The following is a 55,617-nucleotide window of genomic DNA, read 5'->3' as shown; positions in this document are numbered from 1 at the left end:
CGCCGTGGCCAACGTGGTCGCGAGCGTGGTGGCCGGTCTCGGGGCGGCCTTCGCGGGGGTGGCGCTGGCGCAGGCCGTGTGGGGGTAGGTGCGGCGGCGGGAGCCGCGGGGCGCACCCTTGTCCGCGTGTAGTAAGACTGTGCCCTCCGCACCTGCCTTCCCCTGAGAAGAACTGGATCCCATGAGCGTCATCAGCGTCGGTCAGGCCGTCGTCCTCGGAGCCGTCGAGGGGGTGACCGAGTTCCTGCCCGTCTCCTCCACGGGACATCTGAAGATCGTCGAGGGGCTGATGCACATCCCCGTCGACGACGACGCCGTCGTCGGGTTCTCGGCCGTCATCCAGGTCGGCGCGATCGCCGCCGTGCTCGTGTACTTCTTCAAGGACATCGTGCGGATCGTCTCCGCGTGGGGGAGGGGGCTCGTCAACAAGGAGGAGCGTTACCACCACGACTACAAGTTCGCGTGGTGGGTGATCGCCGCGACCATCCCGATCGTCGTCGTCGGCCTGGCCGCCAAGCCGCTCATCGAAGGAGCGCTCGCCTCGCTGTGGGTGGTGGCGGGGTCCCTGATCGCCGGCAGTGCTGTGATGTGGGCGGCGGACCAGATGGGCCGGCACAAGCGCGGTGAGGACGACACCACCTTCAAGGACGCGATGCTGGTCGGCAGCTCGCAGATCCTCGCGCTGCTCTTCCCCGGCTTCTCCCGCTCCGGCGCGACCATGTCCACGGCCCTGATCCTCGACCTGGACCGCGTGGCGGCCACCCGCCTCTCCTTCTTCCTCGGCATCCCCGCGCTGACCGGGGCCGGAATCTACGAGCTCAAGGACGCCCTCGGCGCGGGCGTGGGGGCGGCCCCGCTCGCCGTCGGCACCGCCGTCTCCTTCGTCGTCGCCTACGGCTCCATCGCCTGGCTGCTGAAGTTCGTGGCCAAGCACTCCTTCAACGCGTTCGTCGTCTACCGGATCGTCGTCGGCCTGCTGCTCTTCGGCCTGCTGGCCACGGGGACGCTGGACAGCTGACGGGGTCGCGGCGCCGGCGGCGGCCGACGCGTACCGGCAAGCGAGGTGGCCGCCGGCCATGGTGGTGTGGGGCCGCTGACGAGTACGACGGTGCGCGCGGTGACCGCGGCCGGGGTGCGTAGGCGTTTGACGGGGTCGCGGCGCCGGCGGACGCCGGAGTGTGAGGCGGCCGACGGCTACCGGCAAGCGAGGTGGCCGCCAGCCATGGTGGTGTGGGGCCGCTGACGAGTACGACGGTGCGCGCGGTGACCGCGGCCGGGGTGCGTAGGCGTATGACGGGGTCGCGGCGCCGGCGGACGCCGGAGTTGAGGCGGCTGACGGCTACCGGCAAGCGAGGTGGCTGCCAGGCATGGTGGTGCGAGGCCGCTGACGAGGGCGACGGTGCGAGCGGTGACCGCGGCCGGGGGCGTAGGCAGTTGACGGGAGCAGGGATGTGAGGCGGCTGACGGGCACGGCGGAGCGGGTCCGCCGAGGGCCACCGGGGCATGAGGCGTCCGACAGCAGCTACCGAGGCAAGAGCCCGCAGACCTCCACGGCGGTGCGTGCCCGTTGAAGGCCACCAAGCGGTGAGCGGGCGACGGCTTCGGAGGCGCGAGCCCACAAACCGCTATGGCGGAGCGAGCGGCCACGGGGGTGCGTGCTGCCGTGGCTGCGCCTGTCGGGTCTGACCTGAATGCGGCTGCGGCGGTGCGTGCCCGTTGTCGGTTGTGGCGGCGTGTGTCGGTAGCGGCGACGGGGGTCTGGCCTGTAGCCGCTGCGGCGGTGCGTGCCCGTTGTCGGTTGTGGCGGCGTGTGTCGGTAGCGGCGACGGGGGTCTGACCTGTAGCCGCTGCCGCGGTGCGTGCCCGTTGTCGGTTGTGGCGGCGCGTGTCGGTAGCCCCCCGCCACGGGGCCCGACCCGTATGCCGCCACGGCAGCGCGAGCACGTTGACGTGCGCAGTGGCGCGTGCCCCTGCGCACGCATGGAGGTGTCCCGCGGCTGACGGCCGTGGCGGTGTGATCCCATCGACCGACGTGGAGGCGTGACCCCGCTGACCAGCACGTCGGTGCGAGACGGCTCTCGCTGCCGCAGCCCCTGTACGCACCCCACGCTCTCACCCCCTTGACAGCACCCTCCCGCCGCCCGGAGTATCACTCCCGTGAACCTGTCAGACAGCCGGACAGCCAGTCAGCCGCCGCGCCGTATCAGCGCCATGGAGGCGGTGCTGGCGCATCTGCGTGGCGCCATCGAGCGCGGGGAGTACGCCATCGGCGACAAGCTCCCCTCCGAGGCGGAGCTCTGCCGCACTCTGGAGATCAGCCGGCCCGTCCTGCGCGAGGCCCTCAGGGCCCTGCAGACCATGGGGCTGACCGTCTCGAAGACCGGCAAGGGCACCTTCGTGGTGGCCGACGCGGTGGAGGACCCCACCTTCGGCGACTACGCGGCCAGCGACCTGCTGGAAGTCCGCCGCCATGTCGAGATCCCGGTCGCGGGGTACGCGGCACAACGCCGCACCCCGGAGAACCTCGACCACCTCGCCCACCTCCTGGACCGGATGGAACGCGAGACCGACACCACGGCGTGGGTCGCCATGGACACCCTCTTCCACCTCGCCGTGGCCGAGGCCGCCCAGAACCCGGTCTTCCGCCGGGTCATCGAGGAGATCCGGGACGCACTGGCGCGTCAGTCGGCCTTCCTCAACGAACTGGGCGGCCGCCGGGAGCAGTCCAACCGCGAGCACCGCGCGATCGTCGAGGCGCTGATCGACGGTTCCGAACACGACGCGGTGGAGGCCATGTCCCACCACCTCGACCGCGTCGAGACCACCCTCACCGACATCGTGCGTTCCCCCCGCACGGCCTCGGACCTCCCCACGGAAGGCGAACCCCAGGCGTGAGCGAGCAGTCCCTGCACGACGGCGTGCAGAAACGTTCCGGCCATGTCGACGCCGGAGACGAGGGCTACAGCAAGTCCCTCAAGTCACGGCACGTGAACATGATCGCCATCGGCGGCGCGATCGGCACCGGCCTCTTCCTCGGCGCCGGCGGCCGCCTCGCCGACGCCGGCCCCTCCCTGTTCATCGCCTACGCGGTCTGCGGCGTCTTCGCCTTCCTCGTCGTCCGTGCCCTCGGCGAACTCGTCCTGTACCGGCCCTCCTCCGGCGCCTTCGTGTCGTACGCCCGGGAGTTCCTCGGCGAGAAGGGCGCCTACGTCGCCGGCTGGATGTACTTCCTGAACTGGGCCACCACCGGAATCGCCGACATCACCGCCGTCGCCCTCTACACCCACTACTGGGGCATGTTCTCCGACATCCCGCAGTGGGTGATCGCCCTCGTCGCGCTCGCGGTCGTCCTGACCGTCAACCTCATCTCGGTGCGGATGTTCGGCGAGCTGGAGTTCTGGTTCGCCATTATCAAGGTGGGCGCGCTCGTGGCGTTCATGCTGATCGGCATCTTCCTGCTGGCCACCCAGCACCCGATCGACGGCCACCACCCCGGCCCGTCCCTGATCACCGGCAACGGCGGCGTCTTCCCCCACGGCCTGCTGCCCATGCTGCTGATCATCCAGGGCGTCGTCTTCGCCTACGCCTCGGTCGAACTGGTCGGCGTCGCCGCGGGCGAGACCGAGAACCCCGAGAAGATCATGCCCAAGGCGATCAACTCGATCATGTGGCGTGTCGGCGTCTTCTACGTCGGCTCGGTCCTCCTGCTCTCGATGCTGCTGCCCTGGAACAAGTACACGGGCGGCGAGAGCCCCTTCGTGACCGTCCTGTCCCACATCGGCATCCCGGCGGCGGGCGGCGTCATGAACCTCGTCGTCCTCACCGCGGCCATGTCCTCGCTCAACTCCGGCCTGTACTCCACCGGCCGCATCCTGCGCTCCATGGCCATGTCCGGCTCAGCGCCGAAGTTCACCGGCGTGATGAGCCGCAGCCAGGTCCCCTACGGCGGCATCCTGCTCACCAGCGGCGTCTGCGTCCTCGGCGTCGGCCTCAACTACGTCGTCCCCGCCGACGCGTTCGAGATCGTGCTGAACTTCGCGGCCATCGGCATCCTCGCCACCTGGGGCATGATCATGGTCTGTCACCTGCTGTTCTGGCAGAAGACCGAGAAGGGCGACCTCACCCGCCCCGGCTACCGACTGCCGGGATCACCCTGGACCGAACTGGTGACGCTGGCCTTCCTCGCCTCCGTCCTGGTCCTCATGTACGCCGACGGCGGCGCCGGCCGCACCACCGTGCTGTGCCTCCCGCTGATCGTCGGTGCCCTGGTCGCCGGATGGTTCGCCGTCCGGGGCCGTATCGCCCGCATGTCGGGCGAGACCTCATCCACCAGCGCCGACGCGTGACCCGCGTGACGCTCCTCCCGAAGCAGGAAGTGATGTACAGCAGTTCCGTCGCGGGCGCACCCCTGATCCGCGAGCCCCTCCACGCACCCGTCGCCCACCTGATACGCGGCGGGGTCGTGGAGGGCATCCACTACGGTTCCGTCGTCGTCCTCGGCGCCGACGGACAGGTCGGGTTCCAGCTCGGCGACATCGAGGCCGCGTTCTATCCGCGCTCCGCGATCAAGCCGGTCCAGGCCGTCGCCATGGTCCGGGCCGGGCTGCCGCTCGACGGCGAGCTGCTCTCCCTCGCGGCGGCCAGCCACTCCGGCGAAGAGCGGCATCTCGACGGAACCCGGCGGATCCTGGAGCTGGCCGGGGTCTCCGAGGACGCCTTGCGCAACGTTCCCGACATGCCGTTCGACCCGGCCGTGCGGGACACGTGGATCCGGGAGGGGCGTGCGCCCTCGCGGCTCGCCCAGAACTGCTCCGGCAAGCACGCGGCGATGCTGTACACGTGCGTGCTGAACGACTGGCCTCTTGAGGGGTATCTGGACCCGTCGCATCCGCTGCAACAGGCGATCGCCGAGATCGTCGAGGACCTCACGGGGCAGCGGATCGCCCAGGTGACCGTCGACGGATGCGGTGCGCCGCTGTTCTCCGTCTCGCTGCACGGGCTTGCCCGGGCCGCCGCTCGCATCACCTCGGCGGCCCCCGGGACGCCCGAGGCCCGGGTCGCCGACGCGATGCGGGACCACGCCGAGATGGCGTCCGGGGCGGGGCGTGATGTGGCCGCGCTGATGAAGGCGGTCCCGGGGCTGCTCGCCAAGGACGGCTTCGAGGGCGTCCAGGTCGCCGCGCTTCCTGACGGGCGGGCCGTCGCCGTGAAGATCGCCGACGGGGCGAATCGAGCGCGGGTGCCGGTCGCTGCGGCGGCGCTCGCGTGGGCCGGGGTCTCGCCGGATCTGCTCACCGAGTTCCAGGGGGAGGCGCTTCTCGGAGGCGGCCTCGAGGTCGGGCGGGTGCGGCCCGTTCGTTCGCTGGAGCCGGTTTCCGTGTCGGCCTGCGCCTGAGAGCCCGGTCGGCCATGACGGTCCGCGGGTGCGGGTCCGTCGTGGCTCGTCGCGCCCCGCGGCGGAGCCGCTGATGTCACAACCCCGCGCCCCTAAAAGCACTTACCTGAGCCCCTTTCGGAAGAAGGACACTCGATGACCGCCGTCGTCAGCCGCCGTGAGCACGATCTGCTGGGCGATCGGGATGTTCCCGCCGATGCCTACTGGGGTGTCCACACCCTGCGGGCCACGGAGAACTTCCCCATCACCGGCACCCCGATCTCCGCCTACCCTCACCTGATCGACGCCCTGGCCGCGGTCAAGGAGGCCGCCGCGCTCGCCAACGAGGAGCTGGGGCTGCTGGAGCCGAGGAAGGCCGCCGCGATCGTCGAGGCGTGCCGGGAGATCCGGGACGGCAAGCTGCACGACCAGTTCGTGGTCGACGTGATCCAGGGCGGTGCCGGCACCTCCACCAACATGAACGCCAACGAGGTCGTCGCCAACCGGGCGTTGGAGCTGCTCGGGCACGACAGGGGGCAGTACTCGTTCCTGCACCCCAACGAGGACGTCAACCTGGGGCAGTCGACCAACGACGTCTACCCGACCGCCGTCAAGGTGGCGACGGTCTTCGCGGTACGTGGACTGCTCGAGGCGATGGCTGTACTGCAGGACTCTTTCGCCCGGAAGGCCGTCGAGTTCCGCGATGTGCTCAAGATGGGCCGTACACAGTTGCAGGACGCGGTGCCCATGACGCTCGGTCAAGAGTTCTCGGCCTATGCCGTCATGATGGACGAGGATCGCAGCCGTCTTGACGAGGCTGTCGAGTTGATCCATGAGATCAACCTGGGGGCCACGGCCATCGGGACAGGACTCAATGCTCCCGCCGGATACGCCGAGTCGGCCCGTCGGCACCTCGCCGAGATCACCGGACTGCCGCTGGTCACCGCCGCCAACCTGGTCGAGGCGACCCAGGACTGTGGCGCGTTCGTCCAGATGTCCGGCGTGCTCAAGCGGGTCGCCGTGAAGCTCAGCAAGAGCTGCAACGACCTGCGCCTGCTCTCGTCCGGTCCGCGGGCCGGCCTCGGTGAGATCAACCTGCCGCCCGTGCAGGCCGGTTCGTCGATCATGCCCGGCAAGGTCAACCCGGTGATCCCCGAGGTCGTCAACCAGGTCGCGTTCGAGGTGATCGGCAACGACGTCGCCATCACGATGGCCGCGGAGGCCGGACAGCTCCAGCTCAACGCCTTCGAGCCGATCATCCTGCACTCCCTCTCGGAGTCGATCACCCATCTGCGCGCCGCCTGCCTCACCCTCGCCGAGCGCTGCGTGGACGGCATCACCGCCAACACCGAGACGCTGCGCCGAACCGTCGAGAACTCCATCGGCCTGGTGACCGCCCTCAACCCGCACATCGGCTACACGGCCGCCACCGACATCGCCAAGGAAGCCCTCGCCACCGGCCGGGGAGTGGCCGAACTCGTCCTGGAGAAGGGCCTGTTGCCCGCCGATACCCTCGCCGAACTGTTGCGCCCGGAGGTCCTGGCAGGCAGCGGCTCACCCCTCGCCTGACGGCCCCACCTGTGGAGAGACGCACCAGGACCGACCCGGAGGCACAATAGTGATCATGACAACGACGTCGTCGTTCACCTTCCAGCCGGTCCTGGAGCGCATCGCCGAGGAGATCGGCCGCAGCCCGGGCCGCGGCCGCGCCGCCGACTACATCCCGGCGCTCGCCGCCTGCGACCCGCGCAGCTTCGGCATGGCCGTCGCGGAGCTGGACGGCACGGTGTACGGCGTCGGCGACTGGCGCGAGCCGTTCTCGACCCAGTCCATCACCAAGGTCTTCACCCTCGCGCTCGACCTCGCCCGCGAGGGCGACGAACTCTGGGAGCACGTGGGCCGCGAGCCCTCCGGCAACCCCTTCAACTCCCTGGTCCAGCTGGAGTACGAGAACGGCATCCCGCGCAACCCGTTCATCAACGCGGGCGCCCTCGTCGTCACCGACCGCCTCCACAGCCGTACCGGAGACGCGGCCGGCGAGCTGCTGTCGTTCCTGCGCGAGGAGAGCGGCAACCAGGCCCTGGACTTCGACGAGGAGGTGGCCGCCTCCGAGTCCGCCCACGGCGACCGCAACGCCGCACTGGCCCACTTCATGGCCGCCTACGGCAACATCGACAACGACATCCCGGTCCTGCTCGACCAGTACTTCCGCCAGTGCTCGATCAGGGCGTCCTGCGCCGACCTGGCACTCGCCACCGGCTTCCTGGCCCGCCACGGCATCCGCGCCGACGACAGCCGCCTGCTCACCCTCAGCCAGGCCAAACAGGTCAACGCGATCATGCTGACCTGCGGCACGTACGACGCGGCGGGTGACTTCGCCTACCGGGTGGGCCTGCCCGGCAAGAGCGGGGTGGGCGGCGGGATCATCGCCGTGGTGCCGGGCCGCTGCACGCTGTGCGTCTGGAGCCCGGGCCTGGACGAGCGGGGCAACTCGGTGGCGGGGGTGGCGGCCCTGGACAGGTTCACGACGCTGACGGGTCTCTCCGTGTTCTGAGGCGGCGTGAGGGCATCCCGCACCCGACTACGCACCGGTCACACCCCGGTCGCCACCTCGTCGCCTTCCAGCCACCCACAACTGACACGCTGCTGACGTGTTGGCCAACGTTCCCGTCGATCTCCGCCGCTGCCAGATCCTCGGTCTGGTCGGCACCGCCTTCCTCGCCGCGGGTGGTGAGACCGCGGGAGCCCTCCCGGTCCGCGAACTCCTCGCCCCGGCCTCGCCCCAGGCCGCACTGGGCCTGGTCGGCGCCTACTTCGGTGTCGTCCTGCTGATCGCGGCCTGGCTCCTCCTCGGCCGCCTGGTGCGCAGCCCCGAGCAGCGGCCCAGCACACGCGAGCTCATGGCCGTGCTCGCCGTCTGGTCGGCCCCGCTGCTGCTCGCCCCGCCCCTGTTCAGCCGGGACGTCTACAGCTACCTCGCCCAAGGCGCCATGGCCGACGCCCACATGGACGTCTACACCCACGGCCCCGCCCTGCTCGGCGGCCCCCTCGCGGACGAGGTCGCCCCCATGTGGCGCGACACGGGCGCCCCCTACGGCCCCGTCTTCCTCGGCGTGGCCTCCGCACTCGCCAAGGCGTCCCACGGTGAACTCCCGGCCGGTCTGCTCGGGATGCGGCTCGTCGCCCTGCTCGGTGTGGCCCTCATGGCGGCCGCCCTGCCCCGCCTGGCCCGCCACAGCGGCGCCGACCCGGCCGCCGCGCTCTGGCTCGGCGCCCTCAACCCGCTCGTGCTGCTCCACCTGGTCGCGGGCGCCCACAACGACGCCGTCATGCTCGGACTGCTCGGCCTCGGCCTGGTCGCCGCACTTGGCCGGTGGCCGATCCTGGGCGCCGTACTCGTGACACTCGCCGCCCTGGTCAAGGCTCCCGCCGTCCTCGGACTCGCCGCGATCGTCGTGCTGCGCATCCGGGCCGGCGACCGCCCGGTGAAAGCCGTGCTGTCGGCCGTCGTCCCGTCGGCCGCCACCACCGTCGCCGCGACAGCCGTCACGGGCACCGGCTACGGCTGGATAGGCGCCCTCAACACCCCTGTGTCGTCCGGGAACTGGGCCCTCACCAGTCTTCTCGGCCGTGCCACCGGAAACCTGCTGAAACGGTTGGGCAGCGACCTGGCCCCGCTGGCCGTCCCGGTCTGGCACGCCCTCGGCATCGTGACCGCCGTCGCCGTCATCGGCCACATATGGGTGCGCCTGCGCCCCCGACCGGTCTACGCCCTCGGCCTGAGCCTGGCCACCGTCGCCGCCCTCGGCCCGGCGATCCGGCCCTGGTACGCCCTGTGGGGCCTGTTCCTCATAGCGGCCGCGGCGCCCAGCGCCTCGGTACGGCACCGGGTGGCCGCCGTGACAGGGGTGCTCGCCCTCGCCACCCTCCCGAGCGGCGGCCCGGCCGACGCCGGGCAGCTCGTCCTCGCCGTCTCCGGGGGCGTGCTCGCCCTGGTCGTACTGGTCCAGGCCCACCAGACGGCCCAGGCCCCGGCGACGGGACACACGGCATGAGGGTGCCGGCCACGGACCGCGGCCGGCTGCTGCTCGTCCTGGCCGCCGTCACCGCCGTCACGGTCTTCACGGCGACGGTGCCGCTCCTGCGCGACTGGTTCGACCTGCGCGTCTACCACGGAGCCGTCGACAGCTGGGCCCACCACGGCGGGCGGCTCTACGACTACCGGGTGCCGGGGACGCCGTACGGCTTCACCTATCCGCCGTTCGCGGCCGTCGCCATGTTCCCGATGGCCCTGCTCGACCTGCGCGCCGCGATCGTGGTGGGCCTGCTGCTCAACCTGGCGGCGCTGGCCGTGGTCGTGCGCCTGCTCACCGGCCGGGCCTGGCGGCGGTACGGCTGGTACGGCTGCGCCCTGGGCGCCTGCGCGCTCGCGCTGTTCGAACCGCTGCGTGACACCTTCAGCTTCGGCCAGGTCAACCTCCTGCTGCTGGCGCTCGTCCTCGTCGACGCGTGGCTGCTCGCCACCGGCCGGGAGCGCTGGGCCGGTGCCGGAATCGGGCTGGCCGCCGCGGTGAAACTCACGCCGGCCCTCTTCATCGGCCTGCTCCTGGTCGCCCGGCGCGGGCGGGCCGCGGCGGTCGCCACGGTGGTGGCCGTGGCGGCGACGGGGTTCGCGGCCGTGGTGGCTCCGGACGCCTCGCGTTTCTACTGGACCGACGCGATGTGGGACACGACCAGGGTGGGCCGCCTGGACTACGTCTCCAACCAGTCGTTGCAGGGCGTCCTGGCCCGGCTCGGTGAACAGGACCGCGCGGTCTGGGCGGTGGCCGTGCTGCTGACCCTGGGCGTGTGGGTGGTACGGGCCCGGCGGGCCGCGGCGGCGGGGGACTGGGTGGCCGCGTTCGCGCTGACCGGGCTGACCGCCTGCCTGGTGAGCCCGATCACCTGGGTGCACCACCTGGTGTGGCTGCTGCCGTCCTTCGCCGTTCTCGTGCGTACGGGGCACCCGCGGATCGCGGGTGCGCTGTACGCCGTGCTGTGCACCAGCGTGGTGTGGCTGTGGTTCGACGACGCGTCGGGGATCGACGGTTTCCTCGGCAGCAACATCTACACCTGGATCACCCTCGGCCTGCTGCTGTGGCTTCCGGCCGGTCAACCGCGCGCCGCGCGCCCGAACCGGGCCCGCAGCGCCAGCGCCACCGAGCCCGCACCGAGTCCGGCGGCGCCCAGGATGGCCCAGGTCTCCAGCCAGCCGGGCCTGTCGTCCTCCCGGGAGACCGGCGCGGCGACCGGCTCGGCGACCGGCGCCGCGACCGGCGCGGCCTGCGGGCCCGGCAGCGGTGGCCTCGGCCGCAACGCGTCCAGAGATCCCACCGGATCCACCCGCCCGGCCGCGCCGAACCCCCAGTCGAGCAGTTCGCGCGCCTCCTCGTAGACCGCGAAGCCACCGCCCGACTGAGGGTTCATCACCGTCACGACAAGGGTCCGGTCGCCCCGGCGGGCGGCGGCGACGAGCGTGTTGCCCGCATGGCTCGTGTAGCCGTTCTTGACGCCGATCAGCCCGGCGTAGGGCTCCACCCCGTCGGCGCCGGTCAGCAGTCGGTTGGTGTTCCGGATCCCGTACCACCCTCCGCCCCGGCCGGGGAACTCGGCCTCGGCCGTGCCGCAGTACCGCGCGAAGTCCGCGTTGCGCAGGCCCGCCCGGCCGAAGACCGCGAGGTCGTACGCCGAGGAGACCTGGCCCGGGGTGTCGTAGCCGTCGGGGGAGCGGACGTGGGTGTCCTGGGCGCCCAGCGCGCGCGCCTTGGCCTGCATCCGGGTGGCCGTCGTACGCCAGCCGCCGCTGAGCCCGGCCAGGACGTGCACGGCGTCGTTCCCGGAGTTGAGGAAGACCCCGCGCCACAGGTCGGCCACCTGGTAGGTCTCTCCCTCGGCGACCCCGACGAGACTGCTGCCGGGCCCGATGCCCGCGAGTTCCTGCTCGCCGACCGTGTGCCTGAGGCCGCCGGGCAGCACCGGCAGGACGGTCAGGGCGAACAGGGTCTTGAGCGTGCTGGCCGGCGGCAGCGGGCGGTGGGCGTCGTGGGCCGCGAGGACCTCCCCGCTGTGGGCGTCGGCGACCACCCACGACAGCGCGGACACGTCCGGGACCGGGGGCACGCCGGGGTGCGGCCGGACCTGGACGCCGGACCGGTACAGCAGGGTGGGCGACGCGACCGAGGGGGGCGGTCCACCGGGTGCGCCGGGGTCGGAGCCCGGGTGGGCGGCCGCTGTCGCGGAAGCGCACACCAGGAGGCCCGTCGTGCACAGGGCGCAGACCGAGACGGCCATCCGAGAGGGAAATCCGATTGTCATACCGCAAAGCTAGGAACGGACCCGCTCCACATCACGCTGCCCGGGCCGAGGGGACCGCGCGAGCACCCGGATGCCGCACGCCGCCGACGTGTCATCCAGCAGTTCAACCTCTTCCCCCACAAGACCGCGCTGGGCAACGTCACCCTCGCGCTGACGAAGGTGCGCAGGCTGGGCAGGGCGCAGGCCGAGGAACGCGGGCGGGCCGTGCTGGCGAGGGTGGGGCTGGCCGACAAGGCCGACTCCTACCCCGCGCAGCTCTCCGGCGGCCAGCAGCAGCGGGTCGCCATCGCCCGTGCGCTCGCCATGGGCCCGGCGATCATGTTCTTCGACGAGCCGACCTCCGCTCTCGACCCCGAACCCGTCGGTGAGGTCACCGGCGTCATGCGCTCGCTCGCCGAAGAGGGCATGGCGATGGTCGTCGTCACGCACGAGATGCGGTTCGCACGGGACACCGCCGACCGGGTCGTGTTCATGGACGGCGGGGTCGTCCTCGAACAGGGCACGCCGGAGCAGGTGTTCGGCAGCCCCACCGAAGCGCGGACCCAGCAGTTCCTGCACCGGGTGCTCGACACGTGAGAAGTCGCGACAACGCCGCGCCCGAAGTCGTCTGCCTCGGCGAGACCATGGCCGTCCTCGTTCCGCCCGACCAGGCACCCCTGGAACTCCAGCGCGTCCTGCGCCTGGAGGTGGGCGGCGCCGAGTCCAACGTGGCCTGCGGGCTCGCCGCCCTCGGACACCGCGTGGCCTGGCTGAGCCGTATCGGCGACGATCCGCTCGGCCGACGCGTCCTCGCGGAGCTTCGGGGCCGTGGGGTCGACGTCAGCGGTGTCGAGACGGACCCGGACCGGCCGACCGGCGTGTACTTCAAGGACACCGGCCCGGCGGGCACCGGTACGTACTACTACCGCAGGGGCTCCGCGGCCACCCGTATGGGCCCCGGTCTCGCGAAGGCGTGCCATGCCCGGCTGCTGCACCTCAGCGGCATCACGCCGGCCCTTTCGGACAGCTGCGCGGAGCTGGTCGAGGAGGTCGTCGTGCGCAGGGCCGTCCCGGGGGCGACTGTCTCCTTCGACGTCAACCACCGGCCCGCCCTGTGGAGACATCGAGACCCGGCGCCCGCTCTGCTGGAGCCGGCCCGCCGCGCCGACATCGTCTTCGTCGGACGGGACGAGGCGGAGACCCTCTGGGGCACCGCCAAGCCGGAGGAGATCCGGGACCTGCTCGCACCCGCCGCCGTCATCGTCGTCAAGGACGCGGAGCACGGCGCCACGGCGTACACCGCCGACGGCGGGGAGGTGTTCGTGGCCGCACCGGACTCCCGGGTCGTCGAACGGGTGGGCGCGGGCGACGCCTTCGCGGCCGGATATCTCGCCGCCCACCTCGAAGGCAGAGAGGTGGCGGTCGCTCTGCGGCTGGGCCATCTGATGGCCGCCGCGGCCCTGGCCACCGGCGGCGACGTCCCCACCGCGCCCGACCGGGCCGAACTCGACCAGCTGCTGGCCCTCGACGAGGAGTGGTCGGTCCTGCGCCTCGGTCAGCCCGCGGGCAGCGTCGGCTGAATACGCCGCAGGAACGCGGCGTTGTCCGGGGTCTCGCGCATCCGCTGGAGAAGCGTCTCCAGGTTGCCCTGGCCGTCGCCGTTCTGCAGGACCCGCCGCAGTCCTCGTACGGCGGTCAACTCCGCCGGAGGCAGCAGGAGTTCCTCGCGACGCGTGCCCGAGGGGTTGACGGCGACGGCCGGGAAGACGCGGCGGGAGGCGAGTTCGCGGTCCAGGCGGAGTTCCATGTTGCCGGTGCTCTTGAGCTCCTCGAAGTAGAAGTCGTCGGCGCGGGAGCCGGTCTCCACCAGGGCCGTGGCGAGGATGGTGAGCGAGCCGCCCTCCTCGGCGAGCCGGGCGGCGCCGAAGAACTTCTTCGGCCCGATCAGCGCGGTCGCGTCGACGCCGCCGCTGAGGGTGCGGCCGTTTGCGGGGGCCGCGTTGTTGTGGGCCCGGCACAGCCGGGTCAGGGAGTCGAGCAGGATCACGACGTCCTCGCCGGCCTCGACGAGCCGCTTGGCCCGCTCGATCACCAGCTCGGCGAGCGCGATGTGCTGCCTGGGCGTGCGGTCGAACGTCGAGGCGTACACCTCACCGCGCACGGAGCGCCGCATGTCGGTGACCTCCTCGGGGCGTTCGTCGAGCAGTACCACCATCAGGCGGCACTCGGGGTGGTTGCCGGCGACGGCGGCCGCGATCTGCTGGAGCAGCACGGTCTTGCCGGTCTTGGGCGGGGCCACGATCAGCCCGCGCTGGCCCTTGCCGACGGGCGCGATCAGATCGGCGACCCGCCCGGTCAGGCCGGACGCCGGGTGTTCGAGCCGGATCCGCTCGCGCGGATGCAGCGGCGTGAGGTCGTGGAAGGCGCGACGGTTCTTGCCGGGGCCGGGGCCGTGGCCGTTGACCCGGGCGACCTCGGTGAGGGCGCGCTGCGTGCCGCGTACGCCGTCGACGACGTCCCCCTTGCGCAGGCCGAACCTGCGGATCAGCGCGGGGGAGACCTGGAGGTCGGAAGGTGAGGGCAGCAGGCTCGCGGCGCGCAGGTGACCCTTCCCGGCGGCGTCGATGTCGAGGACGCCGGTGACGGCGCGGACCGGGGGCTGCTGCTGTACGGGAGGGGTTTCGAGAGTGGTGGTTTCGAGTGTGGTGGTCATGATGGTCGGTCCTTTCACGGACGTCAGGTGCACAGGACATGCGCAGGGAAGGGGAGAAGCCACGCGGGGAAGGCGGACAGCGCCTTCGGGTGGCGGGAAGCAACACCTCGGGTACGGCAGAACCGCTGGGCTGAGGTGGGGCTGAGAAGCCGGTACACGGACCGGCGATCTGAGAGAGAACTGGCACCGGCGCCCTCGAACGGGCGTACACAAGTGCTAGCAGGACGGTACCACGGAGGTTCAGCGCGTGGCGAGGAGTCCGTAGAGAAGCGGGATCCGCGGCTCGGGAAGCCGCCACCAGCCGGACGCCGTGCGGGTCATCCGCGGCCAGCGCGGCCAGGGCAGCTCATCGCTCTCGCGCAGTCGCCGGACACACAGTCCTGCCCCGGTCAACGCGTTGACGACCTCACCTATTCCGTGCATCCACTCGAAGCTCTCCGTGGCGCCCGCGACGGCGGGACCATCGGTGTACGTGTGTGTCGCGTCCCGGTGGACGGGGCCGTCGCCGCCCAGGTAGTCGTGCCTGAGGAGCAGTTCGGGCCCCTCGTCCGGAGCGGGCTTCGGGCCCAGCGAGTTGAGCAGCGGATGGAACTCGACGACGTACAACAGTCCACCGGCCCGCAGGAGTCGGGCGATCGTGTCCGCCCACCGCTCCAGGTCGGGGAGATAGCAGAGCGCGCCCTTCCCGGTGTACACGATGTCGAACTGCCGCCCTCCCAGCGCCTCGACGGCGTCGTACACGTTCGCCCGCACGTACTCGACGTCCACGCCCGCCCGCGCCGCGATCCCCTGGGCGGCCGCGACGGATGCCTCGGAGAAGTCGAGGCCCACGGCCCGGGCCCCACGGCGGGCGAGGGCAACCGTCTCGGTGCCGAGATGGCACTGGAGGTGGAGCACATCACGGCCGGTCAGCTCGCCGAGGTCCTCCCACTCGAAGGCGGCGAACCAGCGCTCCGGATCGAGGTCCTGGTCGAGGCCGTAGAACCGGCTGGCGAGGTGGACGGGGGTGCGGGCGTCCCAGTTCTCCTGGTTGACCCGCATCAGCCGCGCGTGCTCGTCGGACGTCATGAGGTCATCCAACCGCATCCGCGTGGTCTCCTCGGCGACCCCGGTCACCGTCGACGCCGTACCGCTCGACACGGCCGGTCCGGCCTCGGGCCGGCCGTGATCAGCACGGTCGCGATGGGTCTCGCCTCCGCGCCGGCCGACGAGCTCGCCGTCCTCGTCGCCGGCAGCTACAGCGCGAGGGCTGCCGCACAGCGGAAATGAGGGCCGGCCATTCGCCCTGGCATTTTTCGCGTGCCGGTGTCGATTCGGTCCGGTCCCGTTCGTCGGGTGGGTGTAGGAAGCTCATGAGGACCGGGAGGAACCATGAAGTACATGCTGCTCGTCTGCGGCGACGACACCAACGACGCCTCGGGCATGGCACCCGTCGAACCCTGGGTCGAGGAGCTCGGCGACCGTGGCGTACGGCTGCACGGGCACCGGCTCGCCCTGCCCGCCGACGCGGTCACCGTGCGGGTGCGCGGGGGTGAAGTGCTGCGTACCGACGGCCCGTTCGCGGAGACCAAGGAGTACGTCGCCGGCTTCGACATCCTGGAGTGCGACAGCCTGGAGGAGGCGGTCGAGGCGGCCGCGAAGCACCCCGTGGCGACGATCGGCGCCATGGAGGTACGGCCGTTCTGGGAGGACGAGGACGCCGAGGGGCGGATCCGCCGGCTCGACGCCGAACTGGCGGAGGCGGCGCGTACGGGCGACGCCGACCGGACGCTCGCCTGCTACGCGCAGGACGCGCAGGTCGTGGAGAACGGTCGGCTGCACCAGGGCGGCGAGGCGCTCCGCAAGTTCTTCGCGGAGACCGCGCCGATCACCCGCGAGGTCCTGGAGTTCCGGGTCCACGTCGATGAGAGCATCGCCTTCGGCCACGCCCTCATCCGTACCGGCGGCAAGCTGCTGCGCGTCACCACCGGATACCGCGACGTCGGCCCCCGCTGGCTGATCGTCCACGAGCACGTCACGGAGGCCACGTCATGAAGTACGTCCTGCTGATCTGCACCCCCGCCGACGGCGAGGAGCTCAGCCCCGCCGAGCTCGCCGAGGACCCCCGCTTCACCTCCTACATCGACGAGGTCCGCAGCCGCGACGTCGTCAAGGGCGGAGCCCGCCTGCGCCCCGCCTCCGACGCCACGACCGTGCGCGTCCGGGGCGACGAGGTGCTGCTCACCGACGGCCCGTTCATCGAGTCCAAGGAGTACATCGCCGGCATCGACATCATCGAGGTAGCCGATCTCGACGAGGCGATCTCCCTCGCGTCCCGGCATCCGGCGGCGCTCGCGGGCGGCTCGGTGGAAGTGCGGCCCGTGTGGGAGTGACCGCGGAAGAGGCCGTCGCCGCCGCCTTCCGGGAGGAGTGGGGCCAGGTCGTCGCCACCCTGATCCGGGTGACCGGCGACTGGGACCTCGCCGAGGAGTGCGCGCAGGACGCCTTCGCCCAGGCCCTCGACCGGTGGCGGCGCGACGGCGTCCCGCGCCGGCCCGGCGCCTGGCTGACCACGACCGCCCGCCACCGGGCCATGGACGTCCTGCGCCGGGAGGCGGTCGGGGCACGGAAAATACGGGAGGCGGCGATGCTCACGGCACCCGAGGAGCCGTACGACGAGAGCGGTGTCCAGGACGACCGGCTGCGCCTGATCTTCACCTGCTGCCACCCGGCACTGCACATCGAGGCCCGCGTCGCCCTGACCCTGCGCACCCTCGCCGGACTGACCACACCCGAGATCGCCCGCGCCTTCCTCGTCCCCGAGGCGACCATGGCGCAGCGCCTGGTGCGCGCCAAGAAGAAGATCCGCAACGCCGGCATCCCCTACCGGGTACCGCCCGCCCACCTCCTGCCCGAGCGCACGACGGGTGTGCTCGGCGTGATCTACCTGCTGTTCAACGAGGGCTACGCGGCCACCTCGGGCGCCGATCTCGTACGCCGGAACCTGTGCGTGGAGGCGATCCGGCTGGCCCGTGTGCTGGCCCGGCTCATGCCCGACGAGCCCGAGGCCCTCGGCCTGCTCGCGCTGCTGCTCCTGCACGACGCCCGCCGCGAGACCCGGGTGGACGCGGACGGTGAACTGGTGACGCTGGAGGACCAGGACCGGACGGCGTGGGACCACGCGGAGGTGGCGGAGGGCGCCGCCCTGCTGGAGACGGCACTGCGGCGCGGCCGTCCCGGGCCGTACCAGATCCAGGCCGCCGTCGCCGCCTGCCACACCACCGCTGCCCGTGCCGAGGACACCGACTGGGCCGACATCGCCGCTCTCTACGGCGAGTTGGTGCGCGTCGTGCCTTCGCCAGTGGTCCGCCTCAACCGGGCGGTCGCCGTCGGCATGGCCGAGGGGCCCGACGCGGGGCTGGCACTGGTCGCGGAACTGGAGCGGGAGGGCGAGCTGAGCGGCTACCACCTCCTCCCGGCCACCCGCGCGGACCTGCTGCGCCGCAGCGGCCGTACGACCGACGCGGCGCGGGCGTACGAGCGGGCGCTGGAACTGGTGGAGAACGACGCCGAGCGGCACTTCCTCGAAAAGCGGCTCGCGGAGTGTCGATCCGCCCAGTAGCCGTTCGTCGGTGGGGTGAAGACAACCCCCACCACACCGGAGGCTGCGATGACCGCGTACCGACTCACCCGCCCCACCAGCCGACTCCGCCGCGTCCTCGCCACACTGCTGCGCGAGCCCCGCACCGCGTCAGCGCCGGACGTGTGGCCGGCCGGCCTCCGCTTGGGAGGCTGACCCGGGCCGCGGGCCGATGGGACCCTCAGGCGGACGCGGCCCTCGCCTCCGCCTCCCTCGCGACCTCCTCGAACCGCGCCCCCATGGCCGCCGCGAGGGCCTGCGCGGCCGACAGCGGACGGACCATCACCATCAGCCGGTCGATCAGGCCGTGCTCGTCGAGATGGATGAAGTCACAGCCGTCCAGCGCCCGTTCGCCGACCCGGGTCGCGAACACCAACGCGTGGTCGCGGCCGTCCTCGCTGCTCAGCTCGCTCACATAGCGGAAGTCCTCGAAGACCTTGACGACCGTGCCGAGGATCGCGGCCGTGATGGCCCTGCCCTCGTACGGCTTGAACACCACCGGACTCGTGAAGACCACGTCCTCGGCCAGCAACGCCTCCACAGCGCCGAGGTCACCCGCTTCCACCGCTTCTCGGAACGCTCGCATCGAGACTCCATAGTCAATTTGTTGAGTAGGTGTGGAGTAGATTAATCACCTGCTGTTAGCGTGTCCATATGTCGCTCAAGTACGCCGTCCTGGCCGCCCTGCTGGAGGGCGAGGCCTCGGGCTACGAACTGTCCAAGGTCTTCGACGTCTCGCTGGCGAACTTCTGGCCCGCGACACCTCAGCAGCTCTACCGCGAGCTGGAGCGACTGGCGCGGGACGGGCTGATCGAGGCGCGGGTGGTGCAGCAGGAACGCAGGCCCAACAAGCGGCTGTTCACCCTCACCGAGACCGGCCGGCGCGAGCTGAGCGCGTTCGCCGCCGAACCGCCCCACAGGCCGGCCGCCCTCCGCGACGAGTTCCTGATCAAGATCCAGGCCATGGACACCGCCGGCCCCGAGGCCACCCGGGCGCTGGTCGAGGAGCGCATGTCGTGGGCGCGCGGGAAACTCGCCCGCTACGAGCGGGTGCGGGAGAACTTCCTCGACGGCCGCACCGAGGAGCAGTACCTCGCGGAGGCCGACCGGATCGGCCCCTACCTCACGCTCATGGGCGGAATCACCCTCGAAACGGACACCGTCCGCTGGTGCGAGCGCGTTCTGGCCGTTCTGCAACGCCGCGCTCCCCTAAGCTGACGCGGATGTTCAGCCCAGAAGGCCCCAGCCTCCGCGAACTCGCCGTCCAGGCGCTGTCGTCCGTCGAGCGCGGCTACGACCTGCTCGCCCCCAAGTTCGACCACACGCCCTTCCGTACGCCCGACTCGGTGCTGGATGCCGTCGCGTCCGCGCTCCGCCGGATGGGCCCCTTCGACGCCGGGCTCGACCTGTGCTGCGGCACCGGCGCCGGGGCCCGGGTGCTGACACGGGTCTGCCGTGAGAGCGTGACCGGGGTCGACTTCAGTGCCGGAATGCTCGACGTGGCCCGGGAGCGGACACGGTCCAGGGGGCCGCGCGTGTCATGGGTACGCGGTGACGCGCGTGCCCTGCCGTTCGCCCCCGCCTCCTTCGACCTGGTCGTGAGCTTCGGGGCCTTCGGCCACTTCCTGCCACGCGAGCTGCCCGGCCTGTTCGCCCAGGCCCGCGAGGTGCTGCGACCGGGTGGCTGCTTCGCCTTCCCGATCGTGGCCCCACCCCGTCCGTCGTCTCCCGTCTACTGGATGCTCCTCGGCTTCGACGCCGTGATGCGGGTGCGCAACGCCCTCTGGCGACCGCCGTTCGTCATGTACTACCGGGCCTTCCGGCTAGGGGACGTGCGGCGGGAACTCGAGTGGGCCGGCCTCCGGGTGGAGCTGCACGCTCTGCCCGAGTTCGGGCTGCGCAGGGACGGCAGTCCGCGGGTCAGGATGGTCGTGGCCAGGCGCCCGGCGTAGACCTGGCGGCCGGGGCGGTGGTCACCCTCATCCTGGAGCCCGTGGTCACAGAGTGCTGTACAAGGCGTCGATCAGTGCCATCTTCCGCGGATCGTCGGCGATGTGTGGACCCATCCGGTTCATCACATAGCCCAGCGCGATGCCCGCCTCGGGATCGGCCAGACCGCACGACCCACCGAAGCCGTCGTGTCCGAAGGCCCGTGGATTGGGCCCGTACGATCCGTTCGGCCCACTGAGCCACAGGCCGAGCCCGAGCTCCGTCTCGCTGTCGAGCCCTGCGCCGAGCACCAGGTCACGGCACCTGCCCTGGCTCTCGCGGACCCGCTCGGCGGCCTCGGGGGACAGGACGCGGTGGCCGTCGTGGGAACCGCGGCCCGCGAAGATCCCGTAGAGCGCGGTGACGGCCCGGGCGGTGCCGTGGCCGTTCGCGGCGGGGATCTCGGCGGCCCGCCACTCGGCCGTGTTCGCCTCTGCGGCGCCCGCCACGGGATTGGTCAGGGCGGCGATCGCCGCGGGCGCCAACTGGGCGAAGATCGCGGCCTGTTCGCTGGTCGACACCGCCGGTGGATGCACCAGTTCGGCAGCGCGCCCGGCCTCTTTCTCCGGCAGTCCGATCGTGAAGTCGATGCCGAGCGGCCCGGTCACCTCCCGCTCCAGGAAGGCGCCCGGCAGCAGCCCCGAGACCCGCCGGACGACCTCCCCGACCAGGAAACCGTACGTGAACGCGTGGTACCCGGACACCGTGCCCGGCTCCCACCAGGGCTCCGTCGCCGCGAGCCGCTGGGTCGTCAGGTCCCAGTCGAAGAGCTCGGCGAGGGAGTGGGGCTCACGCAACCCGGACAGCCCGGCCCGGTGCGACAGCAGGTGCCGTACGAGCACCTTCTCCTTGCCCGCCGCGGCGAACTCCGGCCAGTAGGCGGCCACCGGCGCGTCGAAGTCGAGCAGGCCCCGGTCGGCGAGTATGTGGGCGCACAGGGCCGTCGGGCCCTTCGTCGTGGACCACACGTTGACCAGCGTGTCGCGCTCCCAGGGGCGGGTGCGCGCCGCGTCGGCCCACCCGCCCCACAGGTCCACGACCGTCTCGCCGCCGACGGTGACGCTCACCGCGGCGCCCAGCTCGGCACGGTCCCGGAAGTTCTCCTCGAACGCCGTGCGCACGGCCGCGAAGCGCTCGTCGCAGTGGCCGTGGACAGCTGGCCGGTACTCGGACATGGGCCCTCCGTGATCGCCGGAAGCCCGGACCGCGACACTGCGATCCGGGTCCCGTGAACATACCGACTGGTCGGGCTGGAGGGAAGGCTCCCGGCGAGGACTTCGGCGGGACTCAGGCGTACGAGCGCAGCCAGCGCAGCTTCGCCGCCTGCTGGTACGGGCCGCCGCCCTCGTGGTCGTTGAAGTCGTAGACCTCGATCGCCTTGTCGTCGTGGCCCCAGGCGTTGAAGGCGGCGAAGACGGTGGAGGGCGGGCAGGTCTGGTCCTCCAGGGCCGCCGAGAAGAGCGCCGGGGTGCGGCCGCGGCTCGCGAAGTGCACGCCGTCGAAGTAGGCGAGCGTGCCGAGGACGTCCTCGAAGCGACCGCGGTGCGTCTTGAGGTAGAGGCCGATCTCCCGGTACGGGTGACGATCCGTCACGGTCGCCGCGCGCGGGAAGTCGCACAGGAACGGCACGTCCGGAGCGACCGCCGCCAGGTCCGGCACCAGCCCGCCGACCGCGATCGAGATGCCCCCGCCCTGGCTGCCGCCGAGGACGACCGTGCGCGCCGGGTCGGTCAGTGGGTGCGCACGGGCCGCCTCCACCGCGCGCACGCCGTCGGTGAACACCCTGCGGTAGTAGTAGTTCTCGGGGGCGTCGATGCCCCGGGTCATGAACCCGGGGTACGCGGGCGCGCCGGCCACCGGGTCGGCGGTGCCACCGCCGCCGCCCCAGGCGCTGCCCTGACCGCGGGTGTCCATCACGAAGTGCGCCCGGCCGGTGGACGCCCACAGCAGGTGCTCATGTGGCAGGCCACGGCCACCGCCGTACCCGATGAACTCCACGACCACCGGTATCGGAGCGGAGACCTCGGCGGGGATCGTGAACCAGCCCTTGACCGGGTGGCCGCCGAACCCGGCGAAGGTCACGTCGTACACCTTCACCGTGGACAGACCCGTGTCGACGAGCTCGAAGCGGGCGTCCAGATCGTGCTCGCGGGCCTCCTGAAGGGTCTTGGACCAGAACGCGTCGAAGTCCTCGGGCTCGGTGGACTCGCTGCGGTACTCGCGCAACTCGTCGATGGGGAGGTCGAACAGGGCCATGTAGGACCGCCTTCGCGAAGGGACAGTGCCGGATGATCACACCGTACGTGTGTGGTCGGACGAATCGCCAGGCCTTTGCCACACCGGCGGACCGGCTGCCAACCTCTCTCGGCGCTCGTGGATCCGCTGGTCAAGAACGCTGGGCCGCTCGTCGTGGGCGGCGAGCGGGAGATCGCCGGCGGCCGACTGTCCGTCGCGAATGGTCGGGCCACCGCTGTCGTCGCCGCGGGCGGCGTTTCCCGGAATCCGACGTGCTCAGGCTCGGCGGCGGGTCCACTGCGGTTCGGTGAGCGCCCAGTCCCGTTCCCACTCCGCGAGCCGGTGGCGGCCCGCCGCTCCGCGGACGAGTGAGTGGCCGAGGAGGATCACGGCGATCGTGGCGCCCGCGCCGCAGGCGCCCATCACCAGGGTGTGCTGCCAGATCGCGGTCTCGTCCGGCGGTGGGGCCACGCTCCGGCCCCGGGAGTCGAACCACACGTCGACCTTCTCGCCCTGGTCGGTACCCGCCGGAACCCGGGCCGTGGCGGTCTTCGTGGTTCCCCCGGCCTCCGTCCACCGTACGGTCACCCGGTAGGAGTGCTCCCGGCCGCCCTGGACCGTGGGCAGCGAGTCCGGCATCCTGCCGACGACCTCCGCCCGGACCCGGTGGCGGTCGGCGCGCTGCTCGGCCGCCACCGTACGGGCGTCGTCATGCGCCCACCAGCCCACGACCGCGCCGACCAGCGGGGCACCCAGCAACATCAGCACGGCGACGGCCAGCACCGTCCACGCCTCGACGACGTCCGACCGGCGCCTGAGCGGATTGCGCCGCCAGCGCCAGCCGCGCACCCGGGTTCGCATGTCGACCTCCGCACCACGCACCCCAGCGAGTGGTCACACAGATGTAGTACCCCTCCCTCCGCGTCGTGCACGTGTGGCAGGGCGCACATACGTACTCAGGGCGCCGGCGCATCACCGTCAGCCGAAGCGTTCGATCCGGATACGCTCCACCGGCTGACCGGCCTCCACCAACAGCCGTGAGGCATGCTCGGCGAACCCGTTGGAACCGCACACATAGGCCTCCCACCCGCCCTCGGGCTGCTCGGCCAGGAGCGGCGCCACATGTGCGGCCGACATACGTCCCACGGGCACCCCGTCCGGGGCGCTCCGCGTGAACACGGGGGTCGTCTCGGCGCCCAGCTCCCGCGCGTAGATGAGCTCCTCGGGGCTGCGCGCCGACACCAGCAGCCGCAGCGGCACGGACAGGGCGCGCGCCCGGTGGTGGCGGACCATCGACATCAGCGGTACGACCCCGGAGCCGGCCCCGATCAGCAGCGCGGGCCGGTCGCCGGGCCAGGCGAAGAAACCGCTCAGCGGCCCCCGCACCTCGACCTCGTCACCGGGTGCGGCCACCGTGTGGAACCAGCCCGAGACCTCACCGCCGTCGACATGGTCCAAGGTCAGCTCGATGTGCCCGGAGTCCTCCGGCGGCGACGCGATCGAGTAGTGGCGCTGGGCCGTGTAGCCGTCCTCGGCGGTCAGCCGCAGCATCAGATGCTGGCCGGGCAGATGCCCCGGCCAGGCGGGCACCGCGAAGCGGAACGTGGACACGTACGGGGTCTCGCGGCGGACCTCGGTGAGCGTGGCGGTCTGCCACACGGCGGCGACGCGATTGCTGACGGCGATACGCCCCGGCACCGCGAACCGCGTGGCAGGAGCGAAGGCGGGGGAGGAGAGCGCCTCAGTCAACGGAGTACCTCTGTTCCTCCCAGGGGTTGCCCCGCGCGTGGTAGCCGTTCCGCTCCCAGAAACCCGGCTCGTCGTGATCCAGCAGCGTCAGCCCCGCGACCCACTTGGCGCTCTTCCAGAAGTACAGGTGCGGCACCAGCAGCCGCGCCGGACCGCCGTGTTCGGCGGGCAGCGGCTTGCCGTCGTACTCCCAGGCGATCCAGGCCCGCCCACCGGTCAGGTCCGCGAGCGGCAGGTTGGTGGTGTACCCGGTGTGCGAATAGGCGACGGCATGGGTGGCGGACCCATGTGGCCGCACCACAGCCAGGAACGCGTCCAGCGAGACACCCGCGAACCGCACCCCGAACTTCGACCAGCTCGTCACACAGTGGATGTCACCCTCGTAGGCCGACGCGGGCAGCGTGTGCGCCTCGTCCCAGTCCCAGGTGCGCGGTTGTTCGACCAGTCCGTCCACCCGGAACGTCCAGTCGGCCGGCGCCAGGTCCGGCGTGACCTCCGCGGAGAGGACGGGCCAGTCGTCGCCCGCGTCGTACTGGCCGGGTGGCAGCCCGGAGTTGAGGACGCGGGGGCGTCCGGTGAAGCCTCGGGTGACGTTCATGCATCCACCGTACGCTGTCGTCCCGCGTGCTCCGTCCCAGGTCAGTGCCCCGATTGTTGCAGCCGTACGAACACTGGGCCGCACCGGGAATAGCCGCCGCATGCCGCTCCTTGCCGCTGGAGTGCCGGGCCGGTGTCCCGGTGACAGTGCGAGGAGAGTGAGGAAGCAGATGCCCAAGGCGTACGTCTTCACGCGATATGGCGGACCGGAGACCGAGGCGTTCACGGACGTGGACCGACCGAGTCCCGGGCCGGGCCGGCTTCTGCTGGCCGTCCACGCGGCGGGCGTGAACCCCGTGGACTGGAAGCAGCGCACCGGCTTCCGGCGCCCCGGCGAGAACGGCGAACAGGTCTTCCCCGTCGTGTTCGGCAACGAGGTCTCCGGTGTCGTCGAGGAGGTCGGCGACGGCGTCGAGGGCTTCGCCGTCGGGGACGAGGTCTTCGGCACCGCGGAGGCCGGGGGCTACACCGAGTACACCCTGGTGCCGGCCGCCATCGCCGCGCACAAGCCCGCGGAGCTGTCCCACCCGGTGGCGGCCACCCTGCCCGTCGCCGCCGCGACCGCGTACGACGGGGTCCGCCAGCTCGATCTGCCCTCGGGCGCCTCGCTGCTGGTGACCGGCGCGGGCGGGGGAGTCGGCGCGGCGGCCGTCCAGATCGCCCGCGCCTTCGGTCTTCGCGTGGTCGGCGTCGCGAGCGAGAGCAAGAAGGACTTCGTCGAGTCGCTCGGCGCCGTCCACATCCCCTCCGGTCCCGGCTGGGCGGAGCGGGCCCGGGCGGCCGCGCCGGACGGCGTCTACGACCTGGTGGGTGGTCAGGTGCTGGCCGAGGCCGCCGAGCTGCTCACCGACCGGACGAAGCTGATTACCGCCGGCGCCCCGGAGGAGGAGGCGCGGCGGCTGGGCGGCGCGCGTGTGACGCGGGCCCGCAACGCGGCCGTACTGGAGGAGGTCGCCCGTCTCGTGCTCGACGGTGACCTGGACCCGCACATCACCGAAACGTTTCCCCTCGACAGGGCGGGCGACGCGCTGCGCACGGTCGAGGAAGGCCACGCCCGCGGCAAGACGGTCATCGAGGTCGCCCGATGAGCATCGAGACACCACACGTCCTCGACAACCCCGCCCTCGCCTCCCTGACCGGCCCGCACGCCCACTTCGCCGAGAAACGCGGCCGGGTCCTGCGCTACCCCGTCGACGTCTCACCGTGGCTGGCCCTGCCCGACGAGCCCGACGCCGGCGACTGGGCCGACCTCGCCGCGCTCGCGGGTGCCGGCGTGGAGGTGCCGCTGCCGGGTTACGCCGGCCAGGTGCCCGAGGGCTGGGAGATCACCTTCCACGTCGAGGGCGTGCAGTTCGTGGACGACGGTCTCGTCGCCGCCCCCGACCCGGAGGCGGTCCGCCTCGGCCCCGCCGACGTACCCGAGATCCTCGACCTGATCGCCCGCACTCGCCCAGGACCCTTTTTGCCCCGCACCATCGAGATGGGCACCTACCTGGGCATACGCAGGGACGGCGCCCTCGTCGCGATAGCGGGCGAGCGGCTGCATCCGCCGGGCTGGACCGAGATCAGCGCGGTCTGCACCGACCCCGCCGTCCGCGGGCAGGGCCTGGCGACCCGGCTGGTCCTCGCCGTCGCCCACGGCATACGGGAGCGCGGTGAGACGCCGTTCCTGCACACCGGCGCCGGAAACACCCAGGCCATCCGGCTCTACGAGTCCCTCGGCTTCCGGCTACGGCGCACCACCGCCTTCCTCGCCGCCCGGGTACCCGAGCGGTTGCCGGAGGCGGTCGCCTAGGGACCGTCAGCCGACCAGGCGTTGTAGCGCACGAGGTACCCGGCGAACCGCTCCAGGTCCTCCTGCGACCACTCCGCGAGCCGCTCGCTCACGGCCGCGCGGCGGCTCACGGTGACCTGGCCCAGGATGTGCCGGCCGGCCCCGGTCAGATGCAGCACCTGGACACGGTGGTCCTCCGGGTCCTGGCGCCGCTCGATCAGACCGGCCCGCTCCAGAGCGGCGACCTGGCGGCTCACCGTGGACTTGTCCAGGGCGTAGTGGGCGGCCAGGTCGGTCGCGCGGCAGCCGTCGCGCTCCTCCAGATGCCCGAGGAGCGTGTACGACACGAGCGACAGCTCGGGATGCAGGCGGCCCGCCGAGGCCCGGGCCCGGCGCGCGAAGACCGTCATCTCGCGCTGGATCGTCTCCACGGCTGTGGCTGTTTCCACCTGTCTGTCCTCCCTCGCAGTACTGGTTGCAGAGTACAACTCAGGATGCGCTGGGGTAGGGTGAGCCTCCGGCTGAGGGCGGTCCCAGCCGTGAGGTACCGAGGAGGTGAGACCCATCAACGCTGTGTCAGATCGGGTGCTCTCTCCTCGAACCGGCGCGGATCACCGCCTGTAGGCCCAGGTGACCGCGGGAGCGCCCTTCGGCTCTCGAAAGGCTCGCGGCTCCCATGCCCTCAATCTCCCCCCGCTTCACTTCTCCCGACTCCGTCGTCGCCGCCCTGCGCACCGCGGGCTGTGTCTTCGCCGAGGACGAGGCCCGGCTGATCCTCGCCGCCGCCCGCACCCCTGACGAACTGGCCGACATGGTCGACCGCCGGGTCACCGGTCACCCCCTCGAACTCGTCGTCGGCTGGGCCGAGTTCCGGGGACTGCGCGTCACGGTGGCGCCCGGCGTCTTCGTGCCGCGCCGCCGCACCGAGTTCCTCGTCGAGCAGGCCCTCACCCTGGCACCGGGCGCCTCCGTCGTCGTGGACCTGTGCTGCGGCTCCGGCGCGGTCGGCGCCGCGCTCGCCGCCGCGCTCGGTCCGGTCGAGCTGCACGCCGCCGACATCGACCCGGCCGCGGTGGACTGCGCCCGCCGCAACACCGCCGACGCGGGCGGCCGGGTCCACACCGGCGACCTCTTCGAGGCCCTCCCCGCCGACCTGCGCGGCCGTATCGACATCCTCGCGGCCAACGTCCCCTACGTCCCCACCGAAGAGGTCGCCCTCCTGCCCACCGAGGCCCGCGACCACGAGCCCCGGGTCGCCCTCGACGGCGGCACGGACGGCCTGGACATCCTGCGCCGGGTCGCGACCGAGGCCCCGCGGTGGCTCGCCCCCGGCGGCCGCCTCCTCGTCGAGACCAGCGAACGCCAGGCCGCAGCCGCCCTCGACGTCTTCAAGCGCAGCGGTCTGACCCCCTGCCTGGCGGTCTCCGAGGAGCTGTACGCCCACGTCGTGGCCGGCACCAGGGCTTAGGCCCAGCTCGGTGCCCATGTCCCCACGCCGGGAGGGTCGGGCCGTGTGGCGTGCAGGTGCGCCCGGAGGGCGGCGAGGGCCGGATGGGGATTGTCGGCGCGCCAGACCAGGGAGTGCGGGTAGACCGGTGTGGGCCCGTGGACCGGGATGCGGCGCAGGTCCTGGTCGGACGGCCAGACCAGACGGGTCAGCTCGCCGACGAGGGTCGCCAGGGCCGGGGAGTCGGCGATGGTGTCGAGAAGGGGGTCGGTGCCGAAGTCGGGGCCGGTGACCTCGATGGTGAGTCCGAAGGCGGCGGCGAGGTCGTCGTAGTAGGTGCCCCATTCGGTTCCGGTGACCAGGCCGGGCATCCAGATGCGGTGTCCGGCCACTCGGGAGGGTTCCACCGAGCGGGCTCCCGCGAGCGCGTGCCCGGGGCCGGTGAGCAGTTGGATCGGTTCGTCGTAGACCCGCGCGGACTCGATGCCGTCGGTCGACTGCCCGGCGGAGTGCGGGACGGCGCGGAAGGTGGCGTCGATCGTCCCGGACCGGAGGGCGGCGAGGGCCGCGTCGGCGTCGAAGAGGGTGACGACATCGAGCTCGATGCCGGGGTGCGTGCGGTGGAAGGCGCGCAGCAGTTCCGCCGGCGCCAGGCGGCGGCCGATCACGTCGACGCGCAGGGCCCGGCTGCCCGGCCGTACCGAGGCGGCCGCCCGTTCCGTGGCCCGGAGGAGCTCGCGGGCGTGCGGCAGGAACGCCTGTCCGTCGATGGTCAGCCGGGCGCCGCGCGGGGTCCGGGTGAACAGCCGCGCCCCGAGGTCCTTCTCCAGCGCGGCGACCCGCTTGGACACGGCCTGCTGGGTGACCGCCAGCCGGTGGGCGGCCTCCTGGAACCGCCCCGCGTCCGCCACGGTGACGAAGGTGCGTACGGCGTCGAGATCCATACGGGGAGCCTAGGCCGTTCCGTCCACAACCCCGGGTTGTGGACGGTCGGGCGTGTGGTTGTTTGATCGGGTGGCCCGGCACTCGGTTGGATGGCGTCGGCCAACGTGCGGTTGTCGGCGAGGGGGGTTCGGGCGTGGACGGAAGACGGTCGCTGGGGCGACGGTTCGGGTGGCTGTGGGCGGCCTACGCGGTCAGTGCGTTCGGGACCTCGCTGTCGTTCGGCGCCTTCCCCCTGATCGCTGTCCTGGTACTGCACGCCGGACCTGCCGCGGTGTCCGCGCTGGCGGCCGCGGGGCTGGCGGTCGGGGCCGCGGTGGCGGTGCCGCTCGGGCCCTGGGTGGAGTTCCGCCGCAAGAGGCCGGTGATGGTCGCGATGGACCTCGTCCGGTTCGCCGCCCTGCTGAGCGTGCCCGCCGCGTACGCGCTCGGTGCGCTCGGCTTCGTCCAGCTCCTGCTGGTGTCGGTGGTCGTCGCGGCGGCCGACATCACCTTCACCGCCTCCTCCGGGGCCTTCCTCAAGTCCCTCGTCGGCCCGGACGACCTGCTGGTCGCCAACGGCCGGTTCGAGGCCACGAACTGGACCACCATCGTGATCGGACCTCCCCTCGGCGGGGCCGCCATCGGGCTCTTCGGACCTGTGACGACCCTGCTGGCCGACGCCGTCAGCTATCTGCTGTCGGCGCTGGGGATCCGCGCGATCGGCGGCGGCGAACCACGGCCCGCGCCCGCCGGGACGGCGAAGGGTTCCCTCCTGGAGGGCTGGCGCCACATCCTCGCCAGCCCCGTCCTGCGCCCCCTGTTCTTCAACACGGTCCTCGTCAACGCCCTGATCATGGTGCCGGTGCCGCTGCTGACCGTCCTCATGCTCGGTCCACTGGGCTTCGCCCCCTGGCAGTACGCCCTCGCCTTCTCGGTGCCCTGCCTCGGCGGTCTGCTCGGCTCACGGATCGCGCGCCCCTTGGTCGCCCGGTTCGGACAGCACCGCGTCCTGATCACCTCGGGCGTCCTGCGCGCGTGCTGGCCTCTCGGCCTGGCCTTCGTCGGTCCCGGTACGGCCGGGCTCGTGCTGGTGATGGCCGTCGAGCTCGGGGTGATCACCTCCTGTGCCGTCTTCAACCCGGTGTTCTCCACCCATCGGCTGGAGATGACGCCGACGGACCGGGTGGTCCGTACCCTCTCCGCCTGGTCGGTGACCGGCAAGCTGACGACCGCGGCCCTGACTGCCCTGTGGGGCCTGCTGGCCACCTTCACCGGAACCCGCGAGGCGATCGCGTTCGCCGGCCTCCTGCTGCTGGCGACCCCGTTCCTGCTGCCCCGGCGGCCCGCCGCCGCGCCCGACGCCGGTCAGAACGCGCTGCCCTCCGCCGCCGGATCCCCGTGATGCCGAGTGCCCGGCCGGCGCCGGTGAGTCTGCCGGTCACACATACCGCGTCTGGCGTCGGCAACCGGGACTCGGAGGCGCGGCGCGGTGCACCCTGGTGCTCGAGCCGTCGGTCGACTGTGGCGACCCCGTCGCCCTTCACCTGGCCGGCGGTCGCCCGACTGCCGGCTCGGCGGGCCCCCCTGCCGGGCACCCGCCCCGCCTGAATCGTGGTGTCCTGCCGTCCCGTGACTTCGCCGAGGGCGACGGTGACGAAAGCCGCCGCCGGGGTCGTACCGGCGTGCTCCGGCCCCGCCGCGTACGTCCCTCAGGTCACCGGCGTCTGCACCCGTGCGATCAGCAGGGCCACGTCATCGGAGTTGTCCGGCTGGTGCAGGGTGCGCAGCAGCAGGTCGCAGACCTCCTCCAGCGGGCCGTCGGGGCTGTCGAGCAGGTCGAGGAGCGCATCCAGGCGCTCGTCGAGGGGATGCTGGCGGGTCTCGACGAGACCGTCCGTGTACAGGACGAGCCGGTCACCGGGGGCGAGGTCGACGGTGGTCGTGGAGAAGGCGACACCGCCCACGCCCAGCGGCGCCCCGGTAGGGAGTTCGAGCAGTTCGGGGGGACGGCCGGGGCGCAGCCGTACCGGAGGCAGGTGTCCGGCGTTGGCGATCCGGCACTGCCCGAGCCGCGGATCGTGCACGGCGTACACGCAGGTGGCGATGGAGTGGTCCAGGTCCTCGGTGATCCGGTCGAGGTGTTCGAGGAGCTTGGCCGGGTCGAGGTCGAGGGCGGCCAGGGTGTTGGTCGCGGTGCGCAGCCGGCCCATCGTCGCAGCGGCGTTGATGCCGCTGCCCATCACGTCGCCGACGACGAGCGCGGTCTTGCCCTCGTCCAGCGGGATCACGTCGAACCAGTCGCCGCCGACCTCGGCGGTGGCGCCCGCGGGCTGGTAGCGGGAGGCGACTTCCAGGCCACCGGTCACGGAGGGATGGCTGGGCAGCAGGCTGCGCTGGAGGGTGAGGGCGGTGTTGCGGGCGTCCTGGTACCAGCGGGCGTTGTCGATCTGCACCGCCGCGCGGGCCGCCAGCTCCCGCGCCAGCAGCAGGTCGTCCTCGCCGAACGGCTCCGGGTTGTGGACGCGCTTGAGGTCGAGGGCGCCGAGCACCTCGCCACGTGCGATCAGGGGTACGGCCAGATAGGAGTGCACACCGACCCTGGCCAGCAGGGCCGCCGCCTCCGGTGAGCGGGCGATGCGGGCCAGGTCCTCGGGGCCGACCTGCGCCACCAGGACCGGGTTCCCCGTGCGCACGCATTCGGTGACCAGCCGCTCGGGGGCGTACCGGGCGACCTGTCCGGGGGGATCGGCCGCCCCCAGTGCGTCCGGGGCACCGGCCGCGTCGACGGCCAGGGGGCGCATCACGGCGGGCTCGGTGGGCCGCAGGGTGCTCGGCCTGCCCTGGACCACCGCCTCCAGCAGGTCCACGGCCGCCACGTCGGCGAGGTCCGGGACGGCCACGTCGGCCAGCTCGCGGGCGGTGCGGTCCAGGTCGAGGGTGGTGCCGATGCGGGCGGAGGCGTCGGCGACGAGTGCGAGGCGGCGCCGGGCCGTCTCGGCCTCCACGGTCGCCAGATGCTGCTCGGTGACGTCCAGCACCGAGCCCGCCACGCCGAGGACGGTTCCCAGCGCGTCCTCCAGGCGGTACAGCGAGACCGACCAGGCGTGGTCCGAGTCGGGATCCGCGGGCGTACGGCCGACCGTGTGCAGGTCGACCAGCGGCTTGCCGGTCCGCAGCACCTCAAGGGCGGCGGCCTCGAAGGCGGCCGCGTCGAGACGCGGCAGGACCTCGCCGATCTTCCGCCCGACGTGGTCCGCGGCCGGTACCCCGTTCAGCTGCTCCAGGGCCGGGTTCACCGAGACGTACCGCAGCTCGGTGTCCAGCACGGCCAGCCCGATCGGGGACTGGGAGACCATCCGTGTCGACAGCGCCACGTCGCGCTCCAGGCGGCGCACGGTCGACTGGTCGGCGCACAGCCCGAGCGCGTAGACGTCCCCGTGGTCGTCCAGCAGCCGCATGTTGCGGAACTCGACCAGTCGGGTGCCGCCGTCCTTGCGCCGGACGGGGAAGGCGCCGGCCCAGCTCTGGCCGGTCTCCATGACGTCCGCGAACAGCTTGACGACCAGGTCGGCGTGCTGTTCGTGGATCATCAGATGGGCCGCGTACTGCCCGAGCGCCTCCTGCGCGCTGTAGCCGAACAGCTCCTCGGCCTGCGGGCTCCACAGCACGATGCGTCCCCCGGCGTCCAGCACCACCGAGGCCATGCCCAATTCGTCGAGCAGCCCGCTCGGCCGTACCGCCCCGCGCGCGGGCTCTCCGCCCTCGGACGCGGGTATTCCGGCTGCACCCATTGCACGAACCGCCTTAGACCGTCCTCGCGGCACGCCGTACCCCCGTGCCGACTCCCCTTGTTCTACCGCGCTCAACCGTCTCTGTGACCACGCGGTCGTGTTCTTCCACCATCCCTCAACACGAGGGTGCGCGTCCGGTGAAATGCGCCGGGGTGACGAAGGCCGCTTGTTCATTCGATTGGCCTGTACATGACTGGGTTGGGGCGCCAGACTGTCCGCCGAGCCACCCCACCCCCCGCCCCAGGAGCCTCAGGAGTCATCCATGCCCCTGCGCGCCAGACAGCGTTGTCACGCGGTCCTCGCCACCCTCGTCACCCTCACCGCGACGGCCCTTGCGGCCGCCGCCCCGCCGGCCTCCGCCGCCGACACCTGGACCGAGGCCGGATCCGACCGCGCCAACCCGCTCACCGAGAGCCAGGGCCTCACCTCGGTCGAGGTCCCCGCCGGCTCCGCCAACCGGTACACCGGCATCGGCACCATCCCCATCGGCGTCTCCAGCCGCGGCTGGAACCACGTGGGCGATCCCGACGCCTCCTACGACGGCCACTACATCGAGCCCTACCAGGCCGACTCCGGCACCGCGAAGATGTACCGCGTGCAGGCGCCCGACGGCACCTGGTCCGAGTACGTCCACACCCTCAGCTCCGGCGAGGCGCTCAACAACTCCTGGGTCGCGGTCTCGCCCGACGGACAGTGGATGCTGTCCGGAGAGTGGGGCACCATGACCCGCTTCCTGGTCTTCCCCACGCCCGGCGTCAACCCGAGCACCTCGCCCTCGGCGAACCTTCCGCAGGCGGCCACCGTCACCCTCGACCACGCCGTGAGGGACGTACAGGGCTGCGACTTCCTGAGCGCCACCCAGTTGCTCTGCTCCTCCGACGACCCGGCGGGCACGCTGTTCGGCTACACCAAGCCGCTCCTCCAGATCGACCTGTCCGGCGCCCCGACCGGCTCGGCCAACGTCACCGGGCATGTCACGGCACTGCGCCAACTGCCCCTCAGGAGCTCCTGCTCGGGCGAGTTCGAGGCAGAGGGCATCGACTACGACCGCCGCACCGGGACCCTGCGCGTGATCGTCGTCTCACCCGGCTTCTGCGTCCTGACGGACAGCAAGACGTACCGCTTCACCAGGAGTTGAGCCCCTGATGGGCAGGTGCCGGCCCTCCGGGAAATGAGGGTCGGCACCGATGGCGGGGCCCAGGGGCCGGATGTGACGGTGGGACGAACACCCACCACAGCAAGGGAGATCTCGCATCCATCCCCGTGAAACACAGCACGCACGCCCTTCCGCGCCGCCGGGGGAGGTGACCCGTGGGACACGCTGACACCCTGCTGGCCATGGGCGGCGCCTTCCTGGCCGCCGCCTTCCTCGCCCGCCTCGGCGGCCGCATCGGACTGCCGACCATCCCGCTGTTCATGCTCGCCGGCATCCTGCTCGGTCCGCACACCCCCGGCCTCGTCCTGGTCGAGGACGCGCACGACTTCGAGATGCTCTCCGCGCTCGGCCTGGTACTGCTGCTGTTCTACCTGGGCCTGGAGTTCCACGTCGACGACCTGCGCACCGGCGGCAGGCGCCTGCTCGCGGCGGGCGGGATCTACCTCGTGGCGAACGTCGGCGCGGGGCTCGGCTTCGGTCTCGCGCTGGGCTGGGGGAGCCGGGAGGCGCTGGTGCTCGCCGGGGTCCTCGGCATCTCCTCGTCCGCGATCGTCACCAAGATCCTCATCGACCTGGGGCGGATCGGCCGCCCCGAGACCCGGCTGATCCTCGGCGTGATCGTGGTGGAGGACATCTTCCTCGCGCTCTACCTCGCGGCGCTCCAGCCGGTCGTCAGCGGCGCGAGCGGACCCGTGGAAGTACTTCTCCAGACGGGCAGGGCCTTCGGGTTCCTGCTGGTGCTGGCCGCCGCCGCCCGGTACGGGGCGCGCTGGATCGGCCGACTGGTCCACGTCCGGGACGACGAACTGCTGGTCATCAGCTTCCTCGGGGCCGCCGTGCTCGTCGCCGGAGTCTCCGAGGTACTCGGCGTCGCCGACGCCATCGGCGCCTTCATGGTGGGCCTGATCCTGGCCGGCACGCCGTCCGGACCCCGCATCCGCCGGCTGGTGCACCCGCTGCGCGACGCCTTCGCCGCGATCTTCTTCTTCGCGTTCGGGCTGTCCATCGACCCCGGTGTCGTCACGTCCGTCGCCGGACCCGTCGCCGCGGCGGCCGCCGTGACCGTCGTGATGAACATCGTCGCCGGACTGCTCGTCGCCCGTCTCTACGGCTACGGCGCCCAGCCCGCCGCCGACATCGCCACGACCCTCGTGGCCCGCGGCGAATTCGCCCTGATCCTCGGCGCGATGGCGGCCGGCGCGGGACTCGACGCACGACTGGCGCCGTTCATCGCCGGGTATGTCCTTGTCCTGGCCGTACTCGGCCCCGTGGCCGCGGGGCGGGCCCATCTGCTGGCCCGGGTGGTGCATCCTTGGCGGGCCCGGGAGCACGGGGACGACACCGCACCGGTGCCGGTTTCCGTCGCGGTGGGGGCGGACGCCGAACGGTAGGGGCGGACGCCGGACGGCAGGGGCCGTGTGAAGGAGGAGTCATGCGCCAGCCCGACGAGGAACACCTCATCGATCTCGCGGCACGGCTGGAGCGTGACGACCCACGGTTCGCCCACGCGCTCGGCTCGGGCCGCCCCGCCAGACCCCGCGAGTACCGGCGCACCGGTGCCTGGGGAACCCTCACCGTCGCCCTGGCCCTCCTGACCTCGGGCATGGCCCTGCCCGAGGGCATCCTCGTGGCCGCGGGCCTGGTGCTCGCCGGAATCGCCGGTCCCCTGTTCGACCCGCACCGGGACCGGCCGCAGCGCTGACACCGCCGCCGGTAGTGCTCCGGGAAAGGTGGTGCTTTTCTGGGGGTGTGGCGCGGCTCGCGGGGAACCCGGCGGTCCGGTCATCGCCACGAGAGGAGCGACCACGATGGATCGTGAGCAAGCGCACGAGGAGTCCGTCTCCCTGGAGATCAGCGGATGCAGCGCGGACGACGCGCGCATCGTCTTCGACACGCTGTCTGCGTGCTTCGAGTCCGACCGGGGTGCGGACGACGTGCCGCAGCAGTTGCATGAGACGCGGCCGATGGTGTGGATGGGCACCTTCGAGGTGACCGACGCGCGTTCCTGTCCACCGCCCGCGCCGCTGTCGTCCTCCGTCGAGGCCGATGCGCAGGGGGGTTACTGGGCCATCGAGAGGCTTCGGACGACGTTGGACTCGATGTTCACGGTGCGGGATCTCTCGTCCGCGTCGGGGGACCAGGAGCGGGAGCTGCATGTGCGGTTGGAGAGCCGTTGACGGGGTTTGTCGGCCCGCCACGGCGCCGCGGTGGCTGGTCGCGCCCGTCCGCGAGGCGCGACCCGTCACCCCGTGATCAGCCCTGCCGCACCGGCACCACCACCATCTCCGCGACGTTGACGTTCGGCGGGGCCGCGACCGAGAACGCGACGGCCTCGGCGATGTCCGGCGCGGTCAGCGGGTCGAGGCCGGTGCGCATACGCGCCAGGGACGCCCGGGTCTCGTCGTCCCGCATGTCCGCACCCAGCTCGGTCGTGGTCACCCCGGGCTCGATGTTCTTCACGCGGACGCCCCGCGGACCGAGTTCGGCGCGCAGATTGCGCGTGAGGTGGGCGACGGCCGCCTTGGTGGCGCAGTAGACGGACCAGTCGGGGAAGAGGAGATGCCCGCCCACGGAACCGACGTGGACGAGGTCCGCCGGTCCGCCCCGGGAGGCCGCCGCGAGGAGGTCGTCGGTGAAGGCGCGGGACGTGTGCAGCAGACCGCGCAGGTTGACGTCGATCATGCGGTCCCACTCGTCGGTCCCGGCGCGCTCGAAGGGGGCGCCGAGCATGACGCCGGCGTTGGCCACGACCAGGTCGACGGTGCCGAGCGTCCCGGTGACGGCGGTGGCCGCCCGCCTGACCGCCTCGGCGTCGGTCAGATCCACGGCTACGGGCAGGACCGTTCCGGTGGCGGCGGCGCGCAGTTCGTCCGCCAGCGTCTTGAGGCGGTCCTCGCGGCGGCCGAGCAGTGCCACGCTCGCTCCGCCCGCGGCGAGGCGGCGTGCCGTGGCCGCGCCGATCCCGCTGGTGGCACCGGTGACGACCGCGACGCGGTGGGTGAGGTTCCAGGTGTGTGTCATGCCGTCCACGGTGGGGCCGGCCGGCGCCCGTGACCAGGCCGTATCGCCCCGAGGAGAGCGGATCGTAGGAGTACGGCGGCCACCTTGCGGACTCCCGCGGGACCGTGACCGCGCCTAGGGTCGGGGGCATGGACGATGACAACCCGCTCGGCCTCTTCCTGCGCGCCCGCCGTGCCCTGGTCCGGCCCGAGGAGGCGGGACTGCCGGCCGGGAGCCGGCGTCGGGTGGCGGGTCTGCGCCGTGAGGAGGTCGCGGTGCTGGCCGGAGTCAGCACCGACTACTACGTCCGCCTGGAGCAGGGACGCGAGCGGAATCCCTCGGCACAGGTGGTCGACGCCCTGGCACGGGCCCTGGGTCTTGAGGAGGACGCCGTCGACCACCTGCACCGGCTGGCCCGTCCCGTCTCCGGCCGTTCCCGCGGCGGCCGGCGGCCCGAGGCGGTGAGCCCCGTGCTGCTGCGGATGATGGAGGGCTGGCACCGCACTCCGGCGGTGGTCCTGGACCGCTGCCTGACCGTGCTGGCCCACAACGTCCTCGGCGGCGCGCTGTTCGCCGGGCACACCTACAGCGGGGATCTGCTGCGGCTGGTCTTCCTCGATCCGGACGCGCGCGAGTTCTACCCGGACTGGGAGTCCGTGGCGGTGAACACCGTAGCCGCGCTGCGGGCAGTCGGCGGAACCGGTCACGAGGACCCGCGGCTGATCGCCGCAGTCGGTGAACTGTCGCTGCGCAGCGAGGAGTTCCGCAGGCTCTGGGCCCGGCACGACATCCGCCGCAAGACCCGCGACAGCAAACGCTTCCGGCATCCGCTGGTCGGCGAACTGAGCCTGGAATACGAGTCGTTGACCGTCAACGGCGCTCCGGGCCAGCAACTCGTCGTCTACCAGGCCGAGCCCGGCAGTCCGTCCGAGCAGGCACTCGCGCTGCTGGGCAGCCTGGCCGCGGCCGGGACCGAGAAGTCCCACGAGGTGAGTGGCAAGGACACGTACAGCTGAAGCCGCCGACGTGGCCCGGATCACCCCTCGCCGGTTGTGCAACTAGTTGCATAAACGCGTCGCGGTCCTCTACAACAGAGAGGCACAAGACCGCGACGGAGGGCCCCGATGAGCCGTTACCCGCACCTGCTGAGCCCGCTGGACCTGGGCTTCACCACGCTGCCCAACCGCGTCCTGATGGGCTCCATGCACATCGGCCTGGAAGAGGCCGAGCGTGGCTTCGAGCGCATGGCCGCGTTCTACGCGGAGCGGGCGCGCGGGGGAGTGGGCCTGATCGTCACCGGCGGCATCGCGCCCAACGACGAGGGCCGGCCCGCCGAGGGCGGCGCCAAGCTCACCACGGACGCGGAGGCCGAGCAGCACCGGGTCATCACCGAGGCCGTGCACCGCGAGGGCGGCCGGATCGCGATGCAGATCCTGCACTTCGGCCGGTACGCCTACCACCCGGACCTCGTCGCCCCGAGCCCCCTCCAGGCGCCGATCAGCCCCTTCACGCCCCGCGAACTCACCGACGCCGAGGTCGAGCGGACCATCGAGGACTACGCCCGCGCCGCCCGCCTCGCCCGGCAGGCCGGCTACGACGGCGTGGAGATCATGGGCTCCGAGGGCTACCTCATCAACGAGTTCATCGCCGCGCAGACCAACCACCGCACCGACCGCTGGGGCGGCTCGTACGAGAACCGCATGCGCTTCCCCGTCGAGATCGTGCGGCGGGTGCGCGAGGCCGTCGGTGAGGACTTCATCATCGTCTACCGGCTGTCCATGCTGGACCTCGTCCCGGGCGGCTCCACGCTCGACGAGGTGATCACCCTCGCCAAGGCGGTCGAGGCTGCCGGGGCCACCATCATCAACACCGGCATCGGCTGGCACGAGGCCCGCATCCCCACCATCGCGACCTCCGTCCCGCGCGGCGCCTACACCTGGGTGACGAAGCGGCTCATGGGCGAGGTGTCCATCCCGCTCGTGACCACCAACCGCATCAACACCCCCGAACTGGCGGAGGAGTTGCTCGCCGACGGGTACGCGGACATGGTGTCGATGGCCCGCCCGATGCTCGCCGACCCGGAGTTCGTGAACAAGGCCGCCGAGGGACGTCCCGAGGCCATCAACACCTGCATCGGCTGCAACCAGGCCTGCCTCGACCACACCTTCAGCGGGAGGATCACCTCCTGCCTGGTCAACCCGCGCGCCTGCCACGAGACCGAGCTGGTGCTCTCCCCGACCCGGCTGCGCAAGCGCGTGGCCGTCGTCGGAGCCGGCCCGGCGGGCCTCGCCTGCGCGGTCTCTGCCGCCGAACGCGGGCACGAGGTCACCCTGTTCGACGCCGCGGGCGACATCGGCGGCCAACTCAACGTCGCCCGCCGCGTCCCCGGCAAGCAGGAGTTCGACGAGACGATCCGCTACTTCCGCCACCAGCTCGACGCCCACAGCGTGGACGTACGGCTCAACACCCGGGCGACCGCAGGGGACTTGTCCGACTACGACGAGGTCGTCATCGCCACCGGCGTCACCCCGCGCACCCCGGACATCCCGGGCGTCGACCACCCGAGCGTGGTCGGCTACCTCGACGTCCTGCGCGACAACGCCCCCGTCGGCGACCGGGTCGCGATCCTCGGCGCGGGCGGCATCGGCTTCGACGTCGCCGAGTTCCTCACCGACGGCGGCGACAAGGCGAGCGAGGACCCGGCCACGTACTTCCGCCAGTGGGGCGTCGACATGGACTACACGGCACCCGGCGGACTCGCGGCCCCCGAACGCCCCGCCCCGCCGCGCACCGTGCACCTCCTCCAGCGCAAGACCGGCAAGGTCGGCGCCGGACTCGGCAAGACCACCGGCTGGATCCACCGCACCGAGCTCAAGCACCGGGGCGTCACCATGGTCCCGGGGGTGCGCTACGACCGTATCGACGACGCCGGACTGCATGTCACCGTCGGCGAGCAGAGCACGGTCCTGGAGGTCGACACCATCGTGCTGTGCACCGGGCAGGAACCGCGCCGGGACCTGTACGAGGAGCTTGTCGCCGCGGGCCGCAGCACGCACCTGATCGGCGGTGCCGACGTGGCCGCCGAACTGGACGCCAAGCGGGCCATCAAGCAGGGCACCGAGGTCGCGGCCGCCCTCTGAGGACCGTCCCGAGGACGACAGGACCGTCCCTAGGATGACCCCATGTCACTCCCGCACGCGATCCTCACCGCCCTGCTCGAAAGGCCGTCGGCGGGGCTGGACCTGACCCGCCGGTTCGACAGGTCGATCGGCTACTTCTGGTCGGCCTCGCACCAGCAGATCTATCGCGAGCTGGGAAAACTGGAGGCCGAGGGCCACATCCGGGCCATTCCGGCGGCCCAGCCGACCCGCGGGCAGAAGAAGAAGTACGAGGTCCTGCCCGCGGGCCGCGCCGAACTCGAACGCTGGACGGCCGCCGCGCAGGACCCCAAACCGCACCGGGACACGCTTCTGCTGCGGCTGCGTGCGGCGGCCGTCGTCGGCACGGCGGGCCTGGAGGCCGACGTGCGTCGCCATCTCGACCTGCACCGGCGGCAGTTGGCCGAGTACGAGGAGATCGAGAAGCGCGACTTCCCGCCCGGCGACGACAGCGCGCAGGCCAGGCTTCAGCACCTGGTCCTGCGCGCGGGCATCGAGCTGGAGACCTTCTGGACGCGGTGGCTCACCGAGGCACTGCGGGAGTTCGCCGAACTCCCTGACAGCTGAAGGCTTTTCGGAGACGTACGGTCGCGACCGGCGACCGGGGGCCTTCAGAGGCGGTACGGCCGCGAGCGGCGGCGCAGGAACCACCCCGCGGCCACCGCGCCGACCGCCACCAGGCCGCCGCCGACCGCCAGCGTCAGGGTGCCGTAGTCCTTCGTGGCACCACCGAGACCGCCCATGACACCGCGGGACGGGGAGGCCGTGGCCGTCGCCGAGATCGTGGGTGTGGCAGACCCCGAGACGATGATCGACTGGGTGCCCGCCGTGCTGTTGTCGTGGGCGCACCTCACGATGACGGTGTACGTCCCGGGGCTCACGCTCGACCATGCCGCGGACTGCAACGCGGTGGTCCCCGACAGGGCCACCTGGCGGCCCTGGCTGAAGTTCGCCTGGCTGCTGGTGAGAAGGGAGGCGGTGCCCCAGCCGCCGGTGGCCGCGGTACGGGAGCAGGCCGTGGTCGTGACGGAGACCGTGGATCCGGAAGTGCTCACGGAGATACCCGGTGCCCCGGCGGCCGGCCCGGCGGTCAGGGCGAGCGGCAGCGCGGCGACGGCCGCGACGGTCAGGCCGGAGCGGAGAAGTAGCTGTTCAGTGCGCATGGACTGCCCTCCGGCGGCACGGTCGGCGGTACATCCGTGGCGCCGCCGAGATGGGGGAAGCCCGTGCTGCCTCGGGGACAGCCAATGTGCCTCCGGACCGGCCCGCATGCGGAGCGCGGCCGGACAGGTGACGGACTGCTCCGTCCGGCGCGGACGTGAGCGGCCGTCACGGGGGGAGCGGAGGCGAGCGTCACGGGGCAGGGGAGGCGACCGTCACGGGGGAGCGGAGGCGCCCGTCGTCACCGACCGCTCCGCCGACAGCCCGCCCCAGGTGCCGTCCGGCAGCCGCGCCCGGATCCGCACCCGGTGTCTCTCCCCGGCCTCGCGTCCCAGATAGAAGCCGTACGTCGCCCTCCCGCGCGGAGGGGCCCCGCCGAACACGAGCGAGGTGGCCGCCCTGCCGTCGAGGTGGACCTCGTACTCCGTGACGACACCGTCCGTCCGGGGTGGCAGCCAGGACAGGTCGAGGTAGTACGCGCCGTCGGCCTCCCGCCGGGTGACCGCCCGGAAGTCTGTCGGCGCCGTGTCCCGGCCGTCGTCGTCGCCCGGGGTGGTCAGGCGGACGGTGTCCCCGGCCGGCGAGAGGTTGTCGGCCGCGTCCCGGGCCCGGACGGTGAAGGAGTAGCGGGTGCCCGGACGCAGCCCGGTGACCACGGCCGCCGTCTGGGCGCCGCCCACACTGTGGATCTTCGTGCTCCCCTGATAGATGTCGTACGACACCACGTGCCGGTCGTCCGCCGAGGCGGCCCAGCTCAGCTGGACGGCCTGGCTGCCCGCGGTCCGGCCGCGCAGCTTGCCGGGGCGGGTCGGGGGCGAGTGGTCCGCCGCCGTGGCCGCCGGAGTCGTCGCCCGCACCTCCCGGCTGGGCGGGCCGAGGCGCCCCTCGGTGTCACGGGCCCGCACGGTGAAGACGTACGGGGTGGCGGGCTTGAGCCTGGTGACATCCACCATGTGCTGTGATCCCGGCACATCCTTGACCTTTGTGGTGCCGCGATATACCTCGTAGTGCTCGATCCCGGCGTCGGCGGCGTTCCACATCACGTGCACACTGGTCGCGCTGCCCGCGGCGGCGGTGACGCCCACGGGGGCGGCGGGCAGCCGGCCGTCCTCGCCGTCGTCCGGCCCGACCCACCCGCAGGAGCCGACGAAAACAAGTACTGCGCAGAGGTACAGGGGTACGGGAACGCCTCGCACGTCGCTGCCTCCCGGGAGAACACCACGGCAATGGTCCGGACCAATATGGCGCCGGGCGCATGCCCGCATCAAGGGGGCGGGCCGTGCGGACCGGGCTCGGGAGCGTTACGCACGCTGTGACCTTCACGACCGAACTCTCCACGAGGGAAACGGAGTTCGTGCCGGTCGCGTCGGCCGCTGTCGTCGCCCCGCGACGTACAGGTGGCCGGGAGGCCGGGGTTCGTCGAGGGCTCGGGCCCCTGGCCCCTGCCCCGTCCGGCCCCTCTGCGGTGGCCGCTCGGCTGAAGCGGCATCAGATTGGGCTGAGTGCCCGTCAATGCCCCCCGAGGAGAGGGTCCCTCATCGTGCGTGTTCAGTCACTGACGCTGGCCGCGGCAAGTGCCGCACTGCTCGCCCCGACTACGCCCCCTACCGTGGAGCACGCCGCGCGGACGGAGCCGGTGGTGCGGCGCGAGGGGGCGGTCGAGGCCGCCGACCTCCTGGCCAGGGTGCGGACGTGCGAACCCGTCTCGCACGGCAGCTACCGCAGTGACGACGACACGGCCGCGACCATCCCGGTCTGCGGCACCCGGGACGCGGTCTTCTGGAAGGCCGACATGGACATCGACTGCGACGGCCGGCCCGGCAGCCGCTGCAACCGCCGCACCGACCCGCTGTTCTCCGACACCACCGCCTTCCAGCAGTCCGACGGCCGGTACCTGAGCGCCGAACTGCTGCCCTACGTCGTGGTGCCGGCCCCGAGCCAGATCTGGGATTACCGCGAGCACGGCGTGCGCGGCGGCGCGGTCGCGGCCGTCGTGTACGGGGACCGGGTGCAGTACGCCGTCGTCGGGGACGTGGGCCCGGGCCACGTCATCGGCGAGGCGTCCTACGCCACCGCGAAGGCCCTCGGGATCCGTCCCGATCCGCGCGGGGGCGGCACGCCCTCCGGCGTCACCTACATCGTCTTCAGGAACACGCAGGTGAAGCCGATCGAGGACCATGCCGCCGCCGTCGCGACGGGGGAGCGGCTGGCGAGACTGTTCGTCCAGGAGAAATGATCCCGCCAGGAGCCGCCAGGACCGGTCAGACCGCCGACCAGCCGTCGTGGTGGAAGCGGTCACACCTTCCGGTAGGTGTACGCCTCCGCGGCCGCAGCCTCCACCGCCGCGAGGTCCGCTCCGGTGGCCGCCGTGACCACCGCGGCCACCGCCCCCTCGACGAACGGGGCGTCCACCAGCCGTGTGCCCTCCGGGAGTTCGTCCCCCTCCGCCAGAAGCGCCTTGACGGTGAGCACCGCACTGCCGAGGTCGGTGAGGACGGCGATCCCGGCACCCCGGTCCACGGCGGCGGCCGCGCCGGCGATCAGCTCCGCACTCGTACCGAGCCCGCCGCCCTCGGTGCCCCCGGCCGCGGCGACGGGCACCTGCGTGCCACCGCCCGCGAGCGCCTTCGCCAGGTCCGCGACGGACGCGGCGACCTCCGCGCTGTGTGACACCAGCACGATCCCGACCAGCTTCCCGTCACTCACCTGCGGCCTCCGCCAGTGCGGCGATCAGCAGGGCGGCCGAGGTCGCGCCCGGGTCCTGGTGCCCGATGCTGCGTTCGCCGAGATAACTCGCCCGCCCCTTACGGGCCTGCAACGGCGTGGTCGCCAGGGCTCCTTCCTCGGCGGCCGACCGTGCCGCGGCGAAGCCGGTACCGAGCCCGTCCACGGCCGGCACCAACGTGTCGATCATGGTTTTGTCGCCCGGTGCCGCCCCGCCGAGCGTCATGACCGCCTCCACCCCCGCCCGCAGCGCCTCGGCGAACTGATCCTCACTGACCTCGGCGGCGTCCCCGAGCGCCTTGCCCGTCCGGCGCAGCAAGGTCCCGTACAGGGGCCCCGACGCGCCGCCGACCGTCGAGATGAGCTGCCGTCCGGCGAGCGTGAGGACCGCGCCCGGGGTGCTCGGGGCCTCCTTCTCCAGGGTCGCGGCCACCGCGGTGAACCCGCGCTGAAGGTTGCTGCCGTGGTCGGCGTCCCCGATGGGGGAGTCGAGGGCGGTGAGCCGTTCCGCCTCACGGTCGACAGAGGCGGCGGTCGCCGTCATCCAACGGCGGAAGAAGTCGGCGTCGAGCACTGGATCTCCTTGCGTGGTCGGTACGTTGATCGCTTGCTCACACTCCCCAGCGCAGCCCCGGCGTGCGTACCGGCGCGTCCCACAGGCGCAGCAGCTCCTCGTCCACCTGGCACAGGGTCACCGAGGCGCCGGACATGTCGAGCGAGGTGACGTAGTTGCCGACCAGGGTGCGGGCGACGGCGACCCCGCGGTCGGCCAGCACCCGCTGCACCTCGGCGTTGAAGCCGTACAGCTCCAGGAGCGGGGTGGCTCCCATGCCGTTGACCAGGACGAGCACGGGGTTGCGCGGGCTCATGTCGTCCAGGATCGCGTGCACCGAGAAGTCGGCGATCTCCCGAGAGGTCATCGTCGCCCGTCGCTCCCGGCCGGGCTCGCCGTGGATGCCGACGCCCAGTTCCAGCTCGCCGGTCGGCAGATCGAAGGTCGGGCTGCCCTTGGCGGGCGTGGTGCAGGCGCTGAGCGCGACGCCGAAACTCCGAGAGTTCTCGTTGACCTGGCGGGCGATCGCCTCCACCCGCTCCAGCGGCTGTCCCTCCTCCGCCGCGGCCCCCGCGATCTTCTCCACGAACAGCGTGGCACCGGTGCCGCGCCGGCCGGCCGTGTAGAGGCTGTCGGTCACCGCCACGTCGTCGTTGACCAGCACCTTCGCGACCTGGATGCCCTCGTCCTCGGCGAGTTCGGCTGCCATGTCGAAATTGAGCACGTCGCCCGTGTAGTTCTTCACGATGAACAGCACACCGGCCCCGCTGTCCACGGCGGCCGCCGCCCGCACCATCTGGTCGGGCACCGGAGAGGTGAACACCTCGCCCGGGCAGGCCGCGGAGAGCATGCCGGGTCCGACGAATCCGCCGTGCAGCGGCTCGTGCCCGGAGCCGCCGCCGGAGATCAGGGCGACCTTCCCGGCAACGGGGGCGTCCCGCCGTACGATCACTCGGTTCTCGACGTCCACGGTCAACTCCGGGTGGGCGGCCGCCATGCCGCGCAGGGCGTCCGCGACCACGGTCTCCGGGACGTTGATCAACATCTTCATGAGTATCTCCTGGTGAGGTCAACCGATGGTCTTGGCCTGTTCTAGCAGGTGATCACGGGCGGGACGGCCGGTATTGGATCTTGCCGGTCCTTGGCGGCCCGTGGCTGTCGGAGCGGGTTCCGGCGGTGCCGATGCCGACTCGATGCCGGCTCTGGTGGCGGCCCGTCAGTTCTCCATCGGTGGTCGGCGGCGGACGGCGGTAATGCTGCTCTCGGCAGTATCGACCTTGCGGGAGCGAAGGTCACGTGCGCGCATGCTCTTCGGTGTGCCCTGGGGTCACAGGTCGTGGGCGACGGGGTGCAGCGGCTGGTACAGCGGAAGATCGGCGCCGCTGGGGAGCCGGATCGCGGTCAGTCTGCCCCAGCGCTGTTCGCTGACCGGGCGGGTGATCTCGACGCCCTTGGCGCGGAACTCGCCGAGCTGGGAATCAAGGTCGTCGCACATCAGGTAGAACTCGTGCAGGGGCGGACCCTCGGCCGGGTGTACGGCGACTTCGGCCGGGGGCAGCTTGAAGATGAGCCAGCCGCCGCCCGCGTCGACGCCGGGAAAGTCGAGGACGTCGCGGATGAAGACACGGTCCGCCTCGGCGTCCTGGCTGTAGAGGATGACATGTGCACCGCTGATCATGGCTGACTCCTGCGTCTGGCGCCCTGTCCGGTTGCGTGGTCTCACTATCGTGACCGATTTCCTGGAGGTGCGCGGCGGAGAGGGTCGTCCGACTGCGAAAGCCCTGCGTGAGCACGACCCCGAGGTGCTGTGGATCTCGCCCGCGCTGCCTGGTCGTCGCGGACCGCGGCGACCAGGAGGTTGGCCCCTGGGCCGTCACCGGACTCAGATGAGCGCCCCAGCGGCGACGTCGCCCCCACCCTGCGCACCGGCACGTGTCCGGCCCCACGGGCGAGGGGGCGGCGGCCATCCAGGACACCGGGTGACACGGCCGCCCGGGCGACCGGAGCGGCCCGATCCCGGGGGTCCGCGACCGTCCGCCGCGCGGCCGGGCACCGTTCTCGATGCCGGCCGTCGGCGAGGCGCCGGTGTGCGTCGGTGGTGCCTACAATGGATCTCACAGTCTTGTGATCTGGATCACAGGAGGAGCGGCAAAAATGAGCACCCCGACCACCGACACCGGAAACATTGCGGACCCCGGCCCGCTCGGCCTCGCCGCCTTCGCCGCGACGACCTTCGTTCTCAGCACCTTCAACGCCGACCTGATCACCGACAAGAGCCTCGTCGCGGTCGTCCTTCCGCTCGCCCTGTTCTACGGCGGGCTGGCCCAACTCCTGGCCGGAATGTGGGAGTTCCGCAAGGGCAACACCTTCGGGGCCACCGCCTTCTGCTCCTTCGGTGCCTTCTGGTTGTCGTACGCCGCCTACGCGAAGTTCGTCGCGGGCGACCTGCCGGCGTCCACCGCGCACCAGGCCAGCGGGCTGTTCCTGCTGGTGTGGGCGGTCTTCACGGTCTACATGACAGTCGCCGCGACCCGCACGACAGGGGCGATCCTCGCTGTGTTCGTCACCCTGTCCGCGACGTTCATCGTCCTGTGCGTCGCCGACTTCGCGCAGTCCCCGAACGCCGTCAAGGCCGGCGGCTGGCTGGGCCTGGTCACGGCCGTGTGCGCCTGGTACGCCTCCTTCGCCGGTGTCACGAACTCCACCTACCACCGCTCGGTCATGCCGGTCTTCCCGAACATCGGCGAGCACCTGGGGGCCCGTCGTACGCACCACCGTGGTCCCTTCGGAGCCCACGCATGACCGACACCGGCGGCGAGACACTCTCCAACCTGCTGCGGGAGGAACGGCGGTTCCCGCCCCCACCCGAGCTGGCCGCCACGGCCAACGCCACCGCGGCGGACTACGAACGGGCCGACGCCGACCGCCTCGCCTTCTGGGCCGCGGCGGCCGGCCGGCTGGACTGGGCGCAGCCGTGGGGCGAGGTGCTGGACTTCAGCCGCGCCCCGTTCGCCCGGTGGTTCGTCGGCGGCCGTCTCAACGTCGCCTACAACTGCCTGGACCGGCACGTGAAGGCCGGCCACGGTGACCGGGTCGCCTTCCACTGGGAGGGCGAGCCCGGCGACACCCGCACCATCACCTACGCCGAGCTGACGGCCGAGGTCTGCCGGGCGGCCAACGCCCTGCGGGAACTCGGGGTCGACGCCGGCGACCGGGTGGCGATCTACATGCCGATGATCCCGGAGACCGTGGTCGCGATGCTGGCCTGTGCCCGTATCGGTGCCCCGCACACCGTGGTCTTCGGCGGCTTCTCCGCGGAGGCGCTGCGCGGCCGGATCCTCGACTGCGACGCACACGTGGTGATCACCGCGGACGGCGGCTACCGCAGGGGCAACCCCTCGGCGCTGAAGCCCGCGGTGGACGAGGCCGTGAGCGCGTGCCCCGACGTACGCAGTGTGCTGGTGGTCCGGCGCACCGGACAGGACGTCGACTGGACCGACGGCCGGGACGTGTGGTGGCACGACCTGGTGGACGCGCAGCCCGCCGAGCACGAGGCCGAGGCGTTCGACAGCGAACACCCGCTGTACATCATGTACACCTCCGGTACGACGGCCCGCCCCAAGGGCATCCTGCACACCACGGGCGGCTATCTCGCCCAGGTGGCCTGGACGCACTGGGCGGTGTTCGACGTCAAGCCGGAGCGGGACGTGTTCTGGACCGCGGCGGACATCGGCTGGGTCACCGGCCACTCGTACATCGTGTACGGTCCGCTCGCCAACGGCGTCACCTCCGTGATGTACGAGGGAACACCGGACACCCCGCACAAGGGGCGCTGGTGGGAGATCGTCGAGAAGTACCGCGTGTCGATCCTCTACTGCGCACCGACCGCGATCCGCACCTTCATGAAGTGGGGCGGCGACATCCCGGACGGCTTCGACCTGTCGTCGCTGCGGCTGCTGGGCTCGGTCGGTGAACCGATCAACCCGGAGGCGTGGATGTGGTACCGCAAGTACATCGGCGGTGACCGCTGTCCCGTCGTCGACACCTGGTGGCAGACGGAGACCGGCGCCCAGCTGATCAGTCCGCTGCCGGGGGTCGGCGTGTGCAAGCCGGGTTCGGCCCTGCGCCCGCTGCCCGGCATCGCGGCCGACGTCGTCGACGACGCGGGCGAACCGGTCCCCAACGGCTCCGGCGGCTATCTGGTCCTCACCGAACCGTGGCCGGCGATGCTGCGCACCATCTGGGGCGACGAGCAGCGGTACATCGACACGTACTGGTCCAGATATCCCGGTATGTACTTCGCCGGGGACGGCGCGAAGAAGGACGAGGACGGAGACATCTGGCTGCTGGGCCGGGTCGACGACGTCATGAACGTCTCCGGGCACCGCATCTCCACCACGGAGGTCGAGTCGGCCCTCGTCTCCCACCCGACCGTCGCCGAGGCCGCCGTGGTCGGCGCGACCGACGCCACGACCGGCCAGGGCGTCGTGGCCTTCGTCATCCTGCGCGGTGACGCGGCCTCGGCGGGATCGGCCGACGCGGAGGACGTGGCGACCGAGCTGCGCACCCACGTCGCCAAGGAGATCGGCCCGATCGCCCGGCCGCGGCAGATCCTGGTCGTCGCCGAGCTCCCCAAGACCCGCTCCGGCAAGATCATGCGACGCCTGCTGCGGGACATCGCCGAGAACCGCGACCTCGGCGACGTCACGACACTGACGGACTCGTCGGTGATGGACGAGATCCGGGGGCGCCTGCCCGCGGGCGGTTCGACGGGAGGCGAGGAGGCGTAAAGCAGCTGTGTCCACCGCGCCCGCGGGGGCAGGAGGAAAGCTGTGTCGGTTCAGCGCTCGTCGCCGAGGGGGCGGCTGCGCAGCCTGCCGGCCCGGTGGTCCTCGTGGGTGAGTGACGGGTTGGCCTGGGCCGGCAGGTGCCGTGGGCGGTGTGTCAACGACGGCGGGAGGCTCGGGCCTTGTTCGAGGGCTTTGGGACGCGGCGGGTTCAGGTTGACGAAGGATCGATCTTCGTTCGTCACGGCGGGGAAGGGCCGCCGGTGGTGCTGCTGCACGGCCATCCGCGGACATCCGCGACCTGGCATCGCGTCGCGCCTCTCCTCGTCCGGCGCGGTTTCACCGTGGTCTGCCCCGACCTCCGGGGGTACGGCCGGTCCACCGGCCCGGCACCCACCGCGGACCACGCGGGACACTCCAAGCGGGCCGTCGCCGGTGACGTGGTCGAGGTGATGCGCTCCCTCGGACATGCCCGGTTCGCGCTCGCCGGACACGACCGCGGAGGCAGCGTCGCACTGCGTCTCGCGCTCGACCACCCCGATGCGGTCTCGAGGGTGGCGCTGATCGACTGTCTGCCCCTGACCGAGCACTTGTCCCGCATCACGACCGAGTTCGCCACGCAGTGGTGGCACTGGTTCTTCTTCGCCCAGCCGGACATCCCCGAGCGCGTCATCAACGCCGATCCGGACAGCTGGTACCGCGGCGACCCCCAGAGCATGGGGCAGGAGAACTACGACGAGTGGCGCTCGGCCACGAGAAACCCCGACGTGGTGCGGGCGATGCTCGAGGACTACCGGGCCGGCCTCACCATCGACCGTCGGCACGAGGAAGACGACCGCGCCGCCGGGAGGAACATCCAGTGCCCGGCGCTGATCCTCTGGTCGCTCCGGGACGACCTCGAGGACCTCTACGGGAACCCGGTGAAGATCTGGCGGCGGTGGGCACCGGACGTACGGGGCCACGGCATCGACGCCGGGCACCATGTGGCCGAAGAGGCTCCCGAAGCGCTCGCGTCCTCCCTTGCGGGCTTCTTCGCCGGACGGCCCGAGTGAGCAACCTCTGGGCCCCGGTGCAGGGCATCAAGGAGGTGACGGGGCGGCCGCAGTCACGGTGATCTTGCCGCCAGACGTCCGCGTCTGTGTCCCGGTCGAGCGCCATGGCACGCCGCAGCCCCGCGGGGCTCGCGGGGCTCGCGCGAGTTCGTCAGGCGGATCGCCGGGCCTGCGCCCGCTCGGGCGGGTCGTCACGTCGTGAGTAGGGTCCGGCCCAGCCAGTCGGTGGAGTCGCGGACGCCGGGCAGGGCGAAGAAGTAGCCGCCGCCGGCCGGGGAGATGTAGTCGACCAGGGGTTCGTCGATCAGACGGGTCTGGGTGGCCTCGAACTGGCGCCGTACGTCCTGCTGGTAGCAGCAGAAGACGAGGCCCATGTCCAGGTTGCCGACGTCGTCGATGCCGCGGTCGTAGTTGTAACCCCGGCGCAGGATGCGGGAGTTGTCGGTCGCGGTGGTACGCGGGTTGGCGAGGCGGATGTGTGCGTCCAGGGGGATGGCGGCGCCGTGCGGGTCCTTGGCGTAGTGCGGGACGTCGGTCTCCTCGGTCCCGTCGAGCGGGGCGCCGGTGTCCTTGCGGCGGCCGAACATCAGCTCCTGCTCGGACAGCGAGACCCGGTCCCAGAACTCGACGAGCATCCGGATGACGCGGACGACCTGGTAGCTCCCGCCGCGGGCCCAGGCCGGCTCGCCCTGTCCGTCGCCCACCCACACGAGCCGGTTCATTGCGCGGGCCGACGTCACCTCCGGGTTGGCGATGCCGTCCTTGAAGCCGAGGAGGTTGCGCTGGGCGCCGCTGGGGCGGGGGACGTTCTGGAAGCCGTCGACGCGCCACCTGATCTGCATCGCACCCCGGGTGTGCTTGGCGATGTCGCGCAGGGCGTGCAGCACCGTGTCCTGACGGTCGGCGCAGAGCTGGAGGGACAGATCGCCGTGGCAGGCGGCCGGATCCAGGTTGTCGTTGGGGAAGGTCCGCATCGGGGTGAGCAGGCGCGGCTTCGCCTTCGCGAGGCCGTAGCGGTCGTCGAAGAGTGAGGCTCCGACGCCCACGGTGACGGTGAGGGCGTCGGCGGGGACGTCCGGGCCGAGAATGCCGTTGTCGGAGGGCGGGGCGCCGACGCCGAGGTCGGTGGGGGTGCCGCCGCTGGTGAGGAAGCGGGCTCGCGTGGTCAACGTCCGCAGCAGTTCAGCCAGTTGCGCGCGGTCGTCGGCGATGACGTCGAAGGAGACGAACGTTGCCGCGGCGGGTGCCGGGGTGAGGATGCCCGCCTGGTGGGCGCCGTGGAAGGGCACCTTCGCGTTCTCGGCACCGTCTGCGGCCTGCGCTTCGGCCGTGCCGCCGCTCGCGCTCAGGGCGAAGGCGCCGCCGGCCAGTGCGGCGCCCGCGGCCGAGGCGCCGAGGGCCGTTCGCACGAAGGAGCGGCGGCCGGCCCCCGCGGGACAGCCTGATGCTTCGGTCGACGGCATGGGGTGTGTCCCTCCGGGGTGCGCGAACTCGTGCTCGTGCTTGGGCTCGTGGTCTTCGCTCTTCACGCGGACTTCCTGATCTCCAGCAGGTCCGGCACCGGCGCGAGGTCCTCCAGGAGCTGTCCGGTGGCCCCGTTCAGGCGGGCCCGGGTGGTCGCGTCGAGGCGTTCGACCGGGGTCCAACTCCCGCCGTGGTGTGCGGAGTCCAGCAGCTTCTGAAGCCGGGCGATGTCCGTGTCGACGGTGGGCAGCAGATGCGGAGCCCGGCTGGTGAGCAACGGCCGCAGGACGCCGAGGAGTTCGCGGGTGCCGGTGAGGTTGGCGTCCGCGGTCGCGAGCTCGGTGCCACTGCCCTGGCCGGCATCACCGGTCAGTTCGAACTGGAGGGTGTTCTCCAGGATCTCGTGGGCGCGCAGCGGAAGGTCGCCGGGGTCGAAGTCCTGGGTGGGGAACGCCTTGCGCAGTCCGGCGGCGTCGGCGGCGAGCTGACGGGCAGGCGCGGCCAGTTCGTCCGCGGACTCGCCGTGCCACAGGCCGTACTCGATCCGGTGGAAGCCGGAGAAGCCCTTGTCGTGCACTCCGCCGGGGAGTCCGTCGGGCCTGCCGTTGATCTTCTGGTCGTAGTCCTGGAAGGTGCCGTAGGCGGCGCCGAGCGAGGCGTAGGTGCGGTGCGCGGTCAGCCAGTCGGCGCGGGCCGCCCCGAGATGGCCCGCCCCGACGTCGTCGCTGAGCCGTCGGGTCTGTGCGACGAGGGTGGCCAGGCCCCGGTCGACGTATGCCTTGTACGACGTGAGCGGCGCGGCCAGGTCGGCGGCGGAGACCGGGACGACCGCCGCCGTGGTTCCACCGCCGCCGGTCACCCGGACCGCGCGGGAGGTGACCGCCTTGCCGGTGCTGGGCACACACCGCCAGGCGTACGTGCCGCCCGCGACGGTCGCGGCCAGATCACGGGTGGTGCCGGGGGCGAGGCCCTCGACCTCGCCGTAGACCGCCCCGGTGCCCGGGTCGATGAGGTAGACCTCGGAGGTCCTGTCGCCGGTGTTGTGCAGCTGGAAGGTCCGGCGGCCGGGCTTCGGCGCGGTGAAGCCCTTGCCGCAGTCCGTCTCGGACACGGCCACGGTCTGGGCCCCGGCGGGCCGGGAACCGCCGACGGCGACGGCCACTCCCGCCAGCGTGGCGGGTACGGCGACCACCGCGACGGGAACCACCCAGGCGGGGCGGCGGCGAGCGGACGCCGGCCGGACCGGCTTGGTCTCCCGCGCCTTCTGGGCCGTCTCTGTCGGCCAGCCGGGCGCGCTGCGCAGGAACAGCGTCATCACGATCGCGAGATAGCCGGCGTATCCGGCCACCTGGAGCCAGGTCATGGTCGGCGTCAGGTTGAACACGCCCTGCACGAGGGTGCTGTACCAGGCTCCCGCATCCACGCTGCCGCCGAGGTCGACGGCGTACGACGTCCCGCCGGGCAGTACCCGGCCCTCCTGGAGGTCGCGCAGACCGTAGCCGAGCACACCCGCCGCGATCACGATGAGGACGGCTCCGGTGGCGGTGAAGAACCTCGTCAGGTTGATGTGCAGGACACGGCGGTACAGCCCCCAGCACAGACCCGTGGCGAGCAGCAGGCCGGTACCGGCGCCGATCAGAGGACCCGTGGACTCGCCGGCCGCGCGGGCCGTGGTCCACAGGAACAGGGCGGTCTCCAGGCCCTCGCGGCCCACCGCCAGGAAGGAGGTCACGATCAGCATGCCCGCGCCCATGCCCAGGGCACCGGTGACCTTCTCCCTGATCTCACCGGAGAAGGTCCGCGCCGAACGGCGCATCCAGAACACCATCGCGGTGACGAACCCGACCGCCACCACGCTCAGCGCCCCGCCGAACGCCTCCTGGGCCGTCGCGGGCAGCGACGCGGCGGTGAAGGTCAGCACGGCGCCGAAACTGAGGGCGAGGGAGATCGCGGCCAGGACGCCCGTCCAGACCTGCGGCAGCCGGGCCCGGGCACCGGAACGCACCAGCGTGGCGATGAGTACGGAGACGATCAGCCCGGCCTCCAGGCCCTCCCTCAGTCCGATGAGGAAGCTCGGAAACGCGTCGTCCCACATGGGTGCTGCGACCCTCCATGACAGTCGTGCTCGGCCCGCCGCGGTCGCTGGTTAGCGAAGGCACGCCTTACCTACGCCGACCATCATGAGCGCAGGTAGGCAGCCATCCGGTCATGGGTCAGCAGTTATCCGGTCATGTCCGTGCAATGGGGCAGCAAAGATCGCCATCCGTGAGGCGGCGCCTCGCTCGTGGCGTGCGGCGGTGCTGATGTACGTCGGCGACTGCGGGCTCGACGTGCCCGATCCGGTCGTGGGCGCAGCGGTGGCCGAACTCGGTGGGACGGCAGCGGCGCGCGACAGTGAACTCAAGGTCACGCGCCGCCGGTTGCCCCGTGACGAGCGGGCGGGGAGGGTCACCCCCGCAGTGGATTGGCGCGGGCCGTGGCCAGGAGGTACCAGGCGGTGGCGCCGGTGTGCCGGTAGGGGTAGTAGCCGAACCCGAAACCGGTGTCGAGCGGGCTGCTCGCCGAGACGATCCCGGAGCGGGCGGGGAGGGCCGTGCCGCCGACGGTCTGGCCGTCGCCGAGGAGGTCCTGGGCGCGTTCGATCGAGCCGAGCAGGCGGCGGGCGTGCTTCTCGTCGCCGGTGTGTCCCCGGTGGCGCAGCGCGAGCGCGAGGTGGGCGGTGCCCTCGAACCAGACGCCGTTGCGGTCCGGCCTCGGCTGCCCCTCGGCGATGGGGGCGCCCTCGTTCGCCAGCAGGCTCGCGGAACTGAAGGTGACGCCCTCGTAGGACTGACCGGAGGGAACCGTGCTGTTGGGGCGGTCGGCCGTGTCCAGCACGGCCAGTTGAGTCGCGGCCCAGTCGAGGGAGCGGGCATGAGCTGGGGAGGCGAGGGCGAGGTGGGTCCAGGTCTGGGTGTCCTCCGGGATCGGGGCCTTGTTGATCGTCACGCCGTCGTTGGAGCCGGTGTAGAAGAAGCCCCCCGACGGCTCCCACATCTTCTGGACGAAGGCACTGGCACGCGCGCGACGCTCCCTCCAGACCTTGTCCCCGGTCAGCCGGGCGAGCCGGCCGAACAGGCCCACCAGGTCGGTGTTGTGCTCCGTCGAGGTGAACGGCAGTCTCCGGTCGGCCCCGTCGACCCCGAACTTGTAGCCGCCCAGCGGCTCGTCGGTCCGCCCCACCCGCTCGATCCACTCGCCGATCCGCACCGCGCCGGTGAGGAAGCGCCGCTCTCCGGTCCGTTCGGCGAGCGCGCTCAGGGCGATACCGGCCCACGCCATGTCGCCCACGGCGGTGCCGGTGAAGCCGAACTGCGTGCCGACGTTGGCCGTGCCGTCCGCCTTGACGAACCCGTCCGGCTGCGGGGAGCCGTCGTAGAACGTGTACGGCCCGACGTTGTAGGCCTGCCGCAGTCGGCCGTCGTCGTACACCGGGTCGTGGGACTGGGCGTAGAGCAGCGCGTCGCCGAGGGCCACGGCCCGCGACTCGCCCGCGGGAGAGGCGAGATGGGCCAGGACCGCGAGGGCGTTGTCGTACGTGAACGCCGTACTGAACAGTCCCGCCTGGTCCGTGTAGCTCTGGGTGAGCCGGATCGTTCCGTGGTCCAGGTAGGCGTCCATGGCGGCGGCCAGGAAGGCCCGCGCACGGCGGGTCGCGGAGCCGGCGGACGTGCCCTGGACCGCCTGGGCGGTGCCGGTGCCGGTCGCGGCGAGGACCGCGACCCCGAGGCCGGTCCCGAGGAGCGTGCGGCGGCTGAGGGGCGGGCGGGAGCTGCCGGTCATGGGTCTCCTCGGGAGGTGTGGGGCGGGACGTCTGAGAGCGCTCTCAAATGGCGGGATCATTCTGCTGTCGCGCCGGAGGCGGGTCAACGTCTGGGATCCGAACAGTAGTTGGCGCCCCTCGGCACGAGGCGGTCGCGGAGTGCGCCCAGAAGCCGTCGGCCTTGCTTCCGGCCTGTCCCGGGCTTCGGTCCCCTG

Annotated in this window: 51 protein-coding genes and 3 pseudogenes (1 of these 54 only partly in view); 31 read left to right on the top strand and 23 right to left on the bottom strand. The window is 72.0% G+C overall.

The window, feature by feature from the left end; translation table 11 throughout:
* The 9 genes from crcB to ABZT06_RS07735 all read left to right on the top strand — a co-directional run.
* Positions 1 to 88, top strand: partial view of a fluoride efflux transporter CrcB gene (crcB, locus tag ABZT06_RS07775; protein WP_355736401.1) — the 3' end only. 287 nt of this gene lie to the left of the window's left edge; only the last 88 of its 375 coding nucleotides appear in the window; its start codon lies off the left edge, out of view; its stop codon occupies positions 86 to 88.
* Between the two features lie 93 nt (positions 89 to 181).
* Positions 182 to 1,018, top strand: a complete 837-nt coding sequence (locus tag ABZT06_RS07770) for an undecaprenyl-diphosphate phosphatase (RefSeq protein ID WP_355736398.1) — start codon at positions 182 to 184, stop codon at positions 1,016 to 1,018.
* A gap of 1,139 nt (positions 1,019 to 2,157) precedes the next feature.
* Positions 2,158 to 2,895, top strand: coding sequence for a FadR/GntR family transcriptional regulator (locus ABZT06_RS07765; RefSeq protein ID WP_355736395.1), 738 nt, complete (start codon positions 2,158 to 2,160; stop codon positions 2,893 to 2,895).
* Positions 2,892 to 4,346, top strand: coding sequence for an amino acid permease (locus tag ABZT06_RS07760; RefSeq protein WP_355736392.1), 1,455 nt, complete (start codon positions 2,892 to 2,894; stop codon positions 4,344 to 4,346). Before ABZT06_RS07765 ends, ABZT06_RS07760 begins: the two co-directional genes overlap by 4 nt.
* A 32-nt stretch (positions 4,347 to 4,378) precedes the next feature.
* Positions 4,379 to 5,395, top strand: coding sequence for an asparaginase (locus tag ABZT06_RS07755; RefSeq protein WP_355736389.1), 1,017 nt, complete (start codon positions 4,379 to 4,381; stop codon positions 5,393 to 5,395).
* Positions 5,396 to 5,530: 135 nt separating this feature from the next.
* Positions 5,531 to 6,943, top strand: coding sequence for an aspartate ammonia-lyase (aspA, locus tag ABZT06_RS07750; protein WP_355736386.1), 1,413 nt, complete (start codon positions 5,531 to 5,533; stop codon positions 6,941 to 6,943).
* A gap of 55 nt (positions 6,944 to 6,998) precedes the next feature.
* Positions 6,999 to 7,928, top strand: coding sequence for a glutaminase (locus tag ABZT06_RS07745; RefSeq protein WP_355736383.1), 930 nt, complete (start codon positions 6,999 to 7,001; stop codon positions 7,926 to 7,928).
* Between the two features lie 97 nt (positions 7,929 to 8,025).
* On the top strand, positions 8,026 to 9,429 hold the full coding sequence (gene mptB, locus ABZT06_RS07740; protein WP_355736380.1) for a polyprenol phosphomannose-dependent alpha 1,6 mannosyltransferase MptB: 1,404 nt from the start codon (positions 8,026 to 8,028) through the stop codon (positions 9,427 to 9,429).
* The gene (locus ABZT06_RS07735) at positions 9,426 to 10,808 is read left to right on the top strand and encodes a glycosyltransferase 87 family protein (protein WP_355736378.1); all 1,383 of its coding nucleotides are present in this window, start codon (positions 9,426 to 9,428) and stop codon (positions 10,806 to 10,808) included. Before mptB ends, ABZT06_RS07735 begins: the two co-directional genes overlap by 4 nt.
* A gap of 83 nt (positions 10,809 to 10,891) precedes the next feature.
* Here the strand turns inward: ABZT06_RS07735 and ABZT06_RS07730 are convergent.
* A pseudogene (locus tag ABZT06_RS07730) lies at positions 10,892 to 11,704 on the bottom strand (serine hydrolase); the annotation flags it as partial.
* A gap of 114 nt (positions 11,705 to 11,818) precedes the next feature.
* Between ABZT06_RS07730 and ABZT06_RS07725 the strand changes: the two are divergent.
* Positions 11,819 to 12,304, top strand: a pseudogene (locus ABZT06_RS07725) (amino acid ABC transporter ATP-binding protein); the annotation flags it as partial.
* Entirely contained in the window at positions 12,301 to 13,287 is a 987-nt protein-coding gene (locus tag ABZT06_RS07720; RefSeq protein ID WP_355736375.1) for a sugar kinase, read from the top strand. The pseudogene ABZT06_RS07725 and the gene ABZT06_RS07720, both read left to right, overlap by 4 nt.
* Here ABZT06_RS07720 and rho read toward each other — a convergent pair.
* Positions 13,263 to 14,460, bottom strand: a pseudogene (rho, locus tag ABZT06_RS07715) (transcription termination factor Rho). The gene ABZT06_RS07720 and the pseudogene rho sit on opposite strands and share 25 nt — an antisense overlap.
* A gap of 200 nt (positions 14,461 to 14,660) precedes the next feature.
* Entirely contained in the window at positions 14,661 to 15,488 is an 828-nt protein-coding gene (locus tag ABZT06_RS07710) for a class I SAM-dependent methyltransferase (protein WP_355736372.1), read from the bottom strand.
* Between the two features lie 303 nt (positions 15,489 to 15,791).
* On the opposite strand from ABZT06_RS07710, the gene ABZT06_RS07705 reads away from it, so the two are divergent.
* From ABZT06_RS07705 to ABZT06_RS07695, 3 genes are read left to right on the top strand one after another with little or no spacing between them, the layout of a single operon-like run.
* Entirely contained in the window at positions 15,792 to 16,454 is a 663-nt protein-coding gene (locus tag ABZT06_RS07705; protein ID WP_355736369.1) for a YciI family protein, read from the top strand.
* Positions 16,451 to 16,792: a YciI family protein gene (locus ABZT06_RS07700; RefSeq protein ID WP_355736367.1), complete on the top strand. Its 342-nt coding sequence runs from the start codon at positions 16,451 to 16,453 to the stop codon at positions 16,790 to 16,792. Before ABZT06_RS07705 ends, ABZT06_RS07700 begins: the two co-directional genes overlap by 4 nt.
* Positions 16,789 to 18,021, top strand: a complete 1,233-nt coding sequence (locus ABZT06_RS07695) for an RNA polymerase sigma factor (RefSeq protein ID WP_355736364.1) — start codon at positions 16,789 to 16,791, stop codon at positions 18,019 to 18,021. The genes ABZT06_RS07700 and ABZT06_RS07695 overlap by 4 nt, the downstream gene beginning before the upstream one ends.
* 199 nt (positions 18,022 to 18,220) lie before the next feature.
* Here the strand turns inward: ABZT06_RS07695 and ABZT06_RS07690 are convergent, their stop codons facing one another.
* On the bottom strand, positions 18,221 to 18,625 hold the full coding sequence (locus tag ABZT06_RS07690) for a nuclear transport factor 2 family protein (protein ID WP_355736361.1): 405 nt from the start codon (positions 18,623 to 18,625) through the stop codon (positions 18,221 to 18,223).
* A 68-nt stretch (positions 18,626 to 18,693) separates the two neighbouring features.
* On the opposite strand from ABZT06_RS07690, the gene ABZT06_RS07685 reads away from it, so the two are divergent.
* Together ABZT06_RS07685 and ABZT06_RS07680 are read left to right on the top strand one after the other, a co-directional pair.
* Entirely contained in the window at positions 18,694 to 19,257 is a 564-nt protein-coding gene (locus ABZT06_RS07685) for a PadR family transcriptional regulator (protein ID WP_355736357.1), read from the top strand.
* Positions 19,258 to 19,262: 5 nt separating this feature from the next.
* On the top strand, positions 19,263 to 19,991 hold the full coding sequence (locus ABZT06_RS07680) for a class I SAM-dependent methyltransferase (RefSeq protein ID WP_355736354.1): 729 nt from the start codon (positions 19,263 to 19,265) through the stop codon (positions 19,989 to 19,991).
* A 45-nt stretch (positions 19,992 to 20,036) separates the two neighbouring features.
* Here ABZT06_RS07680 and ABZT06_RS07675 read toward each other — a convergent pair whose 3' ends face one another.
* The 5 genes from ABZT06_RS07675 to ABZT06_RS07655 all read right to left on the bottom strand — a co-directional run bounded on the left by ABZT06_RS07675 (position 20,037) and on the right by ABZT06_RS07655 (position 24,610).
* On the bottom strand, positions 20,037 to 21,203 hold the full coding sequence (locus ABZT06_RS07675; protein WP_355736352.1) for a serine hydrolase domain-containing protein: 1,167 nt from the start codon (positions 21,201 to 21,203) through the stop codon (positions 20,037 to 20,039).
* A gap of 112 nt (positions 21,204 to 21,315) precedes the next feature.
* The gene (locus tag ABZT06_RS07670; protein WP_355736349.1) at positions 21,316 to 22,284 is read right to left on the bottom strand and encodes an acetylxylan esterase; all 969 of its coding nucleotides are present in this window, start codon (positions 22,282 to 22,284) and stop codon (positions 21,316 to 21,318) included.
* A 255-nt stretch (positions 22,285 to 22,539) separates the two neighbouring features.
* Positions 22,540 to 23,124, bottom strand: a complete 585-nt coding sequence (locus ABZT06_RS07665) for a DUF3592 domain-containing protein (protein ID WP_355736346.1) — start codon at positions 23,122 to 23,124, stop codon at positions 22,540 to 22,542.
* 117 nt (positions 23,125 to 23,241) lie between these two features.
* Positions 23,242 to 24,012: a ferredoxin reductase gene (locus tag ABZT06_RS07660; RefSeq protein ID WP_355736344.1), complete on the bottom strand. Its 771-nt coding sequence runs from the start codon at positions 24,010 to 24,012 to the stop codon at positions 23,242 to 23,244.
* Complete coding sequence (locus tag ABZT06_RS07655; RefSeq protein WP_355736342.1) at positions 24,005 to 24,610, bottom strand: sulfite oxidase-like oxidoreductase; 606 nt, start codon at positions 24,608 to 24,610, stop codon at positions 24,005 to 24,007. The genes ABZT06_RS07660 and ABZT06_RS07655 overlap by 8 nt, the downstream gene beginning before the upstream one ends.
* A 169-nt stretch (positions 24,611 to 24,779) precedes the next feature.
* Here ABZT06_RS07655 and ABZT06_RS07650 point away from each other — a divergent pair, with 169 nt between their 5' ends.
* On the top strand, positions 24,780 to 25,697 hold the full coding sequence (locus ABZT06_RS07650; RefSeq protein ID WP_355736340.1) for an NADP-dependent oxidoreductase: 918 nt from the start codon (positions 24,780 to 24,782) through the stop codon (positions 25,695 to 25,697).
* On the top strand, positions 25,694 to 26,404 hold the full coding sequence (locus ABZT06_RS07645) for a GNAT family N-acetyltransferase (protein WP_355736337.1): 711 nt from the start codon (positions 25,694 to 25,696) through the stop codon (positions 26,402 to 26,404). The genes ABZT06_RS07650 and ABZT06_RS07645 overlap by 4 nt, the downstream gene beginning before the upstream one ends.
* Here the strand turns inward: ABZT06_RS07645 and ABZT06_RS07640 are convergent.
* Complete coding sequence (locus ABZT06_RS07640; protein ID WP_355736334.1) at positions 26,401 to 26,832, bottom strand: MarR family winged helix-turn-helix transcriptional regulator; 432 nt, start codon at positions 26,830 to 26,832, stop codon at positions 26,401 to 26,403. The genes ABZT06_RS07645 and ABZT06_RS07640 overlap by 4 nt on opposite strands.
* 227 nt (positions 26,833 to 27,059) lie before the next feature.
* On the opposite strand from ABZT06_RS07640, the gene ABZT06_RS07635 reads away from it, so the two are divergent.
* Positions 27,060 to 27,851 (top strand): putative protein N(5)-glutamine methyltransferase, encoded by a 792-nt coding sequence (locus tag ABZT06_RS07635; protein WP_355736331.1) that lies wholly within the window; start codon positions 27,060 to 27,062, stop codon positions 27,849 to 27,851.
* Here the strand turns inward: ABZT06_RS07635 and ABZT06_RS07630 are convergent.
* Positions 27,848 to 28,774: a LysR family transcriptional regulator gene (locus ABZT06_RS07630; RefSeq protein WP_355736328.1), complete on the bottom strand. Its 927-nt coding sequence runs from the start codon at positions 28,772 to 28,774 to the stop codon at positions 27,848 to 27,850. The genes ABZT06_RS07635 and ABZT06_RS07630 overlap by 4 nt on opposite strands.
* Positions 28,775 to 28,908: 134 nt before the next feature.
* On the opposite strand from ABZT06_RS07630, the gene ABZT06_RS07625 reads away from it, so the two are divergent.
* Positions 28,909 to 30,156 (top strand): MFS transporter, encoded by a 1,248-nt coding sequence (locus tag ABZT06_RS07625; protein ID WP_355736325.1) that lies wholly within the window; start codon positions 28,909 to 28,911, stop codon positions 30,154 to 30,156.
* A gap of 307 nt (positions 30,157 to 30,463) precedes the next feature.
* Here ABZT06_RS07625 and ABZT06_RS07620 read toward each other — a convergent pair whose 3' ends face one another.
* A complete protein-coding gene (locus ABZT06_RS07620) occupies positions 30,464 to 32,545 on the bottom strand; it encodes a SpoIIE family protein phosphatase (RefSeq protein WP_355736323.1) in 2,082 nt (693 codons plus the stop codon).
* A gap of 262 nt (positions 32,546 to 32,807) precedes the next feature.
* On the opposite strand from ABZT06_RS07620, the gene ABZT06_RS07615 reads away from it, so the two are divergent.
* The 4 genes from ABZT06_RS07615 (at position 32,808) to ABZT06_RS07600 (ending at position 35,878) form a co-directional block, all read left to right on the top strand.
* Positions 32,808 to 33,683 (top strand): hypothetical protein, encoded by an 876-nt coding sequence (locus ABZT06_RS07615; protein WP_355736320.1) that lies wholly within the window; start codon positions 32,808 to 32,810, stop codon positions 33,681 to 33,683.
* Between the two features lie 200 nt (positions 33,684 to 33,883).
* Positions 33,884 to 35,092, top strand: a complete 1,209-nt coding sequence (locus ABZT06_RS07610; RefSeq protein WP_355737049.1) for a cation:proton antiporter — start codon at positions 33,884 to 33,886, stop codon at positions 35,090 to 35,092.
* Positions 35,093 to 35,133: 41 nt separating this feature from the next.
* Entirely contained in the window at positions 35,134 to 35,403 is a 270-nt protein-coding gene (locus tag ABZT06_RS07605) for a DUF3040 domain-containing protein (RefSeq protein ID WP_355736317.1), read from the top strand.
* A gap of 106 nt (positions 35,404 to 35,509) precedes the next feature.
* Positions 35,510 to 35,878 (top strand): hypothetical protein, encoded by a 369-nt coding sequence (locus ABZT06_RS07600; RefSeq protein ID WP_355736314.1) that lies wholly within the window; start codon positions 35,510 to 35,512, stop codon positions 35,876 to 35,878.
* A 76-nt stretch (positions 35,879 to 35,954) separates the two neighbouring features.
* Here ABZT06_RS07600 and ABZT06_RS07595 read toward each other — a convergent pair whose 3' ends face one another.
* Positions 35,955 to 36,722, bottom strand: coding sequence for an SDR family oxidoreductase (locus ABZT06_RS07595; RefSeq protein ID WP_355736311.1), 768 nt, complete (start codon positions 36,720 to 36,722; stop codon positions 35,955 to 35,957).
* A 128-nt stretch (positions 36,723 to 36,850) separates the two neighbouring features.
* Here ABZT06_RS07595 and ABZT06_RS07590 point away from each other — a divergent pair, with 128 nt between their 5' ends.
* The 3 genes from ABZT06_RS07590 (at position 36,851) to ABZT06_RS07580 (ending at position 40,426) form a co-directional block, all read left to right on the top strand.
* Entirely contained in the window at positions 36,851 to 37,717 is an 867-nt protein-coding gene (locus ABZT06_RS07590) for a helix-turn-helix transcriptional regulator (RefSeq protein ID WP_355736308.1), read from the top strand.
* Between the two features lie 108 nt (positions 37,718 to 37,825).
* Positions 37,826 to 39,841 (top strand): NADPH-dependent 2,4-dienoyl-CoA reductase, encoded by a 2,016-nt coding sequence (locus ABZT06_RS07585; RefSeq protein WP_355736305.1) that lies wholly within the window; start codon positions 37,826 to 37,828, stop codon positions 39,839 to 39,841.
* 42 nt (positions 39,842 to 39,883) lie between these two features.
* Positions 39,884 to 40,426, top strand: coding sequence for a PadR family transcriptional regulator (locus ABZT06_RS07580; RefSeq protein WP_355736302.1), 543 nt, complete (start codon positions 39,884 to 39,886; stop codon positions 40,424 to 40,426).
* A 44-nt stretch (positions 40,427 to 40,470) separates the two neighbouring features.
* Here the strand turns inward: ABZT06_RS07580 and ABZT06_RS07575 are convergent, their stop codons facing one another.
* Both ABZT06_RS07575 and ABZT06_RS07570 read right to left on the bottom strand, forming a co-directional pair.
* The gene (locus ABZT06_RS07575) at positions 40,471 to 41,022 is read right to left on the bottom strand and encodes a hypothetical protein (RefSeq protein ID WP_355736299.1); all 552 of its coding nucleotides are present in this window, start codon (positions 41,020 to 41,022) and stop codon (positions 40,471 to 40,473) included.
* A gap of 213 nt (positions 41,023 to 41,235) precedes the next feature.
* Positions 41,236 to 42,216 (bottom strand): fibronectin type III domain-containing protein, encoded by a 981-nt coding sequence (locus ABZT06_RS07570; protein WP_355736297.1) that lies wholly within the window; start codon positions 42,214 to 42,216, stop codon positions 41,236 to 41,238.
* Between the two features lie 344 nt (positions 42,217 to 42,560).
* Between ABZT06_RS07570 and ABZT06_RS07565 the strand changes: the two genes are divergently transcribed.
* A complete protein-coding gene (locus ABZT06_RS07565) occupies positions 42,561 to 43,256 on the top strand; it encodes a glycoside hydrolase family 75 protein (protein ID WP_355736295.1) in 696 nt (231 codons plus the stop codon).
* 59 nt (positions 43,257 to 43,315) lie between these two features.
* On the opposite strand, the gene ABZT06_RS07560 is transcribed toward ABZT06_RS07565, so the two are convergent.
* The 4 genes from ABZT06_RS07560 to ABZT06_RS07545 all read right to left on the bottom strand — a co-directional run bounded on the left by ABZT06_RS07560 (position 43,316) and on the right by ABZT06_RS07545 (position 45,975).
* Positions 43,316 to 43,726 carry a PTS fructose transporter subunit IIA gene (locus tag ABZT06_RS07560; protein ID WP_355736292.1) on the bottom strand — a complete coding sequence of 137 codons (411 nt, stop codon included), beginning with the start codon at positions 43,724 to 43,726 and terminating at the stop codon, positions 43,316 to 43,318.
* Positions 43,719 to 44,318 carry a dihydroxyacetone kinase subunit DhaL gene (gene dhaL, locus ABZT06_RS07555; RefSeq protein ID WP_355736289.1) on the bottom strand — a complete coding sequence of 200 codons (600 nt, stop codon included), beginning with the start codon at positions 44,316 to 44,318 and terminating at the stop codon, positions 43,719 to 43,721. The genes ABZT06_RS07560 and dhaL overlap by 8 nt, the downstream gene beginning before the upstream one ends.
* Positions 44,319 to 44,355: 37 nt before the next feature.
* Positions 44,356 to 45,348, bottom strand: a complete 993-nt coding sequence (gene dhaK, locus ABZT06_RS07550; RefSeq protein ID WP_355736287.1) for a dihydroxyacetone kinase subunit DhaK — start codon at positions 45,346 to 45,348, stop codon at positions 44,356 to 44,358.
* A gap of 276 nt (positions 45,349 to 45,624) precedes the next feature.
* Positions 45,625 to 45,975: an extradiol dioxygenase gene (locus tag ABZT06_RS07545; RefSeq protein ID WP_355736284.1), complete on the bottom strand. Its 351-nt coding sequence runs from the start codon at positions 45,973 to 45,975 to the stop codon at positions 45,625 to 45,627.
* Positions 45,976 to 46,451: 476 nt separating this feature from the next.
* Here ABZT06_RS07545 and ABZT06_RS07540 point away from each other — a divergent pair, with 476 nt between their 5' ends.
* Both ABZT06_RS07540 and acs read left to right on the top strand, forming a co-directional pair.
* Complete coding sequence (locus ABZT06_RS07540; RefSeq protein ID WP_355736281.1) at positions 46,452 to 47,099, top strand: acetate uptake transporter; 648 nt, start codon at positions 46,452 to 46,454, stop codon at positions 47,097 to 47,099.
* Positions 47,096 to 49,087: an acetate--CoA ligase gene (gene acs, locus ABZT06_RS07535; protein WP_355736278.1), complete on the top strand. Its 1,992-nt coding sequence runs from the start codon at positions 47,096 to 47,098 to the stop codon at positions 49,085 to 49,087. Before ABZT06_RS07540 ends, acs begins: the two co-directional genes overlap by 4 nt.
* Positions 49,088 to 49,137: 50 nt before the next feature.
* On the opposite strand, the gene ABZT06_RS07530 is transcribed toward acs, so the two are convergent.
* Positions 49,138 to 49,329 (bottom strand): hypothetical protein, encoded by a 192-nt coding sequence (locus ABZT06_RS07530; RefSeq protein WP_355737076.1) that lies wholly within the window; start codon positions 49,327 to 49,329, stop codon positions 49,138 to 49,140.
* Here ABZT06_RS07530 and ABZT06_RS07525 point away from each other — a divergent pair.
* On the top strand, positions 49,267 to 50,136 hold the full coding sequence (locus ABZT06_RS07525; RefSeq protein WP_355736275.1) for an alpha/beta hydrolase: 870 nt from the start codon (positions 49,267 to 49,269) through the stop codon (positions 50,134 to 50,136). The two genes, ABZT06_RS07530 and ABZT06_RS07525, sit on opposite strands and share 63 nt — an antisense overlap.
* 191 nt (positions 50,137 to 50,327) lie before the next feature.
* On the opposite strand, the gene efeB is transcribed toward ABZT06_RS07525, so the two are convergent.
* From efeB to ABZT06_RS07510, 3 genes are all read right to left on the bottom strand, one after another.
* Positions 50,328 to 51,599, bottom strand: a complete 1,272-nt coding sequence (gene efeB, locus ABZT06_RS07520) for an iron uptake transporter deferrochelatase/peroxidase subunit (RefSeq protein WP_355737047.1) — start codon at positions 51,597 to 51,599, stop codon at positions 50,328 to 50,330.
* A 62-nt stretch (positions 51,600 to 51,661) separates the two neighbouring features.
* Positions 51,662 to 53,695 carry an iron uptake transporter permease EfeU gene (efeU, locus tag ABZT06_RS07515; RefSeq protein ID WP_355736272.1) on the bottom strand — a complete coding sequence of 678 codons (2,034 nt, stop codon included), beginning with the start codon at positions 53,693 to 53,695 and terminating at the stop codon, positions 51,662 to 51,664.
* A 353-nt stretch (positions 53,696 to 54,048) separates the two neighbouring features.
* Positions 54,049 to 55,422: a Tat pathway signal sequence domain protein gene (locus ABZT06_RS07510; protein ID WP_355736269.1), complete on the bottom strand. Its 1,374-nt coding sequence runs from the start codon at positions 55,420 to 55,422 to the stop codon at positions 54,049 to 54,051.
* Positions 55,423 to 55,617: the final 195 nt, after the last annotated feature.

Source organism: Streptomyces sp. NPDC005483 (assembly GCF_040606035.1).
Classification (GTDB): domain Bacteria; phylum Actinomycetota; class Actinomycetes; order Streptomycetales; family Streptomycetaceae; genus Streptomyces.
Note: the sequence above shows the minus strand (reverse complement) of the source record. Positions and strands in the feature narration are given on the sequence as shown.

Excerpts from the sequence above, each read along its gene's own strand:
- ABZT06_RS07770 (WP_355736398.1), top strand. The coding sequence starts at position 182 with ATGAGCGTCATCAGCGTCGGTCAGGCCGTCGTCCTCGGAGCCGTCGAG.
- ABZT06_RS07755 (WP_355736389.1), top strand. The coding sequence starts at position 4,379 with ATGTACAGCAGTTCCGTCGCGGGCGCACCCCTGATCCGCGAGCCCCTC.
- aspA (WP_355736386.1), top strand. The coding sequence starts at position 5,531 with ATGACCGCCGTCGTCAGCCGCCGTGAGCACGATCTGCTGGGCGATCGG.
- ABZT06_RS07745 (WP_355736383.1), top strand. The coding sequence starts at position 6,999 with ATGACAACGACGTCGTCGTTCACCTTCCAGCCGGTCCTGGAGCGCATC.
- ABZT06_RS07735 (WP_355736378.1), top strand. The coding sequence starts at position 9,426 with ATGAGGGTGCCGGCCACGGACCGCGGCCGGCTGCTGCTCGTCCTGGCC.
- ABZT06_RS07710 (WP_355736372.1), bottom strand. The coding sequence starts at position 15,488 with ATGACGTCCGACGAGCACGCGCGGCTGATGCGGGTCAACCAGGAGAAC.
- ABZT06_RS07705 (WP_355736369.1), top strand. The coding sequence starts at position 15,792 with ATGAAGTACATGCTGCTCGTCTGCGGCGACGACACCAACGACGCCTCG.
- ABZT06_RS07700 (WP_355736367.1), top strand. The coding sequence starts at position 16,451 with ATGAAGTACGTCCTGCTGATCTGCACCCCCGCCGACGGCGAGGAGCTC.
- ABZT06_RS07690 (WP_355736361.1), bottom strand. The coding sequence starts at position 18,625 with ATGCGAGCGTTCCGAGAAGCGGTGGAAGCGGGTGACCTCGGCGCTGTG.
- ABZT06_RS07685 (WP_355736357.1), top strand. The coding sequence starts at position 18,694 with ATGTCGCTCAAGTACGCCGTCCTGGCCGCCCTGCTGGAGGGCGAGGCC.
- ABZT06_RS07680 (WP_355736354.1), top strand. The coding sequence starts at position 19,263 with ATGTTCAGCCCAGAAGGCCCCAGCCTCCGCGAACTCGCCGTCCAGGCG.
- ABZT06_RS07675 (WP_355736352.1), bottom strand. The coding sequence starts at position 21,203 with ATGTCCGAGTACCGGCCAGCTGTCCACGGCCACTGCGACGAGCGCTTC.
- ABZT06_RS07670 (WP_355736349.1), bottom strand. The coding sequence starts at position 22,284 with ATGGCCCTGTTCGACCTCCCCATCGACGAGTTGCGCGAGTACCGCAGC.
- ABZT06_RS07665 (WP_355736346.1), bottom strand. The coding sequence starts at position 23,124 with ATGCGAACCCGGGTGCGCGGCTGGCGCTGGCGGCGCAATCCGCTCAGG.
- ABZT06_RS07655 (WP_355736342.1), bottom strand. The coding sequence starts at position 24,610 with ATGAACGTCACCCGAGGCTTCACCGGACGCCCCCGCGTCCTCAACTCC.
- ABZT06_RS07650 (WP_355736340.1), top strand. The coding sequence starts at position 24,780 with ATGCCCAAGGCGTACGTCTTCACGCGATATGGCGGACCGGAGACCGAG.
- ABZT06_RS07645 (WP_355736337.1), top strand. The coding sequence starts at position 25,694 with ATGAGCATCGAGACACCACACGTCCTCGACAACCCCGCCCTCGCCTCC.
- ABZT06_RS07635 (WP_355736331.1), top strand. The coding sequence starts at position 27,060 with ATGCCCTCAATCTCCCCCCGCTTCACTTCTCCCGACTCCGTCGTCGCC.
- ABZT06_RS07630 (WP_355736328.1), bottom strand. The coding sequence starts at position 28,774 with ATGGATCTCGACGCCGTACGCACCTTCGTCACCGTGGCGGACGCGGGG.
- ABZT06_RS07620 (WP_355736323.1), bottom strand. The coding sequence starts at position 32,545 with ATGGGTGCAGCCGGAATACCCGCGTCCGAGGGCGGAGAGCCCGCGCGC.
- ABZT06_RS07615 (WP_355736320.1), top strand. The coding sequence starts at position 32,808 with ATGCCCCTGCGCGCCAGACAGCGTTGTCACGCGGTCCTCGCCACCCTC.
- ABZT06_RS07610 (WP_355737049.1), top strand. The coding sequence starts at position 33,884 with ATGGGCGGCGCCTTCCTGGCCGCCGCCTTCCTCGCCCGCCTCGGCGGC.
- ABZT06_RS07605 (WP_355736317.1), top strand. The coding sequence starts at position 35,134 with ATGCGCCAGCCCGACGAGGAACACCTCATCGATCTCGCGGCACGGCTG.
- ABZT06_RS07600 (WP_355736314.1), top strand. The coding sequence starts at position 35,510 with ATGGATCGTGAGCAAGCGCACGAGGAGTCCGTCTCCCTGGAGATCAGC.
- ABZT06_RS07595 (WP_355736311.1), bottom strand. The coding sequence starts at position 36,722 with ATGACACACACCTGGAACCTCACCCACCGCGTCGCGGTCGTCACCGGT.
- ABZT06_RS07590 (WP_355736308.1), top strand. The coding sequence starts at position 36,851 with ATGGACGATGACAACCCGCTCGGCCTCTTCCTGCGCGCCCGCCGTGCC.
- ABZT06_RS07585 (WP_355736305.1), top strand. The coding sequence starts at position 37,826 with ATGAGCCGTTACCCGCACCTGCTGAGCCCGCTGGACCTGGGCTTCACC.
- ABZT06_RS07580 (WP_355736302.1), top strand. The coding sequence starts at position 39,884 with ATGTCACTCCCGCACGCGATCCTCACCGCCCTGCTCGAAAGGCCGTCG.
- ABZT06_RS07575 (WP_355736299.1), bottom strand. The coding sequence starts at position 41,022 with ATGCGCACTGAACAGCTACTTCTCCGCTCCGGCCTGACCGTCGCGGCC.
- dhaK (WP_355736287.1), bottom strand. The coding sequence starts at position 45,348 with ATGAAGATGTTGATCAACGTCCCGGAGACCGTGGTCGCGGACGCCCTG.
- ABZT06_RS07545 (WP_355736284.1), bottom strand. The coding sequence starts at position 45,975 with ATGATCAGCGGTGCACATGTCATCCTCTACAGCCAGGACGCCGAGGCG.
- ABZT06_RS07540 (WP_355736281.1), top strand. The coding sequence starts at position 46,452 with ATGAGCACCCCGACCACCGACACCGGAAACATTGCGGACCCCGGCCCG.
- acs (WP_355736278.1), top strand. The coding sequence starts at position 47,096 with ATGACCGACACCGGCGGCGAGACACTCTCCAACCTGCTGCGGGAGGAA.
- efeB (WP_355737047.1), bottom strand. The coding sequence starts at position 51,599 with ATGCCGTCGACCGAAGCATCAGGCTGTCCCGCGGGGGCCGGCCGCCGC.
- efeU (WP_355736272.1), bottom strand. The coding sequence starts at position 53,695 with ATGTGGGACGACGCGTTTCCGAGCTTCCTCATCGGACTGAGGGAGGGC.
- ABZT06_RS07510 (WP_355736269.1), bottom strand. The coding sequence starts at position 55,422 with ATGACCGGCAGCTCCCGCCCGCCCCTCAGCCGCCGCACGCTCCTCGGG.